Genomic DNA, 53,282 nt, shown 5'->3' with positions numbered 1-53,282 from the left:
CGGTTTCCAGACCGATATCGGCAAGCATGGGCATACCGCCAAATCTGGCGTAAGCGTCGAAAAGCTCTCTGACGTCATAGACCTCACCTTCTTCATCAGTAATGCGTTTCCGGATATCGCCCGCAGGCGATTTCCGCTCTGTCAGTGTATAGCCGTGAAAATCCAGAAACTCTTTAAAGGATAGTGGCAGCACCCGGATTTCTACATATCGTCCGGACAGGTAAGTGGAAAGCTCGGAAGAAAGCAGATAAGCATTGGAACCGGTAATGTAAATGTCGCAGTCAAAGTCTACCCGGAAAGAGTTGACGGCATTTTCCCAGCCCGGCACCTTCTGAACCTCGTCGAAAAAGAGGTACGTCCGTTTATCCGGGCAGATGCGTGCCTTTACATATTCATAAAATCCTCTCGCGTCCATATCCGGAATACTCATGGATTCAAAATTCATTTCGATAATCTGGTCATCTTTTATACCGGTTTCCCGCAAATGCTTCACCATCAGCTTCATCAGACTGGATTTACCGCAGCGACGGATACCGGTCATGACTTTAATCATTTCCGTATCCTGGAATGCAATAAGCCGGTTCAGATAAAGGTCACGTTTTCGCAGCGTTGTTTTTTGCATAAAGATAGCACCACCTTTCATGGAAAATCGTATCATAAATTTCAGAAAAAAACAAGTTTGTAGTATCGATTCTATAAACTTTCTATTTTAAGAAGTTTGTAACATATTGCAGAGGATTGTCGATATATTCCGGTCAATAAGACAGAAAAAATTGTAATTCGTCCAGTTTGGCAGGCGCGCTGCTGTGCTTGATGCAAAAGCTTTGCTTGCCGTAACCTCTGTTTCATGCTAAGATGAAGAAAAGAAGCAGGTGAAAAATCAGGGAAACCGGCAAAACGGTCCGGAGACAGGGACAGGAGCGTGATGATGGCATGGAAATGAGGAAAAAGAAACTCCCCATCGGGATTGAGGATTTTCAGGAAATCCGGACGGAAGGCTTTTACTACGTAGATAAAACGGAAATGATTCGGGAGCTGCTTGAAAACTGGGCGAAGGTGAATCTTTTTACCCGTCCGAGAAGATTTGGCAAATCTTTAAATATGAGTATGCTGAAATATTTTTTCGATTTGAATACGGATAAATCCATTTTTGACGGACTGAAAATTTCGGAGGCGACAGCGCTCTGCGAGGAATATATGGGGAAATTTCCGGTGATTTCCGTATCTTTAAAAGGAATTAACGCGGGGAATTATGAAACTGCGCGGGCTATGGCAGTATGGACGATTAATGAGGAAGCCAGCCGGATGCAGTATCTTCTGGAAAGTGACAGGCTTACGCAGTACGATAAGGAGAAATTCTCAGATCTTTTGAGCCGTAAAATGGACGATGCAACGCTTTTTGGAAGTCTGCGTGAATTATCGGGACTGCTGAGAAAGCATTACGGTCAGAAAGTGGTAATTCTGCTCGATGAATATGATGTTCCGCTGGCAAAAGCGTTCAGCCAGGGATATTATGAGCAGATGATAGTGCTGATCCGCAATCTGTTTGAACAGACGCTGAAAACAAATGAAAATCTGCAGTTCGCGGTGCTGACTGGCTGTATGCGGATTTCAAAAGAAAGTATCTTTACCGGGCTGAATAATCTGCGGGTGCTGTCCATAGCAGATGTGCGGTTTGATGAATATTTTGGGTTCACAGATGCAGAAGTGAGGGAATTGTTAGACTATTACGGATTATCCGGAAGCTATGAGGCGGCAAAAGAGTGGTATGACGGATATCAGTTCGGAGATGTGGGCGTATATTGCCCTTGGGATGTGCTCAATTATTGTGATTCGCTGAGGGCGGATTCTGAGGCGCAGCCTCAGAATTACTGGTCAAATACCAGCAGCAATGATGCGGTAAAGCGATTCATCCAGCAGGCGGATATGGAACCGACAAAGCAGGAGATTGAACGGCTGATTGCCGGAGAGACAATCAAAAAGGAGATTCATCAGGAGCTGACCTATCAGGATATGTACAGCTCGATTGAGAATCTGTGGAGCGTCCTCTTTACGACAGGATATCTTACCCAGAGGGGAAAACCGGAAAAGAAGCTTTTCAGCCTTGCCATTCCCAATATGGAAATCCGTGAAATCTTTACAGAACAGATTATGACGCTTTTTAAAGAGGATATCCGGAAAAACAGGGAGACGGTGGACGATTTCTGCCGTGCGCTGCAGGAAGGAAATGCGGAAGAAGTGGAAAAGCAGTTTTCGCAGTTCTTAAAAAAGACAATCAGCATCCGCGATACCTTCGTAAAAAAGCAATTAAAAGAAAACTTCTATCATGGTATTTTACTTGGAATCCTTGGCAGCTATCATGCCTGGATTGTATCCTCAAACCGGGAAGCGGGAGACGGCTACAGCGATATTCTGCTTTACATGGACGAGGAAGAGCTGGGCATTGTAATTGAAGTAAAATACGCCCAAAACGGCAGGCTGGAGGAGGGCTGCCGGGAAGCACTCGAACAGATAGAAGCGAACCGGTATGAAGAAGCGCTTAGGGAAGAAGGCGCAGAGCATATCTTAAAATATGGAATTGCCTGCTATAAAAAGCGCTGCCGGGTCATACTTGCGAATGAGGCTGAATAAAAATTTTTGGAGATTGTCTTGCGGTTTTTGCTGATTTCACATATAATGAAAGTGAGTCGAAAGATGAAGATATGGTGCAGGGTAGCACCTTAAAAAGAAATCCCGGAAGAAGTAGCCCTCGTCGCAAGACGAGGGCTGATTCTATACGTCAACATCAAATGATAGATAAGGTGTAGGTATGAATTTGAAAAAAAGATTAATTGCAAGATACCGGTCTATGGAACTGGCCAAAAAGATACTTGCCATTTTGTTGTCTATTTCTTTGCTGCAGATCGGAATGATTTTGTTGATTGCATACCACTTAAGTGCAACAATTATTACAGAACAGGCAAGGGAATTGATTGATGAAAATCTTGGACAAAGTGCAGGAAGCATCCAGGCTGCGTTTGAACGATATGATAGTATTATACAGGAAATATATACAAACACTTCCTATGTGGAGGATTTAGATATTATTAATTCGTGGGATGGAGAAGAATATTATTTGTCAATGCACTCCCTGGGCAGCAAGATGCAGGACCTGATTTATTTGAATGATGATATTCTCGGGATTGCACTTGTGGGAAAATACGGAGATGAATGCTTTTATGATAATATTACACATTCCGGGCAGGAAAGCCTGTGCTTTGATGATGAGACGCTTCATCATACGCTGGCAAAACAGGCAATGGAACAGAAGGACAGTGTATACTCCGGATTGCTGACCAGGGAGGACAGCCGGTATGGTACGCACTCCTTTTTTTATATCGCGCATCAGCTAACAGATTTTAATAACTATGAAAAAGGGGCAGTTGGGTGTGTGCTTCTGTGTATTGACGAAAGTAAATTCCGAAAAGCATACAGCCAGGGGATGGAAGAAAATAATCTCTCTTTCGTAGTAGACAGTTACGGAAATATCGTATCTATTTACCAGGAGGGATATAGCGGAGTTAATATTTTTGGAGAGCCACTTACGGAACCGCTGGACAAGGAGAGTCTGGATGAGCTTGAACATCAGGCATCGTTGTTTGCAGAGGGAATATCGTATTTCCATGCCAGAAATCTGGATACGAATGCGGTAAGCATTTTGGACGGAGAGTTCTATATCGTTAATATTCAGGATCTGGATTATTCACTGCAAAGATTGCGGTATTTGTTAATTATGATATGTCTGGTTGCGGCGCTGGTGGGCGTCATCTGTTTTGTGCTTGTGTTTTACATGTCGATTGATATAGATAAATCCGTAAAGAAAATATTAAATGCGATGAACGAGGCGAACAGGGGTAATTTGGACAGTAAGATCGAAATAGAGGGAAATGATGAGTTTTCGAAAATATCACAGCATTTTAATGTGATGCTTTCAGAGATTAAGAAATCGAATGAGCAGGAGCGGGAATCTCTTGTGCGGGAGAAAAATGCAGAGATCCGTTCTCTGGAGGCGCAGATCAATCCTCATTTTCTTTATAATACGCTGGATACGATTAACTGGCTTGCAATTGAAGAACAGCAGTTCCAGATCAGTCAGATGGTGACAAAGCTGGCGCAAATACTGCGGTATACAATTTATAACAGCAACGAAATTGTGTCTATAGAAACGGAACTGGAATATTTGAAAAAATATATTTATTTGCAGCAACAGCGTTTTGAGTATAGCTTTGACTGTACAATGGATCTGGAGGAACGTGCACTCGGGCACAGAATACATAAACTTTTACTGCAGCCGCTGGTAGAAAATGCGATTATTCATGGCTTTTCCGGTTTGGATCATCAGGGAGAAATCAGAATAGCAGTGCAGTATCTGGAAGAGGGGAAAGTTTTCATTGAGGTCAGCGACAATGGTGTCGGAATGGACGAAGAGCAGATTGAAAAATTGAATCATTATGATTACCGAAAGGATAAAATCGAAACAAGTATCGGCATTCGGAATGTGATTACGAGAGTGAAACTGTACTATGGTGAACAGGGGGATATCCGATTTTGTTCTGATGAAGCAGGGACATCCATACAGATTATAATCCCGGCAGAGTAGGAGGAAAAGTAAAGTTATGAGAATTGTTCTGGCAGAGGATGAAAAGAAAACAAGAAATGGGATTCTTCATATGATTCAGCAGTATACGGCACATAAAGTTGTAGGGGTTGCGGAAAATGGGGAAGAAGGGTATGAGATTGTCAGAAGAGAGAAACCGGACTTGCTGATCAGCGATATAAAAATGCCGGTGTTGGACGGTCTTGAAATGCTGGAAAAACTTCATAAAGAAAAATTGCAGGTAAATACCATTTTACTGACAGGTTATTCAGATTGGGAAAAGTCAAGAGTAAATGCGAAAAAAATTAAATAAATTTTATTAGGCCCCCAAAAGGGCGTCCATTTGCTCTTGAAATACTGCACTGGCTGGCAAAAATCCGAGGATCTTCCGCGGGTAGTTGTTCAGCCAGTTTGTTATTGTCTGGATCACTTCGGCGCCGATCTCGTCGAAGTTCGTCCCCTTTGGCAGCCAGCGGCGGATCATCTTGTTGAGGTTCTCGTTGCTTCCGCGCTCGTATGAGCTGTACGGGTGGCAGTAGTAGCACTTCGTCCGGGATCCCTCTGCCAGTATGCTGCGCTCTATGCCGGGGCAGTCCGCAAACTCGCTGCCGTTGTCTACGGTGATCGTTTGGAACACGCGAGGAAAAAGCTCGCCCCATTCCTTTTCCAGATCGTCGAGGGCTTGCACTACGCTGGCCGCGCTCTTGTCCGGGAGCTTGGCCGTGATCTCGTTACGGGTGAGCCTCTCGGTCAGGACGAGGATCGCAGCCTTGCCCGGTCTGGCACTCACTACAGTGTCCATTTCCCAGTGCCCGAAGGTGGAACGCTCGCCGATTATCTCCGGGCGCTTTTCTATACTTTCGCCTTTCGGCGCGCGCTTCTGAGTCTGTACCTTGTGGTAGCTGCGCTTCTTGTCACCCTTGACCGGGAGGTCTTTGTTTGTGAGTCTGAGGAAGATCCCCTTCTCGATATAACTGTAAATGGTGTTTTTGCTCTTGATCTCTATGTTGAACCGGAGCCCTTGCGCCTTGATTTCTCCCAGCACGGCCTCCGGGCTGTACTTTTCGTCTGCGATCTTGGTTTCTATATATTCAGCGAGGCGGCGATCGTTTCCGATTTTCAGGTCGGCGCCTTTGGCCGCAAGGTTGGCCCGGTATTTCATTTCGCTGAGGTCTGAACTGTATCGGGTTTCCTCTGTCCAGTCACTATTCCGGTGCGTGTACTGTCCACGCTGCAGCTCGCGGTATATTGTGCTAATATGCACGCCGACAACTTCCGCGATTTCTTTCGGAGTCTTGCCGTCATTGTTCAGGGTTTCGATCCGGATCCTGTCGGATTTGCTCAGGTGTTTGAATCTTCTCATGGGTTTACCTCCAATATACAAAAAATGAGGGGCAGCCGAAGCCGCCCCCTTGAATGTGTGGTGCTTATTTCTCATACTCTGCTAAAAGCTCGGACGTTTCCGCGTCTGTCACTATATCTGAGAGTTTACAACTCAGTGCTTTACAGATCCGCAGCAGCGTGGAGAGCTGCGCCTTGCTTATATCCCGGTCGCCCTGTTCGTATTTCTGATACATTCGGACGTTTACCCCGGCGGCTTCCGCGAGCTGCGACTGGGAGAGGCCAGCGGCCTGTCTGAGCTTTTGCAGTTTTTCGTTTTTATAATTTACCTTTACCGTGATTTCCATGTGTCGGCCTCCTTCTTGACTTTGTTGTAGCCGGTGGATATAATAAAGGCGGTGGGTGGGAATTTCCCACCGCCGAACCTTTAGGACTGCTTAGGTTTTTGATTTGGCTTTATTGTTATCGTGATCCGTTCCACCGCTTCACTTCTTAAAGCCTTTTCGAGAACTTCGAGCAGTTCTTTTGTTTGCTTTTCTTTCTGTTCGTCCACCGTTGTGTCCTCCTTTCGCTTGTTCTGTTTTCCTCCTTTTTTCTTACTCAGGTTTTCCCTTACCTTGTAATATTATTATACACCTACGGGTGTATATAGTCAAGCTCATTTCCTGCATTTTCGCACTTTTTCGCATAAAAAAAGAGACGGTTTCCCGCCTCATTTTTCATATTCCAGCAGTGTGCAAACTGGCACGCCGAGCACTGTCGCAAAATAGTTTAGCTCGAAGTCCGGCACCACGCGGTCGCCGGTTTCGATCCGGCTCACTGCTTTCTGATTCAGATTCAGCCCAGCCAGTTGCAACTTGGCGGCGAGCTGTTCCTGAGATATTCCCGCCCTTTCGCGGAGGGCCCGGATCGCAGGGCCGGAGGCGTTGCACGTTCCATTCGTGTGCTTGTAGAGTTTCAACCTTTCACCCTCCTTTATCCCAAACATGACTGATAGCTTCTTGACTTTACCATGGCCGGGCGCCTATAATTATCCCAAACATGACTAAAAGCGAATAAACGCAAAAAAGAATTAGGAGGGCATGGCATGGTTGGAAAGAAGGGCCCGTTCGGCGGGTTTTGTAATTATGGAATTTTTGGGATCTGGGGAAAAGATCCGGGGACAGGAAAGAAAAAGTACAAAAAGGTGGACGCCATTTCAGAAGCGGCAGCAGTAGAGAAGGCGGCAGCTCTTGGCTGTGTGGATCCGCAGAGCGTTGAGGTGATCCCGTTCCTCCCGCCGTCTGAAAAGCAGCAGCGGTACGCCGCAGATCTTGGTGTTCGTTTGCCGGAAGGCTGCACGGTTGTGGACGCCACCGCGTTGATCAGCAGGGCAGAGATCGGAGACGATCAGGATCCCGCTCCCGGTCTTGTAGAGTATGCTCAGAGCTGCGGCGTTTGCTTTTCTACGCTGGCCGGAGAGGGTGGCTTGCTTGACTGTATGGTTTGCCAACTTCCGATCAGGGAGAAGGCGATCCTTTTCGCCCATGCAGTTGCTGCCAGTGTGGCCAGTTCCGGTCTGGCGGATCCTCGAAAAGCTCCGCAGTATTTGAAGTTTTGCCAGTTTGCCGATCAGGTGGCGGCGGATCCCGCTCTTGCGAAGTCGGTGGAGGGCCGCGATCACTACGACTTCCAGAAGCCAAACACGAGATCGAAGGCATACAAGGCGGCGCTGGCCTGCTTATAAAAAATAGCCCGGTAGGAGATAACACTCCCGCCGGGCTTTCTTTATGTCCTGAACATGTCAGGGGCCTATTCTGTTTTAGATTCAGCGGCCGGAGCTTCGGCTGCGAGCTGCTGCACCGCAGTGGTGGCGATCGTTGCCGCTACGCTTGCCGCGGTTGTTGCTGCGTCGGCCGTTGCTGCCTTGATCTGGGACTCGCTGGCGGCCTTGGTTTCTCTGCATACCTGCTCGATCTTGGTTTCGAGCCATGCGTCGAAGTCGCCGTAAATCTCACGTAGGGCGGCCACGGTTGTGTCGCCGAGGATCTCCAGTGTCTTGTTTTTGGACTTCTCGAAGGCTTCGAGCTGCTTCTCTTTGGTGAATTTGCCCTCGGCTTTCAGTGAGTCCGCGAACGTCTGGGCCGTGTAGGCCACGGCCTGAGCTACGGCGTCCACTGCCATGTTCATGTATTTGGTGGCTGTCTCATTGTCCAGATCTTTCTCGATCTGGGCTGTCTGGCGTTTGAGCAGCGCCACGAGGTAGGCGCCACCGGCAGTAATGAGCAGGCAGAGGATCGGCGTTGCTGCGTTGATGATCTGAGTCATAGTTTCGTTCATGGTGTTGATTCTCCTTTCTGTTTTCTCCCGGATAATACGGGCAGTCTTTACAGTCTGCTGCGTCGCATGGTGAGCCGTCCCACTCCACGAGGGAGCGGATCCAGATCACATGGACGGCCACGGCCACGATCAGCAGCAGGATATTGGCGGCCGTTCTCATTTTGAGACGTTGGCCGCATTTACCCAGCCGTAGACGCTGGACTGGCCGTCAGTGTGTACGATATGGTACGGGTGCTTTGCTCCCTTCACAATTCTGGTGACTTTGGCCGGGCCAGCCTTCGGAGTTCCGGCAGCAGTTGAAGCTGCAGCACTTCCGTAGTGAGGGCCGCCTGAGAACTGAACCACGTCGCCGACTTTAATCTCGGAGTTTGTGGATCCGGCAGCGCTTCCGCCGTTGGTTGTCACTATTGCGTCGAAGCCTTTCGCTTTCAGCTTTGCGACTTCGGCGTTGGCGTTTTCTTTCTTGGAGTAGGCTCCAGTCTGCACCTTGTAGAAGCCGCCGGACTGTTTGAGAATAGCGTCAAAACCGGCAGCTTTCACCTTTTTGAGCTGAGCGTCAGCGTTTGCCTTCTGCTTATAGGCTCCGGTCTGGACGTAGTATTTCACGCCGGAACCGCCGGACGGGGTATTATTTCCGCCGGAGTTACCGGAGTCAGTAGAGCCGAGCAGTGCGTTGATTCTGTCGGCGAGCTCCCCATATCTGGAATAAAGCCAGTCGCCGGGGCACGATTTATTCGCGAACCAGCGGTGCGCGGTGAGGACGATCTCGTTCGCCTTCGGCTGGTATGTGAGAGCCTTCTCCTTGCTGCCGAGCCAGAGCACCTTCGTTTTTCCGTTTCTCTTGCAGATGTCAGCGCAGAGCTTGATCAGTTTCTCGTAAACTGCGGATTTCATGGCGTATGGTTCGGCCTTATCGCTGGCGCACTCGATCGTGATCGCTCGCTGGTCGTTTGCGTTGCTGGAGCTGCACCAGCTCCGGTTGCACTCGTCCACGATCAGGCAGACGCGGCCGTCGTACCCGATCCCGTAGTTGCAGCTTGCGTCCCTGCCTTTAGGGAAGCAGGCGCCGATCGTTTCGGCAGATAACTGGCCGACTACGCAGTGCGGTGTCAGACGGTCGATCGAGTGGGTTCTCTTTCCGCTGTGGTTAGGGCTGTAAACTGTGCAGTCCACTAATGAACTATTGCTCATGGTTTTACCTCCTTGTGTGTCGTTGGTTGTCTTGGTTGCGTATTTGTCGAAGTAGGTCTGCCCGTAGCTGGCCCGCTTCGTCTGGACGCTGGCGCTCTGATCCTTTGGCTGTTCATATTTGAGCAGCACGGCGTCGGAAGCCTGTCTCACGCTGGTGGCTTTTTTCAGCACGGCCAGCACCGCGGTGTAGCTTTCGGCGAGTTCTTTCCAGAGGAAGCCGAGCTGAGTCTCCAGATCTCCGATCGAGGCACCGGCGGCCTTGACATAATTCAGGAGCGCCTCCTTGCGGCTCCAGTATGTCCACTGGGCGAGGCCGTAGCCTGCGGAGTCATGTGTGAAGCCGGTATACTTTCCGGAGTCCACCGCGTCGGTGTAGCTGTCGTCTGTATAGCCGAGCTTTTTCTCGTAGGTGTTCTGGAGGTTGTGAGGGTTGAGCCCGCTCTCCGCGAACAGGTTCCCCATGAGTCCGGCGGCCCCGTATGAGTTCAGGCCCTTGCCGGTGAGGAAATTCCAGATCTTTTCCTCGTTGTTTTTTCCAGTGAGTGACATGTTCCACCTCCTTAGAAGTCGTTGAAGTTGTCCGCCTCTGGCTGCACGCCGTTGGCGTTCATCAATTTGATTTTGTTTTCAGCCTTGGCCTTCGTGTAGTAAAAACCGGTCGCGCTCGCCATTTCAGCGAACACGGCCGGGATCAGGTAAGCGAGGGCTGAGGTGTCCATGGTGGAGTAAATAATCCAGCAGGAAAAGACGGTAATTAAGATCGTCACGATTGAAACGCCGCAGAAAATAATTTTTGAAAATTCCACCCTTTTGCTGGTGGCTGCAGCCTCTCTCATTCGTTTGATCTGCTTCCGGAGCCGACGGTTTTCGGCTGTCAGCTCTCGGATCCGTTCCTCCGGATCTGTTTCGGTTTCTACCGGTTCCAGTGTTTCCTCAGTCATGGTGTCACCTCCTTAGCTTTCATAAATAGATTCGATCCCCTGCCTTGTCAGGAAGTCCTTCTGCTCATGTTTGACCTTGGCGGCATAGTCGAGGGCCGCGTGCATATCACCGTTGCAGTGGGCGTCCGGGATCCGCTGCACGGCTCTGGCCGTGGCTTCTCCGATGGCGATCGCGGCGTTCACTCCCTGCACTAAAAAAAGCTCCTGTTGTTCGTGGAGCTTTTCGCGCTTGTCCTGAGCTTCTCGTCGTGTTTTTTCTTCTTCCTCCAGTTTCTTGCTCTGTTTCTGGATTTTCTGCTCGATACACCAGAAGCAGAACCCAGTGATCGCCGAAGGAAGGCAGGCGATCAAAACTGATTCAATTCCCATTGTGTCACCTCCTGCGGCAGCTCTATGTCTGCCATTTCTTTGCGTTTGAAAATAATATTTTTCTCGATCCATTTCTGGAGCCCGTGAGTGGAGCAGTGGCCCATAAGTCCGAAGTAGCTCTGCATGGTCGCGTCTACCGCGTCGAAGTCAACCAGCCCGGCCTCGTACTCTTTCGCTATGTAGCGCATACGTGCCTTCATTTTCTTGACCGACTGAGCTGTTGGTTTGCGGTACCCCGGATAGATTCGGCAGCCCACGAAGGTGATCCCGTGCTTGACGAGCCCGATCGTGGTTTTGCTGTTCAATTCGAGGTGTAGGACTTCGTTCAGATACTTCTCGATCGCAGTCCTCCACCGGTTCAGGGTGGCCGCGTCAGGATAGAGCAGCGCCATGTCGTCCATGTATCTGTCGTAAAAATGGGCTTTCAGCTCGTGCTTGATATACTGATCCAGCTCATTGAGGCAGACGTTCGCGAGTAGCTGGCTCGTGAGGTTTCCGATCGGCATACCTACCTCGAACAGTCTTTCAGACGGCGGGATCTCGTCGGCGGACTTTCCCGGAGGCAGTCCGAAGGGCGTATGGTCGCAATTTATAATCGTTTCCATAAGCCAGAGGTAGCCGTCCTCGTTCGGGAACTTCCGGCGGAGTATGTCGAGCAGTACCCTGTGATCCACCCGGTAAAAATACTTTGATACGTCCAGTTTCAGGTAGTACCATTTGCCCGGCTTTCGATCCACGAGCGTGCACCAGTATTGAAGCCGGTCGGCTGCTCTGGTGGTTCCTTTTCCAACCCTGCACCCGTAGCTGTGGTATATCATGCCATTGTCGAGGTACTGGTTTGTCTGGAGGTAGATCGCCCACTGCACGACACGATCCCGGAAGCCCAGAGCCATGACGAGCCGTTTCTTCGGTTCATGGACGTAGAACTGCCGGTACCGGCCCACTTTGTAGGTGTGTCAGATCAAGTCGTTTTGTATGCTGATCAGGTTTTCCTCCAGATTCGCCGCGAAGGCGGTCACGTCGTTGCGGTACCACTTCTCGCTTGCTGCCTCGTGGTATGCGTCCAGAAGATTCTCCCACGAGTATATTCTCTCCAGAAGGGAGGGCTGGTTTCTTGGATCCATGTCCTCGTTCCTCCTTGTGTTGTCATAATTATGGCCCGCGTTGTGACATTCCTCGGCGAGATCTTTCCTCTGCGGCCGCCACGCCGCAGGATCCGGATCCCCCTTCTGCCCGCATAGCAGACAACGGCCAGCCTGCGCGGTTTGCTCGGCGTCCCCGGTGGCCTCCACCGGCAGAGCAGCACGAGCGTGTATCTTTGGCCTTGTCGGCCGGGAAATGCATCCCTTTTGCCTTGGTGTTTCTGCTGGGCCTTGGCCCTCAGAAAATAAACAAATAAGGCAAGAGCGGCACGGAAGCCGATGTTCGTGTTCGCATTGCTGCGGGAGTTGTTGCCGTTGAGGTAGAACACACCAGCGTTCGCACCGTTGTTCCAGTTGCCCCCGCGATACACGCAGCGCCTCCTTTATCTCGACACATTCCCCACGGGCTTTACTCGTTCGACTTTTTCCAGCCGCCGAGCATACGCCCGATTTCGTTCAGCTCCTTGCTCCATATCTCGTGGAGCCCCGGAGAGATCAGGCGATCCTCCGGAGAAACTGCCGTGTCTACGAGAGAGCGCAGCACGTCCAGCTTGGTGTCCATTTTGTTCTGGAGTTCTACCCGGCGCGAGCCTCTGGCCCGGTTGGCCTCAATGCAGAGCTCCAGCATATCCATGAACGCCGCCGTCATGTGTTTGCGATACTCGAATTTTTCGGGTTTCCGCATATTTGCGGTGCGTTCGCTCACCCGGATCATGCTCCGGACGATACGCTGCCGCAGTTGTAAGTTGTCCATGTTGTTACTCCTTAAAAGGGTAGAGGGTGGCTTGGTGGGCCACCCTCATGCCAGATTTTCAGATTGCCAGATTACCGGATTTCCGGGATATAAGCGGCACGGAAGCCGAGGTTCGTGTTCGCATAGCCGCGGGAGTAGTCGCCGTCGAGGTAGAACACACCAGCGTTCGCACCGTAGTTCCAGCCGCCCCCGCGAGACACGCAGCGCTCGGCTACGCCGTTATTCCACCACATGTAGTCGCCCTCGTATACGTCCGTAGTGACGTCAGAGTCAGGGAGAAGGGCGAGAGCACGCAGCATAACCTTGGCAGCGTCTCCGATCGAGCTGTCGGCAGTAACCTGATAAAAGGCGCAGCTTCGGCTTTCATCTTTGGCGTTGGTGATCGAAGTGGAGTACGTCCACTTGTTGTTCACATAGTCCAGTTTTACGGTTTTACCGGAAACATGGGCGGAGCTGTCGGTTGTCTTGCTCTCAGGATCCACGAGGGCGCCGTCTGCGGCGTTGATAGCCTTCCAGCATGTGCTCGTTGCGTTCTGAGGGTTGTCCGGATCGGCTGCGTCGTTATTTGCAAGGATCTGGAGCTCGCCCCAAACAAGGCGGATTCCTCCCTGCCATTCCCACACGTTACCGTTCAGATCCCAGATACCGGCCATGGTCTTGTCGTGGCTCCACGAGATCGGGCCGGTACCGGTTGCGACTCTTGCGATCTTGTTGCTTTCGTAGTAGCTCGGCACGGCTTTGTAATTGCTTTCGCGGCTGTCTTTGCCGTAGTTGTTGTTACCATACGGGAGGAAGCCGTTTTTCTTGCACCAGAGAGCGATCGCGGCCCATTCTGCGTTAGTGCTCAGGTGCCAGCCTGCGCCCTTGGCCTCGCAGCGTGCGCGTGCGGTGTCGAAGTTGATACTTGTGGTCGGATCTTCGCCCGGCAGGCTGTACGCTACGGAGTTGTAAACCTTGGCCTGATACTTTCCGTAGTAAAAGCCGGGGATTTCCACGCCGTTGACAATGAAGGCCGGGTGGGTGCTGTCATTTCCGCCGGTGAGTACGTCCGAGTTCTTAAACTTCGGGATATACACCAGAACGGAAGGGAGATCGGTGTCGTCTGTCTTGACGACGTTGTTCGGGCAGATTATTTTTACTGCCAGATTGGTGAGGTCAAAATTTGCCATTTTCTTGTGCTCCTTTCTGCTTATTCAATGCTCCAGAGGATCAGCTTCACCTCTGCCATGTCGAGCGGGTTCTTTGTGCGCTCTACGGTCTGGCGGTTGGTATCGCCGGACTCGTCGGCGCCTTCCTCCGGTTCGATCGGTGTCTCAGTATAGGTTGCGGCCGGGATCTCGATCTGGGCCACATAGCGGCCGCCGGGCTGGGTGCCGAGCATGAGATCACCGCCGCGATCCATGCACACGTCGAGGGTGCGGGCCTCGTCGCCCTGATACTTGGTAACCTTGACGCTGAGCGCGTCGTCGTCGAAGCTGAGACGGTAGCCGTCCTGCTCCCACTGGATCTTTTCGCCGGTGTTCTTCTCGATCACCTGCACGTCGTTGATTTTTGCCATGGTTTATTTACCTCCTTTGATTCTTAAAATAAGGGTGGCGCTCTCGGCGCTTCCGTCGTACTTGACCTTGAAGCCGTTGAGCTGCTTGTCGTAGATCTGGATCTCGCCGACATTTCCGGTGTGGGCCTGAATATCCACGTCAACGGTGTAGTCTGTGTTGTCGCGAGTGATCGCAAGGCTCACGGTCTTGGCAGAGTTGTTGAACGGATAGCTCGCCGTGTTTTTCAGTTCTACGACGTGGCGCTCGATCTCTGTCTGAGACTGGAGCTCTCCGGCTGCGATCAGGAGCATGGCAGCGGCCACGCTGGCGTCTGTGATCCCGCTCTCCATGTTGTTGAAGTGGGCGGCGCTCTGATCGGTTCCGGCCTGAATGACCTCGCCGCTATCGACGTCTACCACTTTGTCGAGCCATTTTGTTGCGTTATACATGTGTCTGCTTCCTCCTTCCTTTATGCTGTGACTTCATAGATCGGGATCGTGATCTTGATCATGGTTCCCTGTCCGGCCACTTTGTTGATAGTTCTCTGCTGGTATGCCGCCTGCTCCCCGTAGGTGTCGATCAGACGGGAGGCGTTGATCGTGCAGGCGATAGAGTCCAGCGTCGGGAACGTCGCCATAACTACCACGTTTTCGCCTTCGATCTTTTTCTGGTTGATCGTTCCGCGGTGCCATGTGCCGTTTGTCTGAGCCTCGACATAGGCGAGAGAGCGGAGCCACTGCTGCCGCCTTCGTCCCATGTAGGCTTCGCCGAAGTATGCCATTTTGTGCCCTCCTTTCGGTTTATTCCCCGCAGCGCTTAGTTCCGCATTTTACGAACGGATAGCAGAACAGGGCCGCCTTTTCGTTCGTGGCTGCTGCGCGTTTTATAACTGAGCCCAACGTCCCCGGCCGTGGAGTTATTCCACATTCAGGGTAGTTGTAGCGGAACGCCTCGGTGTCAGGCTCGGCTGCAGCCGCTTGCTTTACGACGGCGCCGAGTGTTCCGGGCTGCGGATATGTTCCGCAGGTTGTGGTTCCGGCGTGAGTGTAGCCGTATAGGTACGGCTTCACTTCCGGATCTGTTTCAATGCTCGGCTTTATCACGAAGCCGATCGTGGCCGTTCGCGGGTTGGTACCGCATTTCACAAAATCATAACGGTGCAGCTCCGTGTTCAGCGCACACTCAATACCGGGATCCGGCCCCTGCTGCCAGTAATAGAAAACGCCCGCGATATGCGAGCGCACATTTTTGGCAGCCTGAACGGCGTCAACAAATTTATTAAAATTTTCGCCGTCGGTGTTCGCGTTTGTGGTTAGAGCCGCGAAGGTGTACGGGGAGTCGTCCATCTCGAACCACTCCATGACATAGCCCTCGCCGAAGTATGCGCCGATCAGACGCTCAACGGCCCACTTGGTACCGCGTTTTCTTTTGATCTGCTGCGCGAGCTTGATTGTGTTCCGCTTCTCTGTCAGACTCATGCCTTCGGAGTCGTACCAGTCAATGTCCAGCTCCCACGCCATTTCGTTGCATTCCGCTTCTGTGAGCTCGTCCACCTTGTCCCATGTACGGATTGTGGCCAGACGTTTGCCCGGTTCGCCTATGAGTTTATTCACGGCCTTGCTGAGTGCGATCGCTGCCTCGTCGTCCTGCATGAAGGCGGGCAGTAGTTTTATAAAATCCATGTTTGACACTTTCATGCCGCCCATGTTGTCCACCTCCTTTATCCTTTGACGATATGCTTCACGGTCTTTTTGCCGGAGAACTTGGCCACGGTCGTGCTGTTGAGCTCGGTGTATTCCGGTTTGATGATCTGCACGCGGGTGGCTCCGATTAGATCGTCGGCCCAGTCAGGGCAGAGGATCCGCTTCCGGAGTTCGTCTGGGTTTATGTCCTGATTCAGAGTGGAGCCCTGCCAGTTGATATACTGATCAATAGCCCCGCCGGATCCTTCCACGTTCTGCACCGCTTCGGACTCGTTGGCTTTAGTGGTGTAGTAGGTGAGCTCTATGTCATACTCGTGAGTTTCCGGAGCTTCCACCGTTACCATGTCGGTGAGAGGGCGAACGTCGTCCGCAGAGCAGGCGGCCAGCACGTCGGCCAGCACTTCCTCGCTCGGAATCTGTCCTCCGGCGCAGATCGGCACGATTTTGACACGGCCGTACATATTGCGGCCGATCTGGATCTTTACCGTCTCGGCTCCGGTGAGAGATCCGGAGAGTGAGAGAGTCAGAAGCTCGTCTGCATACTCGGCCGTATAGTCGGCCCCTGCTGCGGCTTCGGATCCGTCGCTCAGGAAAACCACCAGAGTGTCCGGCAGGAGATTGGCGCCGCCTTGGAAGGCGTGCCCGGCGTAGGTTTTCAGAGTTCTGGTGATCGTTTCCTTTTCGGATTCCACCACCGCGTCCGTGACGAGAGAGTTCGCGGACAGCGCCCAGTATTTGTAGGCTTTGGCCGGGCCTGCGGTGCTGAGTTTGTTCTCAGCTTCTCGGATTCTCTCGCGGTACGGTTCGTCCTCCTCACGGTCGCCGCCGCCTTCTGTTATGGTCAGGTTCGTTACTCCGTCGAGCAGTGGAACGTCGGAGACGTCCACGATCTCGGAGATCTCGCCCTCGTCTATGTTGTTGTAGTCTGTGCCGCCTTCCTCGGCAGTTGCTGCCACGTCCACATAGAGGCTACCTGCATAAAGCACGGCTGTGGTATCTGTCAGGAAATAGTGAACGAAGTCACCAGTTACCCGAAGTCCGGCCGGTATAATGATATTAGAGCCCACCGCTTCGGTAACTGTGAACCGTAGGGTGGTAGTGGCGTAGGTAGGATCGAGACGGATCACGTCTCTGTTTTCTCCCAGAGCGTCCAGAACAGTGCCCCTTGCATATCGGAGCATTTTCTGGCGGCAGGCGTCGTTCACTGTGTTGTAAACCGTGACGATCACCTTCGCCATGGTGTCGCCGAAGATCCGGCGCTCGTCGCCGGGGTAGAGAGGCTCGCCGACGCCGTTCTCTAATTCTTCCAGTATGTCGGTGTAGATTGTTTCGTCGGTTGTCTCTATGAATTTGAGCTCGCTCATGCGTCCTCGTCCTCCTTTCTTTGGATAATGTTCACGATCATGCCGAAGTCGCCAGAGAAGGCAGCCGCCGGATCTGAGGCGATACTGTCAGACTCCACGCGGGGCTCGAAGGTTTCCAGAACCCACTCCGCGTCAGCCACGGCCTCGTCGGTCGCGTTCGGTTTGTCGATCAGAGTCCCGTCAACGCCGCGCACGCGATCGTATGCGACTTCACCGCGGACGATCCTCAGTAGATTGGCGGCGCACACTTCTGGGCTCCCGTTTCCGCTTGCTCTCATGGCGTCACCTCCTTATGCGAGAGTTACTTCGGACAGGTACACCCAGCTATTGATCCCGTTAGGGTGGCCGAGTAGCACCTTGTTTTGGCTGCTCTTGATCTGGCTCACCCTATGCTTTCGTTGTTTTACCCAGCTTGGGATCTTCTGGCCTGTTGCGTACCTGCTGCCGGTCGGCTTCACATAGTCGCCGACTTTGATCGTTTTCTTTTTGGCCTTTTTGGCCGCTGTGTTGGTTGTTTTCTTGACGGACTTCGAGGCGGTGCTCGCTTTCACATTCAGCGCGGTGGTGCTTACCTTCACGCTGGTGGTGGCCGGATCGTATTCCTTGAATGTGAAGGAAAGAGTGGCCAGAAGCAGCCGCCCCTTGCCGTCCACCTTTGTGTTGCTTACCGCGACTTTTCGGAGCTGGAGCTTCGGCCCCAGCTTCTTGCCGCCGAGATAGAAATAATTCACTTTTGTGACGAGAGCCTTCCAGCTCTGGATCTCCGCCCATACGTCAACGCCTGCGCCTGAGTGCAGCACGGTGGTGAATGAGAGGGGGAAAAGCTCGGTGCCTCGTTCGTTAGTCGTCTTTTTGTCCTCGGTGCTGGTGTTTTCGTCAGCCACCTGCTCGTAGGAAAAGGCCAGCCCCTCCAGCGCGACGACTTGTTTTGATGATACGGCCCATTTTTTTGAGCCCCACTGTGCCATTGTTGGCATGGCTGCACCTCCTTAGTTTGGTTTTTTGGTGGATCCGCCGCCCGTTTCGACGCCTCCGTGGGTGTGCCCGCTCAGGCTTATGCCGCGAGCTGTGACGTCGCCCTTCGGTACGTTGATATTACCGGCCGAGAGGCTCGGCAGGTAGCACCCCCATTCACCGTCCGCCCGGCCCAGCAGTAGCCCGGTGGAGTCGTCAAACTCCACATAAACCACCGCTGTGCCTTTGGAGAGGTTTCCGGTGGATCCGCGGAGGTGCCACGGGATCGTGATCTTTGCGGTTGGTTTGGCCCCGGCGTCAGACGGTACAACGCGGGCCATGTTTCCTGATATGCTGGCGATCGTGCCTTTATTGATGTTTCCCATTAGTAGCCCTCCAGAATGTGCCGGAAGTAGATCGTGGATTTATTTCCGACAAAATCATGCCGGACTTTATACACAAAAACGGTACCGTCCCACATGGTTGCCCTTGGTGTTGATAGTGTCAAAATGCTGGCGGCTGCATATCCGGTCATAAGCGACTTGGAAAAGTAGCCGGATCGGGCGAACTTGTTCGCGTTCCGCAGCAGCCCCTTGGCGAAGCGTGCCGCCTCCGCATTGCTGGTTACCTGAATAGGCACCGCAGGGCGGAGCACTGAGCTGTTGGAGCTGTCGGCTATAAATTTTCCGGAGTAGCTTCCGCTTGCAATTTCGCAGGATCCGTACATTCCGCCCCGGTTGTCCTCATAGGAGAAAACGCCGTTTTCATCTACGGAGAGACTACCGGCTGGAGTCTGCCCCTCTATGTACTGCTCGTTATATGCCAGCAGCTTGCCGTCAAATATAAGCATTTGGCAGCCTTCCAGAGTGCAGAGCCGGTGGAATAGGGCGAAGTCTGTCTCGTTGTCCTGCTTAATATACGGGTAAACCTGATCCGCGCAGCCGTAGTTCTGGAATGTTAGTCCGTGATTTCCTGCGAACTCATTCGCCAGTTGCAGGAACCGGACGCCCTCCCAGCTTTTACTCTTTTTTGTCTTGCCGCTTTTCGGCATGGACATGGCTCGGATCGTAAAAAGCCCGTTTTCTGGTTTCATGGAGTGCACGAACATTTTCCCAGTATCACTCGCGCCTTCTTTGAATTGCACGGTGTCACCTTCGGCCGGTTGCCACTTGCTCCATGTTCCCTTGGTGTCATTGAAGCGGATCACGAGGGTGTCGGCTTGCTTTTCTGCGAACATTTCGTGCACGCAGTAGTTCACCGACACGTCCCCGTATATATCCACCCCGTTGTAGTAGAGGTTCACGCGCTGTCGTCCTCGTCCTCAGAGTCCCGACGCCACGGCGGCAGAGTTTCCGGCGTCTCTGCACCTTCGACGATCGGCAGCCGGAGGGCCACGTTCGCGTCGAAGATCAGCACGTCCGCATAGTCGGGGTTAAATTCTGCGATATAGTGCGCCAGCATTTCCTCCCCGTACATTTCGAGGGCCAGCGCGTCGAAGGTGTCCCCTTCGCGTGTCGTGTAGTCTTTGTAGCCTGTTATTCTACGCATATTGAGCCACCTCCCGCATTTTTATAAATTCTTCCAGCCAGTCGAAGAACTCGGCCTCGTGGGCTTTGAGCTTCGCCATGAAGTCGTCCGCGTCGTCGCCGGTTCCTTCTGTCTGGATCTGTGGGCTCCATGTGAAGCCGGAGAAGTCGTAGTAAACTACCACGCCGCCACTGTCTGCCAGACTTCCGAGAGAGAAGTCGTCCAGAGTCAGAAGCCTTCCGGCCGTGCTTGTGAGTCCTTCGCCAGAAGATCCGCCGGTTGTGCTTGCAGTGTTGAACACTGAGGTGATCATGGTTTCTAACTTATCCCAGAGGGTTGCAAGAGGAACCACCGCCTCGGCGCCAGCTTCACCACCAGCCAGAAGATTGTTACCTGCTGCGCCGAAAATAGTCGGGCGCGTCAGAATACCGCCGTCCTTGTACCATGAAATACCGAAGTGCGGTACGCTTGGCGGGTTGATCGAGAAGCTGCCGCTGATACTCACATGAGGGAGTTTCAGGTGTGGCAGGCTCCACGAGAAATTAAACTTTGATTTTAGGGCGCTGATCGCGTTTCCTACGGCGTCCCTTGCTGCCGACATTTTGCTGCTGATCGTCGAGTAAATACTGGAGAACTTACCCGACACCGTGCTGAGTGCGGAGCTGAGTCCCGAACTCATGGTGGAAGTGATTCCACTCATTAAGCTGGAAACGGTAGACTTTGCGCTGCTCAGTTTGCTGCTGATCGTGCTCCGGATGCTTTCCCATTGAGAGGAAGCGGCAGAGCTTACGCTTGACCATGCGGAACTTGCCACGCTGGTGATCGTACTCGTTGCCGAGCTTACGGCGGAACTGGCCGCCGAGATCTTGCTGCTCACTGTGGAGCTGATTGTGCTCCAGAGAGAGGAAGCCGTGGAGCTTACGCTTGACCATGCGGAACTTGCCACGCTGGTGATCGCGCTCGTCGCGGTGCTTACTTTCTCCTTGGCTGCGTCGATTTTGGAACCGATCGTGCCTTTGATTCCTTCCCAGAGGGAGGAAGCCGTGGAGCTGATCGCGTTCCATGCTGCGCTTGCTACGTTGGAGATCGCAGTCGTCACCGTGGTGATCTTTTCTTTTACGGCGTCGATTTTTTCGCCGATCACGCTCTTGATAGTCTCCCAGATAGAGAGCACCGTGTCCTTGCAGTTTTCCCAGATAAACCGAAACGGCAGCGTGATGATCTGGAAGGCTGCGCTGATAATTTCCTTCACGGCCATGATCCCGACGGTCACAATGTTTTTAATTGTTTCCCATGCTCCGGACAAAAATCCGGTGATTGAGTCCCAGATATTCGTGAAGGTGTCGTGGATCTCGGTCATGGTTCCGGTAACGCTCGAATAAATTCCGGATAAAATTCCGGAGAAAAACGAGACGATCGCGTTCCATGTGTCCGTGAAAAATGTTTTGATTCCCGTCAGGATTCCGGAGAAAAACGACGAGATCGCGTTCCATGTGTCTGAGAAAAATGTTTTAACATTCGTCCAGACGGTTTCCCAGTCGGTGCCGAACCAGCCCAGAACGGTGTCCGCCAGAGAGGTGAACGTGCTGATCCAGTTCTCGAAGGTTGCCACAACGAAGTCCCAGACTGCGCCGAAAACTTCTTGGACGCCCTGCCATACCATGTCCCAGTCACCGGTAAAAATTCCGGCGAAGATGTCAAACAGGCCAGTCAGAATGTCGAGGGCCTCGTTCAGAATATCGCTGATCTGCTGGAATACGCCCTCGAAAATCGGAGCGAGCACCTCGCAGAAGCCGTCCCAGACTGCCTTCATTACTTCGGTTATGTCCTCGAACTCGAACCCCAGCGCGTTGAGCCTGTCCACAATTCCTTGCCCGAACTCGTCGAATTTGGCCTTGATTCCGTCCCAGATCGCTGTGATCTTGTTCCTAAATTCTTCGTTGTTTTTCCATAAATTCGTAAAGGCGAGAGCCACGGCCGTGATCACTGCGATAATAGCAATAGCCGGAAGCGATACGCCTCCCAGTGCTGCAACGAGTTTTACCAGTGCGCCCTTCACCATTGCGATCTTGCTCGATATGGTTCCCCAGTTCATAGCCGCGATAACGGCACCGAGGCCGCTCACCGCTATGGTCACTTCTGGGATATGTCCGCCGAGCCATTCGATCGCCGGGATCACACCGTTGGTGATAAACTGCACACCTGCTCGTAGCTTACTTTCCAGCGCGTCGTAAATTTTGAGCCCCAGTTCCTCGAAGGCGCTGTTCATTGCCGCCACGTCGCCGCTGAGGTTGTCGTTCATAATATTGGCCATTTCCTCAGCGGATCCAGAAGCTCCGCGGAGTTCTTCCTCGTACCCGGCGATATTGTCCATGCCTTCGTTGAGGATTAGGTTCAGGCCATTGGTGGAGTCTGCGGTAAAAGTGGAAGATAGCGCGACGGCTCGTTCTGCGTCGCCCATTCCATTTGTGGCGGCTTCCACTTCTGTGAGAATGTCGGTGAGATCTCGGAAGTTGCCCTGTGCGTCCATTACGGCCACGGAGGTTTCTCCGATCTTGATCGCGCCGTCCTTCATTCCGTTGGTTATGTCTCGCATAATCGCGGCCATGGCGGTTCCGGCTTCGGATCCTTTGTAACCTTGGTTTGCCATTCCTTCGAGCAGCGAGGTGACGGTTTCGACGTCCTGCCCGGCTGCATTTAAGTTGGCTGCGCAGTTCTTGTAGGCTTCGCCCAGTGCTTCGGCCGTGGTGTTGCTGTGGCTTTGCGCGTAGGAGAGCAGATCTGCGAAGTATGCGGCGTCTCCGGCCTCCATGGCGAAGGCGCTCAGGTAGTCCGTTACCATATCGGAAGCCGCTCCCAGTTCCATGCCGGAAGCGGCGGCCAGATTCAGAACACCACCCAGCGCACTTGTGGACTGATCGGCGTCCCACCCGGCGAGGCTCATGTATTTGAGGGCCTCGGCTGCATTGCTGGCCGAGAAAACCGTGGTGGCGCCGTATTCTCTGGCGCAGGCTTCCAGTTTCTCGAAGTCCTCACCGGTTGCGCCACTGATTGCCGATACCTCGGACATGGTGCTGGTGAAGTTTTGGCCCAACTCTATGACGTTTCCGACCAGATTTTTGATACCGTCCACCGCTCGCATGATCGCGTCGGCTGCGAGATTTGCCAACGTAGCCTTAAACATGGTGAAGCCGTCGTCTGCCTTTTTGGCCGAGCTTTCGACTTCCTCCAGAGAATTGTCCAACTTGTCCGCTGCGTACTCTGCGTCCGAGAGCTTGGTTTTGTTCTCGTGCAGTTCACTGGATAGGTCTTGGATCTGTCGAGCGAGTTCCCGCGCTTCGTCGCTGGTTTCCCCTTGTTCGGTTGCAACGTCAACGTATCGCTGCTTTAACTGTTGGAGGGTGTCCTCCTGTTTGGAGATTGTAGAGCGCAGCGTTTCAGCTTCTCCGCCTGCGTCGTCCATGGTTTCGGACAGGGCACGGGCGGCTTTCTCTGCCGCGTCCAACGTGCCACGATTTTCCGTCAGTTCACCGGACAGTTCTTGGATTGTACTCGCGAGCTGTTCGGCTTCCTCGGTTCCTTCTTGGCCGGTCACAATGTAGTCGGCGTAGCCTTGTTCCAGATTTTTGAGGACTGTCTCCTGTGTGCTGATCTTTGCCGCTAACTGTGCGGAAGCACCGGCGGCTTCGAGCGTTTCTTTGCTCATTTCCTCCAGACGAGAGACGGCCGCGTTTATAGCCGATTGAAGGGAGGGGCTGAGGGATCCGGCGATCTCTATCGTAGATTGTAGAGTATGGTCTGCCACGTCCTCACCTCCTTGTGTGCTTTGGCCTCCTTATGTTTAGCGGCCGATTTTTCTCAGCGCGTTTTTTTTCGGCTGCGAGATCCTCGGCCGCTTCTGCATACTCTATGATGAAGTCAGTTACTCGCTTTTTTTCGAGCTCTGTCGTGCTGGTGTGGTAGACTCTGGCGTAGTCGCGGTAGGCTCTGCGGAGTCGTTTTCCTGTGGTTCCGACTCCGATTTCAGCATAAAATTTCGGCCGATGGCCATTACCTCCACAACGTCCGCGCCCTTCATGCGCTCCAGATCGGAAAAGTCATAAGTCGGATTCATGGCCACGATCGCAGCATAGCCGAGGTAGAGGTGGAGGCCGAAGTCGAACTCTGCCGCTGCGGACACGGACAGGTTCTTCATACCTGCGGCCGCTTTTCTCTTTGCCTCAGCAGTTGCGAAAAGCACGCCGTCGATCTCGTTCGTGTCGTACTTCATTTCTGTGATTTTGTCCCCGTTGATCATCACGGGATTTTTCAGAGTGAGGGTTCCGTTCATTTTGTTCTCCTTTCAAACAAAAAAAGAGCCCGCCAGTGACTTGACCGGCGGGCCGTGGTTATTTTTGATTACTGCATTAAAGCAGGTTGTTGATCTGGCTCATGTAGTCCTTGCCGTTGATACGGAGGATCTGAGCCAAACGGTCAACGCAGCAGATCTCGACGCCATTTGCGTAGATCTGGAGCCTTGTCACGTTGTAAGCGTTCTCGGCTTCGGTTGCGCTGCCAACTTCGACGCCCAATTCAGGGAAGGATGCCGGCATAGTACGCACAAAAGCCTTGCAGCCTTCGGGTGCGGTGGATCCGTCGGATTTTACGACATTCTGAACCCAGCGGAACTCGAAGCTCTGCTTTTCAAGGCGGTTCATGCGGCGCAGGCCGTTGTCTACGCCGATCTTTGTAATGGAGAGCTCCATGTTCTCCAGAAGTCCGATCAGTGGCACGGTCATGTTACCCATGGCCTGCACGTCAGCGGTTAAAAATTCAATACCGGGCAGAGTGAAGGAGACGTCCTTCGCCACCAGAGTGCTGTCCGCGTATACAGTGTCGGCCACTACCGGGCCTTTAATATCGAGCCATTTTGCCATTGTTCTGCACCTCCTTATTCAGTAGCAAAAAAGGACTGGAAGCCTTCGTCTGTGTAGCATACGCGAGCGGTGCCAGACTTGAACGGAGGCGTGTTAGTTACGGAGAAGTCCCAAACGAAGTCGCCGTTCAGCATGTTGCTGGTAGGGTTCGCGCTCTCCACAAATTCCACGGACGGGGTACCGATCAGGGCACCGATTCCCAGAAGGGTGTCGAGCTTTTCCTTTTCAAAATTCAGCACGCTGTCCTTGTCCTGCGGAGTCATAGGGCTGTCGATCTCAGTTCCGTGATCCTTCTGGAAGCTGTTCGTGATATGCTCCAGCATACGGATATTTACGTCGAAGATCGCGCGGGCGTCCATGCTGCCGTTGTACTTGTACGCAGCAGTATGAGGGCCCCACAATACCCAGCGGCCACCCCAGAAGCAGGCCGTTGTGATTCCTTTTTCATTGAGCTTGTTCGCAGTTTCCTGATCGAAGCCGCGGTTCTTGGAGTCCTCACCGAAATACTGGCTCGTGGCCATGATTTCCTTGTTGGACGGAGATTCAAACGGAACGCCGTCGTGGCTCAGGTCTACGCGCTGCATAGTGGCGGCGCCTACTGTGGACAGCCAGAAGATCCGGCCGTTGCCGTCCTTAATCTTCGGCCAGTATACCTTCGAGAACTCGCTGGTGTAGCCGTTGTCAATGGCCCATTTCTGAGCCTTTGCGAGCGTGTCGATCTTGGTTCCTTTGTCCTCCAGAGGAACGTCGGCGTGAACGAAGCCGTCCCAGTGGCCGTTGAGTTTCTGGATAGTGCTCACCATGGCCTTGTATACGGCCGGGATATGACTCCAGCCCGGAGCTGCCAGAATATTGAGCACGACGTTGTGATACTGATAGAGTAGAGCCATGGAAGCCAGTCCGGTATATTCTCCGGTTTCGGTTCTCTCGCCGATAATGTCGGCCGCCTGCACCTTGGAAGTGTCCACGGTGTCGAAGGTTGCGGAGAGTTCGGCCCCGTCAGTCTCTTTGAGCAGTGTCACGGTTACTGTGTGCTTTGCCATGCTATAAGAGAGAGCATAGTCCACGCCCTCGGCCTTGTCTGCGATCGCGAAGGTGTCGAGAATGATCTTGTCGCTCTCAAACTCTGCCTTGCCGTCCGTGAAGGTCAGGGCCTTTGTGGTTTTCTGTGCGGATTTATGCACCGCAGGATCGAGCACGTTCACGATATAGATCGGGCCTACATTTCCGACGGTGTTGTCGAAGTGCTCAGCGAACGCAGAACCGAGGGTGAATGTTTCCCAGTCGTCGGAGTAGCCGACGAGGCTCTGGACTTCGCTCATATTGGTTACTTTTACCGGCATATTAACGAGATCTTTGTCAGCGTAACCCCTGATCAGGTTCACCGGTGCGGTGCCGATATACGCGGCCACCACGTCGGCCTGAGTGACGGAAGCCACTTTGCTTTCGCCGATTTCGCCATATGTGCCATGCAAATATGCCATGTTTTAGTCCTCCTTATAAAAATTCTTCGTATTCTTTCGGGATCGCCGGAGTCGTTCCAATTTCCAGTGCGAAGCTGATCCAGCTATGCCAGTACGGGTAGTAGTCCCAGACATTGCCGTCCTCTGTGAACGGGCCGAACTTGATCCCTTGCTCTTTTACGAGCCTATGGCCTGCGATATATTCCGCAGTTTCGATCTCGCGGAGTACGAGGTCGGCCAGATTGTAGCAATCGCGCCAGCCGTCCATGTTTCGCGAGTATGTTTTGGCAGCTTCTCCGGTATTGACGTAGTAGGAGTAGCCGCCGGTTGCCTTCGCGTTTTCGCGAGGGTTGAAAAACTCCCCGCCGTGTTGGCCGGGATTCCAGCAGGCGAGGCAGAGCCGGATCTGGAGCTGCCTCTTTTTCTGAATAAGCTCGTCGCTTCCTTCCATGAGCTGCACGCAGACGGAAGGGATCGGAGCGGCCACGTTTGGCGGCAGACGATCCTTTCCCGGAACGTATAAAGGGAACGCCGCGGGGTTTACCATAACGACGTCGTAGCCAGTGTCGTTCCGGTAGTCGTCCGGCAGTTTGAGGGTGATCTTGCTGCATACGTTTTCAGTGAGCCAGCTCACTATTTTGTCGATACTGTTTACCAGTGTCATGCTGCCGCCACCTCCTTAGCTCATGCGATTCTGGCGAACCGCGATCTGTACGAGTCCCATTTCCGACGTGGTAGTGACAACGATCACCTCACGGCCGTCCAGATTGAGAAGGCGGCCGGGATCCAGATTTTCTGGAAGGTCGGAGGCTTTTCCCATGATCACCATGTCGGCCTCGTCCATTCCATGAATACGGTTGTCGCCGATTTTACTCAGCTTGGCCATTATGTCGCTGTCAATTACCACCGGGACTTCCTTCCCTTCGATCCGGTGAAGGTCTGCGAACTCGTCCAGATTCAGGAAAATGTCCGAGAGATCCTGCTTTATTTGGTCTTTGAAGCTCACGAGCTTACGCCTCGGAAGGTTCCGCCTCGATTTTTGCGGAGCTGTCGGCGTTTGCCTTGGCTGCCTCGATCAGGGCGATCACTTCCTTTTTGCTGCGGACTGCGCTCGCGTCTACGCCATACGCTGCTGCAGCTTCTCTGAGCTCTGTCATGTTCAGGCCGTTGTATTCTGAGAAAGTGCTTTCCGGCTCTGCCTCATACACGGCCACGCCAGCCTCCACCAGCTCAGCCTCGCGGGCTGCGTTGATAGAGAAGGCGGGAGAATGTTTCGTCATAGGTTCCACGGTTCCGTTTTTAACGAGCCCGTAGGTGCCTTTAATCATTCGGATCATGTGCTCACCTCCGTTATTCCGGATCCGCTGCGTTCAGATCCGGGAGATCGTCGCCGTCTGTGTCCTCGTCGTCAACCATGCCGCCAGCGTTTACTTCTGCGGCTGCGATCGCGTCCACATAATCGGCTTTCTTTTTGCAGCCGGTAACGTCAACGCCGAGATCACCGGCGAGGTTCTGGAGCTGCTGGATCGTCATTTCTTCGAGCTGGCTCTTTGCAAGGTGGCCGGTCACTTCCTGCTCGTCCGCCTCGTCTGCTTCGATTACGCCGCCGACGTATTCAGCGACACCAGCAGAGACGAAGTGCTCCGCCTGAGTGTCCTCGCACTCAAACGGGCCGTCCGCTGCTGTCATTCTCTTGTGGGCGTGCTTGGCGTCATAATAGCCGACGGTTCCCACTGTTACCCTGATTTTTCTCATGGTTTTGCTCCTTTCTACTCGGTACGCTTAGTTGATAACTTTCGCCACGCTGAACGGGCACTCGTTGTTAGGCATAGGCAGCGGCGCAGAGCTGAGAGTGAGCTCGCGGGTGTTGTGAGCAGCGTCGCTGATATACTTCGGCACGTTCACGCCGGTGTAAGTATGGAACTCGCCGTCGGTCTGCTCCACCTGAGTGATCGCGCCGTAAACAGTACGGCCAGCAGCCGGAGCGCCTACCGCGATCATGCCCTGCGGGATATACTGCTTTACAGTTCCGTCCAGCTCGGTGTATGTGTCCTCATAAGTGAGGAAGTCGATCATTCGGCCCTTGATATTCAGGCGGGCGATCTTGGAAGCACCGGCAGGCAGAGTCTCAGGATCTACGCCTCCGATATTGTAGTTGCGGTTGTCGAGCAGTTTCAGGATCCACGGATTGCGGAGGAAAAGATCCGCAACGTCTGGAGCCATGAGGCACTCAGTCGCAGGGAGCCCTCTTTTACTCAACATGGAGATCATGGCGGCCACGTCGTCGATCATCTGCTTGCCGCCTGCCTCAGTGTCGGCCCAGTCTGCGGAAGGGGTATATTTTGCCGGGTTGCTGGTGCCGTCATAGTAACGGACTTCCTTTTCCTCGTAAGTGCCGAGGTCGTCCGTGTACTCGTGCATAATGCAGCCGTTGGTGAAGATTACCTCGGCAGCCATAGCCTCCTTTCTGCGGGTGTTCATGTCGCGGAGTTCGTCGAGATCTCCGAGCATGATCACGCCCTGTCTCTGGGCCGGAGTCAGGTTAGTATAAAGAGCCTCCCCGAAGCCTCTCTTTTTCAGGTCGTCAATGGAGAGTGGGCGCTTCGGTGCAATATGCGCCGGAGTGAAGCGCTTCATGGTGTAGCCTTCGCGCAGGATCGCGATCCCGCCCTTGCGAGGTGCTACAAAAGGTGCCGCTTTCTTGGATCCCTTGCGGTATTCCACCAGCACGTCGTCAGTGGCGAACACGTCAGAGGCGGCGTTAGTAGGGAAGTAGCGATCCAAAAGGAAAGAGTGAAGCGGCGGGAGCTGCTGCACGGAGGCGAGCAGTGTGTGGGTATCATAAAAATTAAAAGCCATTTGTCTGTCCTCCTTGTTTTTAGTATGCTACGGCGTCAGAGAGCAGGATTCCGGCAGAGCGGAGCGCTTCCTTGTCCGTTTCGCTGATCGCGTGGCTGTTGTCAGTGATCAGGCTGTTCTCGTTAAAATGGCCGGTACGGTATGCAGTCGCCACCGCGTCGGAAGCAGTTCCGACTTCCACGTCGTCAGCCAGCACGCAGTTGGCTGTCAGTGTCTCGTTGCTTTTCGCAGCGGTACCGAGAATTACACGCAAGCCGTCGTCTGCGGTACCGGCTGAGAGTGCCAGAACAGTGCCGCGCTTGTAGATTTTGGCCTCTGTGGCTTCCTTACGGATCTTCACAGTGAAAACCTCTGCGGGCGGGTACTGGCCGTTGATCAGGTTGTCGAAGCCTACGGCCCCGATCGTCTCGTCGAGTCTTTTACTCATTACTTCGTACCTCCTTTGGTCTGGTTGTAGGCGGAAACTACCGCCTGAATGTCTGCTGCGTCCTGTTCCTGAGCACTTGCAGGTGCGCCGCCGTTAGGCGCTGCGCCTACGTCTGCGGCTCCGGATTTTGCTCCCTCTGCCTGATATGCTGCGAGGAAATTCTGGCCGGACGCTGCGCTGGCCTGCATAACACGGAAGCAGAGCTCCTGAGCTGTGCAAGGGTTGTCGCCGTACTTGGCGTCGTGTACGAGCTGCTGATCCGGGATAGAGGCGGCGATCGAGTCGATCTGCTCGATTCTCTGGCGTTCTGCTGCCACGGCCTCACCGGAAGCGTTCTGTGCTTCGGTTCTTGCGCTGGCCTCGATCTGGGCCACGATCTCCGGGTATGCTGCCTTCAGTTCCTTCTCGTCCATAGGTTTGTTACCTCCTTCTTTTTTTGCCGCCTTTGTGGTCGGCTTCTTTTTATTTGCTCCGGGCTTTGCAGCCGGTGGAGTCGCGATTGCTTTCACCGGGATAGTGCCCGGCACATGCTGGAGCCCGTCAACATTGTGGCGTACTCCATTAACAAAAAGCACCTTTCTGTCGGCGCTCATGCTCATTTCTGGATCGTCCTCGTCCTCTTTGATTGCGTCAGCGAAGCCCTTCTCCAGAGCTTCGCGGCCGGTGAACCACGTCTCCTTGGTCATCATGCCGCGGAGAGTATCGACTTCGATCCCTGTCTTGCTGTTGTAGATCTCGGCCACGGCTCGCTCGCTGGCGTCCATTCCTTTCATAAGCTGCTTCATGTCCTGCATGTTCATGTAGTCCCAGAGCATAACGCTTACGCCGTGGATCATAATCAGGGAACCGGGGTACACGGTCACTGTGTCGCCCGCGCACATGATAACGCTCGCAGCGCTGGCCGCGATTCCCTCGACAATGACGTTCACCTCACCGCTGAGAGCTTTCAGCGCGTTGTGGATTGCGATCCCGGTGTAGAGATCGCCGCCGCAGCTATTGAGCTTGACGGTGATGTGTCCCTTGTCTTTGACTGCTGCCAGATCCTCCATGAAGCCTTCCGGCGTGATAAAAAGGCCGGGCTCCGGTTCGCCTGTCCACCAGTCAACGGGCTGCTGGCTCATAACGTCGCCGTAGAGAGTGATCTCTCCCTCGTCGTCGCCGGTGCTGGCCATATTCCAGAACTTTGTCGCCGTGGGAGCTTGTGGAGCAGCAGCCGGGCCCATGATTAGGCCGCTATGTTTGGTTTTCATTGGCTTATCCTCCTTGTATGGTTTGCTTTATCTGCTCGCCGATCACGAGACTGCGGAGAGCCACCGTGCCCCTTTTGCGAGCTGTTTCGGGGTTGTGTGGATTGTCGTCGCCTTCTGGCGGATCCTGTTCGCCGTCCGGTTCCGCTGTTCCGGTGCCGCTCTGGTGCGGATCTGGTGGATTGCCTCCGAGCTTTTCGTTTTCACGTCTGAGCTGTTCCACATTGCTGTCCCATTGGCCACCGTTTAGGCGGATCGTGCTCTGCTCGTGAGTGGAGAAGCCTTCACTGCACGCGAGGATCTCGGCCGTGATTTCCTTCACCGGATCGAGCTGTCCCTGAGACGGGCCGAGCCATTCGCTGCCGAGATACGCGGCGCGGATCGCTGGATTCTGGAAAAAGCCCGGCGCATATATGCGGCCACGGGCCACGGCTTCGCTCATCCACACTTCATAGCATGGGCGGCAAAAGTCGTCCGCCAGCCATTCGCGGCGCATTTTGAACGCCTTCCACGCTTCCAGTAGAGCAGCACGGCTCGCACTGTATGAGGCGTTGAAGGATTTCAGGAGCAGATCGCTGGGAATTTCCAGCGCGGCGCCTACTTGTGCACTGATCGCTACGGCGAATTTGTCGAAGCTGCCGTTCGGGTGCGTCGGGTTTGCAAATTCTACGCTTTCGCCCGGCCCCATGACATTGATCTGGCCCGGCCCCATGCTGTACTCGTTCGGGTTCCGCATTTCTCCGGGTGGTACTGGATCCACCTCATTGAATGGCATTTCATCAGTCGGGGCTTCTGTCTTAATGAAGGCAGTGTAAAAGCTCTCGACGACTGCGGCCATGAGTTCGGACTCGGTATACCTACGAAGCTGCAGCAGCGGCTCGATCACCTGCGCGAGATAACTCACGCCGCGGTACTGATCCGGGCGCTCTGTGTCAATGACGTGGAGCACATTCGGAAGGCCGGTGCTTTGCTGGTATGCCAGAACGCGGGCCCATTCAGTAACCGGAGCGCCGAGTTCATACGGGTAGTTGCTGCGTATGTGATACGCTACCACCATGCCGTTCTTGTCTACTTCCACGCCGTCATATATGGTGTTGCCCGTTTCTGAGTTCTTTCCGGTCGTGTAGTAGAGCGTAGTCCCGGCCCCGTAGTTGTTCGGGGTTGCGATTCTGTCGGACTCGATCAGGTGGACGCGGAGAGAGTAGGGGAGCAGCCGAGTGGTTTCGTACTGCTTGATCAACCCTATGCAGTCGCCGGAGAGCAGCCACGAGATCAGCGCGAGCTGCTGGAGCCCGTAGAAGTTATTCATGCCGGTGGCGTCGCAGGCTCTCTTGTTGCTGGCCCAGAGGGAAAACTCTCGCTCTGTTTCTTTCTGCCACCGTTCTGCCTGATCCGGTGAGAGTCCGAGCACTTCGCGGTCGATCCGGCTTTTAAGCCTGAGCCCGACGCCTACCACGTTTGTGCGGTTGGTTTTGATCGCCGAGGTAGCGATCGGCGCGGCCATGTATAACATGCGGGCACGCTGTCGCATGGTGTAGTTGTTGAAGTCTATGTCCTCGTGAGCGGATCCGCTGGGAGCATTAAAGCCTTTCACGGCTTTTTTTCTCCAGCTTGCACCCGCCTCTCCGTAGCCCTTATTCTGAGGGCGTACGTTATCCGGGAGATATAGCCCCCTCGTTTGGTCGTACTTCGTTTTTCTCACCTCCTTGCAAGTAATTAAAAACGGCAGCGGCCGCGGTATCTAAAGGAGCGAAAATGTCCCGCAGTCGTCGCCGTAGTAAAGCCAGCCGATCGGCCAGCGTTTACCCATTTACCAGTCGCGGGGCACTACCCCCACGGCACGGCGAGCAGATCCGCCCGCCAGTTCGGCCTCCAGCTCGCGGACTCGCTTTTGCAGCTTCGCGATCATGTCCTGAACGGAAGCGAGTGAAGTCTGGTACCGTTGCAGGTTTCTGGAGCCGATTGTGTAGAGCTGCACCCCGTCCTTGCTGAGCATGTCAGCCTCACGGGCCAGATACGCACTGAGTCGCGTCCTCGTTTCTGTGAGCTCTTGCTGTATGGTTTCTTTTGATCTCATGGGTTCACCTCCTTACCACTCGTCGAAGTAGTTCCGGGCTGCCGGTTTTGGTTTTCGGCGCTGCGCCGGTTTGGTTTGCGGCGTTTCTTGGACATTTTTCAGACGTCGCTCCACCGCGAACATGTCCGGATCTATGATTTTTAGCCCGGCGTTCGCATAGTTTCGGCAGTCGAGGGCCTCGTTCCGGTTGTGTCCGGGGATTTTTACCCAGTGCCACTGGTTGCCGCGCTTTGTTTGCGTGAGCTCCAGACGCTCGGAGAGCAGGCCGTTGAAATAATAGGTATCGTAGCCGCATGACTCGTGGATCGGGAAATGGCAATATTTCGGGCCAGCTTCCTGAACCTTTAGGCTCGACATGATCGTTTCTTTTCCAGCGTCAACGCCGAGCGTGTAGAGCCAGCATGTGATCCGCTTGTTGTCCTTGATCGGAACCTTTGACGGAGGCGTCACGAACGGGATCCCGTCGCCGCCCTTGCCCTTGATAGCAAAAACACGCTTGTTTTTACGCTCACGGCAGCGAGTGTATACCTCTTGGGTGTAGTGGCCGCCGGAGTCCACGCAGGTGATTGAGATCCGCAGCCCTTTTCCGTCATTGAAGCGGTAAACGTGATCGATCACGTCGTCGAGCTGCTGCCATACCTCGTCGGTGTCTGGCTTTCCCATGATGTAGCCCTTTTTTATGCCCCACGTTTCACCGTAGAAGCCATGGCCCACGACTTCATACTCCAAACGGTTGTCCTGAGTATCTACGCCGCAGGTGAGAACGAGAACGCCCTCCGGAACTTCGACGGGAGAGCCGTCGGCATTGGTGCCGTAGTCCTCACGCCGGGCCAGCATGGTGTCCTCGTCGGCTATGTCGCCGCGATCCTCCCAGAGCTCACCCAGCAGTGTGTTGTAAACTACTTTGAGCTTTTGCGGATCGTCCTTAGCTTGCAGAAATTTGAGCGCGATCTTTTCCCATGGAGTCCATGGAGAAGAAAAAGCGTTCAGCCAGAAGGAACGGACGCCCTCGTCGTAGGCCGCCGGGTTCTCGGCGATCCACTTTGCGGGCTGCTTCCGCATTTTTTCCTCCGGTACTATGCAGCCGCAGGAGGGGCAGCACCATGTAATCGGGCCCACGATCTTGTACGCCTTTTTCCCGCGGACTTTGGCCACCGTATGTTCAAAGTGTACGCGGTCGAAGGTGATCTCGCCGTACTCTCCACACTCAGGGCACTGGTGGCACCAGCGTTCCTGTGTTCCGAGGTAGTAGCTGCTTTCGATATTTGAAGCGCCTTTTATGGTCGGAGTTGATACCTCGACGGCCTTCGCATTGTAGAACGTGGCCTGTCTGGCTTCGGCCAGAGCCCACGGATCACCCTCAGCACCGGCAGACACGGCCCAGCGGTCGCGCTCGTCGCCGAGAATGTAGCGGGCGGGAGTGGAAGCCAGAGCGGAGGCGCTGTTTGATCCTGTGATCGTGAGCATACCGCCGGGGAATGACTTCTGGAGGATTGTGTTCCCGGAGTCTTTGCTTTTGACGTCGGAAACTTTCGCCCTCAGCACCTTGCTGTCTCGTATCATTGGAGCGATACGGAGGCGTGAGAACTTTCGGGCGTCGTCGAGGGAGGGCTGGACGAACAGGATCGAGCCGGGATCTTGGTCGATAATGTAGCCGATTATGTTCAGCTCCAGCTCGGATTTTCCCACCTGAGACGCTGCCACCATTACGATCTTACGGATCTTCGGATCCGTGAACGCTTCCATAGGTTCCCGCAGGTACGGCGTGCGCGAGGTGCGCCACGGGCCAGACTCCGCGGAGTTCTCCGGGGATAGGCGGCGGTGTCTATCGGCCCATTCGGCCACCGTCAGATCTTCGGGTGGCTTAAAGTTGCGAATGGCCGGTGCTATGGCTGCGTTGAGTTTCGCGGTGGATTTTTTAGTCGTCGGTTTCATCAGCGGCCACTATGATGTCGCTCCAGCCTTCACGATCCCGCACCCGCCGCTGATATACCGCCGGATCGTAGTTGTAGTTTGCGAGCTCGTTCAGAATTTTGTAGCACTCCGCCCGGATCAGTGCCGAGGCTTCGTTGGCGCTTGCCACCTGCACAACGTCCATGGCTAAACGTCCGGGGAGTGCCATTATCATGCTGCGGACAGTGTAAACGAGGTCGTTCGTCACGGCCTCCACGTCCTCGCTGCGGTGCATTTTGCCTTCGAGCTCTTTCAGTTGCATGGCTGCCATGTCTGCCTTACTGCGTTTCATGTCAGCCTCAGCCCGCAGCTTCTCCATTTCAACCTGTGCGGCGTCGGCGCTTTTGGCCTCTCGGCCGTTGGCTTTGTCGCTCAGGTAACGGATGTAAGATTGCACCGTCGGAAGCAGGTCGAACATATACGGCCGCTGTTGGGCGGCTGGAATAATTCCCTCTTTTGCGAGCTGCTGGATCCGGCGGTCGGTGACGCCGAACAGCTTTGCAATAATGGCAGCGTTTTGGAGATTCTGCTTGCCTTCCGCCATGGCGCCACCTCCTTTCTTTGGGGCAAACGAAACGAAACGGCCTGAAAAAATTTTTCTGAGTCTGCGCGTGTTTTGGGCTCGCCAGCACCGCAGGCGTTTGGCGGCCCGGACAGTACCTTCGGGCTGCGGAAAAATTTCGGTGCGGTTACTCGGTCGAGTTGCTTTGCCTTTTGCTTCTTTGCTTTGGTCGCTTTGTTTCGCTGTTCTTTGTTGCTGTTGCTTTTGGTTTCGCTTTGTCTTTGCTGTTCGATTGCTTCGCGCTTGGCTTGCTGCTTGGCGCGTGTTCGTTGGCTTGGCTTACTTCATAGCCTGCTTGATGTGGTTCTCGAATCTCTGTTCCAGTCCTTGGCTGATCATTGTCTCGATCGTTTCCTTTGCGCGGCCGTCGATCATCTGGGGGACGGACAACGTGTGGATAGCTTCCAACGGCATACGGCCTGAGCCTGTCCTCTGGAATGGGATAGCCGGGGCCTTTCCGTCTCCAATGAAACTACCGGGTGGAAGGTTGGACTTTTTGCCTAAAATAATCTGCGCCGTGATCTGATACGGATAGGGTGGGCGAATGTTGGCTACCTCGGTAGGATTTCTCAGCGCTTGTCCGGGGATCAATATCCGGCGCCGGTCTTTCCTTTTCGGCTGTTTCTTTGGCGACATTTTGAAATGCGTCGGCGTCAGTGTGCGGCCTTTGTATTCCAGCGTCGCCCCGTCAACAGATACCCCCGCAACATTTATATGGGTGGCCCCTCTCTTTTTTTGAGGCCCGGCACTCTTGATCGCGGCGGTATCAACTCCGTAGTGTTGGCGGATTCCCTTCGATACCCACGCTGGCGCTCTGGAGCTAAAGTCTGAGACGGTTCGCTTGATCGCTACCTCGCCACCGTTTTCAAGTTTGGCGAGACGTTTCGCCAGTTTGGCGCCGTCCTTCATGGTGACAGTGAAGGCACCGCTGGTGTGTCTGCCTGATCCTGAGTAAAACAAACTGCTCATGTGTGCCCCTCCTTTCTGGTTTTGGGTATAAAAATACCGCCTTGGGTTTTCCCTTGGCGGTAGTGGCTGGTTATTTTGTTTTGGTTCCGTCCGGCGTGAACTCGTGGAGAACATTGTCCGGTGTTTCTATTCGGATCATATTCCCGGATATTTTGGCCGAGAAGGTGTGCGTTTTGCGATCGCCGTAACTGTACCGGATTTTCTTTTTCCAGCTTTCAGAGGTGGAGAGAGTAGTCACCTTTACAATGACAGCCGGGAGCTCTTTGTCGTTTTCGTCGTAGCTGCTGTCTGTATCGTACACCACGGCGCAGATCTCGGTAGTGAGATCGTATGCAACGAGGTATGAGTCCCCGCAGAGGTTCTTCGCATTGGCTTTTTCTTCGCTCAGAGTGAAAAGAGTGCCCTCGTCGCTCAGAGCGTAGCCGATTCCGTTGTCGGTGATAGTGGCCGCTCTTATGAGCTCATCTGTTTTCCTTATGCGAATACCTCGCGCACCTTCTGCGATTGCGATCCCTTCGTTTACATTTGCGTCCATTCCTGTGAGAATGTAATACTTGCCAGATCGAGACGCCCACGCTTCGTCTGCGTGGAACCATTCCTTGCCGTTCTTGGTGAAGATCCCCGGCTTTCCTGTTTGGCTATTGATTTGCACCTCCCATTCGCCGGACTGGAGCCACTTATATTTCGGCACGGTATCATGCCCGGAAGTGGTCTGCGTTGTAGGCGCTGGCTTTTCTGCTTCTTTCAGTGTTTCCATGATCGGCTTGCTCTGTCCCTGCTGGAGAGCCGCTTCCACGCGGCGAAGGTATTCCGGATCGTTCCACTTGCTGCGAGCCTGTGGTTTTTCTGGTTTTGGTTCCGGCTGAGGTTGTGGCTGCGCCGGTTGCTTTTTCTTGAAAATGTTGAATAATCCCATTACATGAGCCTCCTTAGTCATCTTTGGGATATTATACAACGGAGCGGTGGCGCTTATCAATCCTCCGTCCGGAAAATTTGCACCCCTCCCAGTTCTTTTCTGAGGGTAGGCGCATAGGAAAAACCGCCCGGATCTTTATCATGTCCCCGGACGGCTTTCGCTGTTATACAGAGTAGCACGGTGGTTTATCCCCTTTTATCCCTTTTTGTCCCTTTTTATCCCCCTGTGTGCTCGTGAGTGCTCCGCCTGTGGCTTTCTCCTGAGTGGGCGCGTATTTCTTCGGGCACACAAAAAAGCCCGCCGTCGGCCTTCTTGTGGCTTCTGGCGGGCGTTGTTATCCCTGTTCCTGTTTTGCTCTGTATATTCTGGCCAGCGATTGAAGCGCCGAGCCGTGCAACTTGAATGTTCTTTTGAGGTAGCGCTGCTCGTGTTCGTCGTAGTCCTCCCGGCTACCATGAAGCGCGGCGCATACCGTCCACCAGTTCGCAGCGTCGAAGTAGTGCATTTCTAAGACGGTCTGCTCGTCTGGTTTTTCCATTTCGGAGATCAGGGCCTCCAGTTCGTTGCGTTCGCGGTCCTCGTCTGCGATCATGCGGCGGATCGTTTCCTCCAGTGTTACCTTCTGGATCACCTGCCGCTCCTGTTTACTGGTTCCGTCGCCACCGCCTCCGGATATTCCGTCGAAGCTCGGCGAGGATATGGAGCCCATGACGGCCTCCAGATTCTCCAGCCGTTCGATCTGGTTGTCGATCCTGCGGTGGAGTGCTGCGTAGCTTTCCAGCTTTTTCTTGATCTCGTCGGTTTCCTTCGGCTGTTTTGCCTCACTGTTCTGGTGCATGGGTTCCACCTCCTTTCACTGGTTTATTCCGTGAACATTCTCTCGAAGTGCTCGCGGCCCAGCTCTTTGCCCTTCCTGAACAGTCGGATCCCGGACGCCTTGCCGGTTGTCCTTATGTAGCGTTTTACGATTGTGTCAACAAACTGAGGACTCAGCTCCATGAGGTACGACTTCTGGCCGATACTTTCCGCAGCGATCAGAGTCGTGCCGGATCCTCCGAAGGCGTCCATGACTCCATCGGCCCACTGTGTATTGTCCAGCAGTTTCTCCAGTATCTCCACCGGCTTTTGCGTCGGGTGGAGCTCATTCCCGGAGCGGGTGGCTTCGATTACGTTCCCGTAGCCCTTGTGATTATCCCACGCTGGCTTTGTACGGTGTGCGAACATTATCAGCTCGTGCTGAGTTCTCCAGCCCATGCCCATGCCCGGCGTTTTCTTGTTCCAGACGATCATATTCTTGACGCCGAACCCGCTTTCCTCCATTACGTCGTAGAGATAGAGCCACATTCTCCAGTCGGTGAAGCAATAAACCACGGTACCGGTGAACTGTTTCAAGATCGAGCGCATGAGCTGCTGGTACCCGCGGGTGCTGAGGGTATCGTTCGCGATCGTCACTTTGATTTCTTTCCCGTTTGCGTCGTAGCGTTTGGTTCCGATACTTCCGGTGCTGCGTCCGGATTCCTGAAAACCTCCGGAGCAGTACGGTGGATCCATGAGAAGGATCTGAGGCTCGGCCCCGTTGAGCAGGAGAGCGCGATCGGCTTCGTTTGTGCTATCTCCGCACACAAGACGGTGATTTCCGAGGATCCAGAGGTCGCCGCGCTGCGTGATTGTCTGATCTTCCTCCGGGATCTCCGGGATTTCGTCCGGCTCTGTGAGGTCATTGTGCAGGGCTTCGGCCAGTCCGGTGACGAGACTTTCCACTTCCTTGTCGGTGTAGCCGGTCAGTTCCATGGGGATCTCGCCGGTGTCAATGTCGGCGAAAATGTCAGCCAGTAGCTTGTTGTCGATCTCTGCCAGCTCTGCGATCCGGTTGTCAGCCACCAGATCGGCGTATTCCTCGGCCTCGTTCGTGTAGTTCTGGTAGTCCACCGGCACTTCGGTGAGTCCTTCGAGCTTGGCAGCAGCGAGGCGGCCGTGGCCCTTTACTATGAAGCCGGAGCGCTTCGACACTGTGATCGGTGCCCTCCACCCGGTCTGGCGGATAATGCGGCCGAGCGCTTGGATCTGTGCGTCCGGGTGTGTGTTCGGGTTCTTCGGGTTGGGGATCAGCTTCTCAATGGCCACGATCGCGTCATGGGCGCAGAATACCGGTACCCCTCCGGCTGTTGCCTTTGGCTGTGCTTCTGTTTTGTAGTCCATTTATTCGTCCTCCCTTACATACTCCCCGGCGTCTGCTGGAATGAGTCCGCACTCGAAGGCGCGGCAGATCTCCAGCTTTGACGCTCTGAGGATTTCGTTTTCTTTGCAGCCGGTGTTCCAGCATTTTTCGCATATTTCTGGCATTGGCTACTCCTTCCGCGGTTTCGGCGCGTTCTGTACGTTTACGGTGTCCAGAGTGCGGGCTGCTTTCAGGATTCTGCGGCGGTAGTGCTTCCAGCTCTCGTCCTGTTTCTTTACGACACCATAGATCGGGCCCACATTGGAGAGGGTGAGCTGTTCCATGGTTTCGTATTTCGGTAGACTGCGAGGGGAGAGCCCCAGCTTTTCGCGGATCCTTTTCTCATAGTCGCTGTTGTTTTCGCCTTTATTTCTTTTAATACCATAAATGGGGCCGACGCTGTTCAGCGTGAGCCCTATCATGGATTCGTCCAGAGTGCGGGAGATCTTTCTCCTGCGATTGTATTCCCTGATCTTTTTCCCGGTTCGCCCGATCCAGATCAGGAGCATGGCCACCCAGAGAGTGATCAGCAGCAGTGCAGTGGGTACCCACACGAGCCCGGCGATCACCACGGGCCAGCTCATTGAAATAATGCCACAGGCTTTCAGGATTGCCAGCACGGCCACGCCTGCGAGTGTTGCCAGTGTATAGAGTATCGGCCAGCCCATAGGCTTGTTCTTGTTATCGTCCATTTCGTCCTCCATTTCTTTTAGCTGCTCGTCTGGCTGCGCGGTTCGGTCGAACCGGTTCCCGTCTGATAGGCCAGAGGGAGAGTGGGGCCGGTTTTTCCTGCTTGCTCCGCAGCATATCTCCGCCGATCTTGTGGAGTGCTTCTGAGTAACTCAGCGCGGTGCTTTCCGCGAGTCTGCGAGCTTGTTTTTCTATGTCGTCGAGGTCACACTCCAGATAGAAGGCCAGCACTTCGGCGTATTTCCTGCACCTGAGCGCCTCCAGCACGTTCCTTGTTATTTTTCCGTCGGGGAAGTAGTGCCTCTCGTCTATTTTGAGATAGTAGAGCCCCTCTGTGTTATTTTCTTCTTTCACGCTTTGCCCTCCTTCGCTGCGCGCGGTTTGGGCATTCCTTTCGGAACGGTGACAGAAGCCCGGCTTTGATCGCGCACTCAGTACAGAGCATTTTCGCGCCCTGTTCTTTGACGAGGCGGTCAGCTTCCGGGTGTTTCCAGCATTTCCGGCCGCATGTCGGGCACTCGACTGGCTCCCAGTCCGGGTGCTTGGCCTGCACGTCGCCGTTCAGGTTCTTGTCCAGCGGGAGGCAGAGGATCCCGCCCCGGTCGGTCTGCTTTCTTGGCGTCAGATCGAAGCCGTGAGCCCGGAGCTGTTCGCGGGTGTTGTTGGTGCTTTCTTCCTGCTTTACCTCCAGAACTTCCACCTTGTCCAGTGGCAGGCAGAACGAGCCCTGCGGCTCCCATTTCTTTGCCTTCCAGTTCTCTGCGAACTTCTCCAGAGTGTCGAACAGGCAGAGGCCCTCCTCGGTTTCGGTCTGAAATACGGTCTGCATGACTGCCTCGTCCTCTGAGTCCTCCCAGCCGTAGAGGTGCCAGCTCTCGCGGTTGTCGTAGTCCCACTGTGAGAACCAGAGCACATGGCCGTCGATCGGCCAGCCGGTGCCGGTTACTTTTCCGGTGATAACTTTCGGTTTATATTCCATGGTTTTGTCCTCCCTTAGAAAAATCTATTTAATGCGATAATGAGCACGATCACGGCCACGAAGGCGATCGTGATGTTCTGCTGTCTGAGCCCGTCCTTTTCTCCGATAACTCCAAAAAGCAGGAGAGCAGCCACGAGGGCCAGCACTATGTTTATGATCAGCATGTTCTTGTCCTCCTTTGGTTTGCCGGGAGAGCTTGGCCCTCCCGGTATGTTCCCGACATTTATGTCGGCCACATTATGCAATGATCGTGATTTTCTCGCGATCCGGAACGTCTGCCAGTGCTTTGACGAGGTAGTTCTTCACATTGTCCACCGCCTGAGACTTCCAGAGGCCACCGTCAGCAGCCACCAGCTTGAAGGCAGGGGCTCCGCCGCGTCCCTCGCTGATTCTGAACACGAAGTCGCTCGCAGGCTGCGGAACTTCCAAAAATGTGCGGTACGGGATCAGGCTCACCGGGTTAGGAACGAAGGCGGCGTCCGTGAAGTCGGAGAGATCCATCTGTCCACGGATCTGCCCGTCGTATTCGGCGATCTCGATCTGGCCGGTTCTCATATTGACGCCCATCACCATTTGCGTGTCGATTGCTTCGGTAGCTGCGAGCTTGGTCGTGACAGCAATCTGGGTTCCTACCATTTGGCGGGTTTTGTTCGGCTTAAATTTAATATTTACCGTGATCTGGTGCTTAGTGGTTGCTTCTGTGTTCGGATTCTGAATATTTTCAGCCACCTGCATGAGCGCCTCGTTGAGTTTCTCGGCGAAGGCTCCGCCTGCGAGAGCTTCGAGGTTGATCTTTGCCTGTACTTTCTGCTTTTTCATGTGCTTACCTCCTTACCGCAGCCCATACGGCTGTATTTTTTCCGGTTCTTTTGCTCGGTTTCTTTCCGACGACTTCCAGAACTCCGGCGCCTTTCAGCTCTGTGAGTCTCGGCGCCACGAAGTTGCGGTCGTAGTATTTCAGGTGGCCAGCAGCCACCAGCTCGTCGGTGATTTCTTCCACGGTCATTGACCGATTTCCGAGGGTTTCCAGTATTAGCTTGCAACGCTCGCCGCTGCGTGTTCGTATGCCGTCGTAACTTTGGCGGCGTGTCTGTTTAGTGATCCCGTCCATGGTTTCCTCCTTATCCGAACCGGCGGAGCAGTGGCCCCGCTGGCTCTGGTGCTTTTATATGTGCCATGTGGCAAACTCGCGCCCGGTGCTTTCCGGACTCCGCCACACTATAACGGCGGAAGGAAACGGAGCTGCGTCCTCGCCGTTTCCGTCCTCGTCGGTGAATTTCAGGCGGCCGCGGAGGAATCTCACCTCGCTGGCCTTGCCGAAGATCCAGTCGTGAAAATATGCCGTGTCAGTCCGCGAAGGAATGAGCATAACCACGGTGGTGCCGGGCTTCCGGCTTTCTTCGTAGCCTTTGCGCACCCAGTCGGCGATCGCTCGGCCGTATGGTGGATTGCAAAACACGCAATACCCCCCCCAGTCTTGCTTTAGGCCGTCGTCGTCCGGCGTGAAGTGTTTCGCGCACTTGGCGCTTTTGTCGGTGCTGGCCGGATCCAGTTCAAAATGAAACTCGCGATCCAGTTCCGCGAAAAAGTCCGGCGGGGTACACCAGCACATGTTTTTACTACTCAGCAGTGCGTTGTTCATTGGCTCGATCTCCTTTCTGTGATTTGTAGAGCCCGCAGCCGTTCCCGTTGTTCATACACGGATCAGGGGAGGTCATGTGGTGTATACAAATTTTTAACAGTTCGCCCGTCTGTTTATTTTTGAGCTTTCCGCTCAGCATGGCGCAGGCTTTTGAAATTACAAAAGGCCCTACTCTGCGGAGCTCGCAGTATTCGCATTTCATGGCGTGCCTCCTTCCTCGGTGTAGTCGATCTCCACACCTTCCAGCAGTTTGAGGATCCCGGCGATATATTGCACGCGGTACGGTTCCAGATCTTCGAGTTTCATGTGCTTGCGTCCGTAGATCTGTTTCATGTCTCGCCATACTTCCCACGGTACCCGGTAGAAGTTTTCCAGCCCCACGCTCACCATGATGAAGGCAGCAGCTCCGAGCTTGTGGTGCAGCGTCATACTTTCCACCTGCTCAGGGGTGAGGCGGCTCTGGTCGATCTTGTCGCTGTCGGTGTGTTTCGCCTCAAATACCACGGCCCGGCCGCCGGTGAGCGTTCCCTTGAAGTCCGGCTGCCCGGCTTTGGTGTAGCAAGCAAGGAACCGGCCCTGTCGGTCTGGCTTCCTGAGTGGCTTCATGGGCTCCGGAGTTTTTTCAACGAAGGCCACGCCCTTGTCGCAGTACCAGTTCAGGCTTGCGGTGATCATATTCTCGAAGTGTTCACCGGCTCGCTTGCTCTGGAGGCCCTTCTGGCTATGCTGCACCCGTGCAAGGGCTGTGCTGGCTGTCGGATCCGGGTAACCTTCGCTGTTTCTTCCCGGAACCGTGTCCCAGCTCATTGATCTACCTCCGGGCCTGCGTCTTTGTCGGCCTCCAGTGTGATGTCATGGCCGGGGTGGCGTCTGAGCTCGATCGCAAGGTCTAAGATCATTTCGCCATTGATCCGCACGGTGGTGGATTCAATCGCGGCGACTCCGTTCAGGTTCCCGACGCGAGAGGGGAGGACGATCAGGGCGTCACCGATCGGAAGTGTTTCGGCTTCGCGGTTTCTGTAAAGCTCGGCAGCGTCCCGGATCGGGATCTGGTGCTGCTTCGCGTATTCGATCTCGTTTCTCATGCCTTCGCTCGGATTCTCGATACCATAAACCCAGAGCTCGTCGCACATGGCCAGAAGCGAGAGGCCCATGTCCATGCCCGCGGCGCGTTCCTCCGGCTTGGTGTCGTCAAGAAACTGGGTAAAATATACATGAGGCGCGATCGGGATCACGTCGTCCCAGAGTTCGACGGCTTCGCGGCAGTAGCGCTGGGCCTTTTCTATGTTCTTTTCAATGTCCCCGCGGCACGGGGAGCAGATGTAAACCAGTTTTTTTCTCATGCGCTTGCTCCTTTCATGGTTTTGCTCAGCAGTTCGTTGTATAAATTCCGGTAGAGATCGCGTTCCGTTTCGAGCTTGATCTTTTCAATGTCAGGATCCTGCTGGACGATCTGGACTGGCTGCTTGCTCATTTCTTCCAGTAAACGCTCCGCTTCTTTGCCTGCGGGCTTCGGATCCATGAAGTCGATCCCCAGAGAGATTGCAAGAGCAGAGTCCACGGCTGCGAGCTCGCTCTTTGTCAGTTTTCCGATCAGTGTCCCGATCCGCTTCGTGCTTACGCTGTTTACCTGTTCGCATAAGACGGTAGAAGGGGAGAGTGCACTCCGGATAAACACATGAGTAGGGAGGTCGTTCTTTGGTTTGGTGGTCATGTATACCACTTCCACAACCTCGCTGTTTTCGTTGTTCTTGTCATTGGAGACGATCACCGCAGGACGGCCGCCTCTCTGCTCGCTTCCGGTTTCCCGGTATGTGCTTTCAATGTAATAAATTTCACCGCGTTTCATGGTTGACTCCTTCCTGAGCAGCCTCAGCGAGTCGCTGCTCTTGTATTTTGCAGGTGTCCGGGTTAATCTCTATCCCGATATAGTTCCGCCCTTCTTTGAGGGCTGCGGCTCCTGTGGTTCCACTTCCTGAGAATGGATCCAGAACCGTGTCGCCCGGTTTGCTCCCGGCCAGTATGCAGATCTTGGCCAGTTCCTCCGGGAACGTGGAGAGGTGGGCGCCTTTATATGGCCGTGTGGCGATCGTCCAGACGTCCCGGCGGTTTCGTTTGCCGGTTTCATTTCTCTGGAGCCCGTGGCTGCCTCGATCCACCTCGGCGCTGTTGGCTTTGGCCTGATCGTGAGTGTAGGCAGTGCCGCCACGGAAGGTTTTCGCGTTGCCGCGCTTCCGGCCGGGCTTTTTCGGATCGTACCCGACGGCCAGCTCCTTGACGGCCTCGGCGTCGTAGTAATAGGCGGCCGCTTTGCTGAGTAAAAAAACATACTCGTGAGATCTTGCCGGTCTGTCTTTGGCGCTTTCCGGCATGGCGTTGGGCTTGTTCCAGATAATGTCCGCCCGGAGGTACCAGCCGTCACTTCTGAGAGCCAGAGCCAGCAGCCACGGGATCCCGATCAGATCCTTGCGCTTGATCCCTCCGTCCTCGATATGCCTCGCGTAGCTGTCGCCGATATTCAGCCAGAGGGTGCCGTCGTCTTTCAGGACTCTGGCGACTTCCCGGAAGGCTTCCACCAGCTTGCGGGTGTATTCCTCCGGAGAGCTTTCGGTTCCGAGCTGATCGGCTGCTCCGTAGTCTCTGGCGTTGTAGTAGGGTGGTGAAGTTACGCAGACGCTGCAGCATTTGTCCGGCAGCTTTCTGAGTTCCTCCAGTGCGTCGCCTTGTAGGATCATTCCAGCGCCTCCCCTCTGAGTTCGAGCTTCGTTTGTTCGACGATCTGGCTCTCCAGTCGGAGGGCGCCGCGGGTGATAGCCTCCATTTCCTGCTCTTTCCTGCGGCGTTCGCTTTCCCGGTACTCTATCAGGCGTTGGCCTTTGTCCGGAAGGGATCCGGCCGCGTTGTCGATCTTCTCGGTTAATTGTGCCGGTGTCATGCTGCGGGACTTTTCCCGTTCGTACATTGGCGTGTACTGTTGCATGAAGGCTACCCGATCCATGCCGGGCTTGCCGCCTATGTATGCGCTGCGGTGCATTTCCCAGAGGGAAGTCCAGCCGATTGACTCAACGGCTCGCGCCACCAGAGGCGGGAGCTGGTGGGAGAGATCTCCGTGGTTGAATTGTCCGGCGCTGTACATGAGGTCGCTCACGGCCAGCCATGCCTTGTCCGGCTCTATGAGTTCCGGGTGCTGGATCTCCAGCATGATCTCCCGGACTTCGGCCACACTCGGCGGCCATTTGTTTGTTGCAATGTGTTTTTTTACTGCCAGCGCTACGATCCCGGATTCGTCTTGCTCAAACATCATGGCCCAGAGGTTCACCGTGGCCTCGATTGCTTTCGCGTCCTTGAACTTGTCAAAATTCGGGTAGGCGGTGACGACGATCGCCACCAGTCGAGCCGCGTCTGCTTTTGTCATATCTCGAAGCCCCCTTCCTCGTCTGCGATTATCCCCGCGAGCACGTCCATGGTGTCAGGTTTTCCACAATTTCCACCCGGTCGCTGTTGATAGCTTCCGGATCCGGCAGGCGGGAGAGGTTCGTCGTCCCAGCGTCCTTGATTGATCCATGTTGACGGGTTGGGAATGAAGCGGCCGCCTTCTCGCAGCCATTGTTCCGAGGTTTTAGCTGTTGCCACTGCCTGCATGATCTTCTCGAACAGTTCAGCGTCGGGCTTTGCCTTTTCCCATGCCTTCTGTGCTGCTTTCTTGCCGACTTTCTTCGGGTATGCAGTCCAGAACTCTGCGAAACGTCGTTCCTGAGCGCTTGGCTGCTTCTCGGCCGCGGGGGTTATGGGGGTATCCCCCTTATTTTCTGGTCTACTCTGGTCTACTCTGGTCTGGTCTACTCTACCTGCGGTCTTTTTCTGGTCGCTCTTGCTTGCGTCCGCAGACTGTCCGGCGGTCGTCCTCCGGTCGTTTGACTTAGCAGCAGCGCGGCGGGCTCTCGAACGGTTTTTCTCATTTTCTCGCTGTTCGATCAGCTTTCCGGTGTACTCGCTCCAGTCGTGGATCTCCAGAACGCCGTCCTCCGTTACGTCCAGCAGAGACGCAGAGGTCAGGGCGGCCACAAATTCCTCCGGATCTTTGTCCCACTGGGCTGCTCTTGCGATCATTCTGTCGGATATTCCAGCGAGGGATCCGTCCGGTGCGTTATCAATGGCCCAGAGCCAGAACGAGATCAGCAGGCCGAGCATGTGAGCCGGTTCAATGTCGAGCTCGTCAGCAGCAGCCAGCACCTTGCGGTGGTCTTTCAGTTGTTGGTGAATTTGGATCCATGCCACTGTCGGCACCTCCTTTCGTGGTTTGTTTCTGGTTTGGCCGTAGAGTTCCGCCGGTCTGTCCGGCGGTCGTCCTTCGGTCGGTGTTATTAGTTAAAAGGAAGCTGTCCGTCGTCCGGTATGTCCATGAATCCGTCGTTGTTGGCGGGCTGAGGATTGCCATTTGCGTTGCCTCCGTTGCTGTCTGCGAAGTAAATGTTTGAGGCCACAACTTCCACGGCCTTGCGGTTCTGCCCGGTTTTCTCGTCCTTCCATTTACGGGTGGAGATCCGGCCCTCAACTACGATCTGGCGGCCTTTGGAGAGGTAACGGCCGCAAAACTCGGCGCGTTCTCTCCAGCACACGATCGGGATATAGTCCGGAGCGGCGTCCTTGTTCTTACTCGGTACCTGCACGGCGAGGTCGAAGCTCGCCACTGCCGTGCCGCTCTGTGTGTATCTGATTTCAGGTTCCTGAGCCAGACGGCCCAGAAGCTCCACATGATTAAGCATTGTCTTGTCCTCCTTGTTGCTTTGCGTTGTCCATAGCGGCGCAGGCTTCGTCATACTGGGCCCGCGTCAGGTTGTGTGGATCCTGCTGTCCGTATTTTTTCAGGATCCATTCGTTGATCGACTGCTGAGAGTACCCGGCGTCCTCTCCTTTACGGTAGAGGCGGGAGAGCTGAGCGTCTGAGAGTGGTCGTGCGGCGCCTGAGCGCCCCGTCTGGCCATTTTGTGCCTGCGGCTGGGTGTTTCCCTGCCGGTTCCCGTTCTGAGCTCCTGTGTGCTGTTTCTGGCTCTGCTGAGGGGGTTCGCTGCTGTGGTCGCTCATGTCTGGATCGTCGTCGCCCTGATCAATGCCGAACTTCTCGAACAGGTAGTATTTGAGGCAGTACGTCCACGCGGAGCCTTTGGCCTTGTCCGGGCCTCCGTCGTTCGTTCCGATTGCGTGTAGAGTAACTTCCAGAGTCTCATCCGGGTTGTCTGCGTTCGTCCAGCGGATCGTGAGGTCGGCCTCGTACACCCAGACAATGCGGTCGCCGTTTTTGGTGTGCTGCGTGAAGTTGGAGTAGTAGATCGGATCCCCGTTTTCGCTGTGCCGGGTTGCCTGCTCGCCTACAATGTCAAAATTGACGCCGAACTCATTCATGGCCGGAGTGAGAAGCTGGTACACGTCGAAGATCTTCGCGAACTTGTACTTTACGCCGTCGCTGTGGGCCTTCTGGGTGATAGAGGGAACGGCTTCGCGCAACTTGATGAACTTCTGCTGCAGCGTCAGCGGTACCGGTGGGGTGGTGGCCGTCTTTGTGGCCGACGTTTCCTTGGTTGTTGCCATGCGCTACCTCCTTACACGTCCACCGTGAAGGTGTCCGGTTTCTCAATGATCTGCACGCCCTCCACCAGCTCGCCGGTGGTTTTGTCTACGATCTGGCCGCCTACAATTTCGAGGCGCTTCCTGAACTCGCCCCACTTCGGCTTTTCAGTGTTCTGGATCATATCCTCATTGCCGGAGGCTTTCAGATAGGCCAGCAGTGTGTCGTCGTCCTGTTTCATGGTGCTGCCGCCGATTTTCTTCACCAGAGTGCCGGAGAGAAGGCGGTAGCTGTGTTTTGTCTTGGTTGTCTTGTGCGGGACTGTCTCGAAGTATTCCGCGAGCTTTCCAGTGAGAAAACGGGTGCCGTTTTCATATCTGCGCTGAGCAGCGTCAATTCTCTGCTGGATCTTCTCGATCTGGCTTTCGCCCAGTGCGGTGATCCGGTCGAGCTCGGTCTTTTCTTCTGCGATTTTTCGGCAGGCCCAGTCGGCGCAGCCGTCGTCAGTGATACGCCATGCCGGGCGTGGAGCGCTTTCGGTTTCCTCTGCGTCGAACATGTTCATGTCCATGCTTTCCAGTTCGTCCAGTGTTACAGCCGGAGTTCCCGGCTCTGTGGTGGGTGCTGCGATTGTTTCTTTGATTTCTGCGGCCTGCTCAGCCTCAGCTATTGCTTTCTTTGTCGTTGCCATGGTTCTGTTCTCCTTCCTTTGCTTCCAGAGCCTTGCGGGCTTTCTGGAGTTCTGCCTGCGTGTCTCTCAGTTCCTTGTCCTTGCTGGTAAAAAACTGGTACCACTCGCCTGAGCTTTTCTTGTACTGCTCGGCTTCGGCCTCAGCAGCGACGGCGCGTTCCGCCATGCTGGCAAGTGCAGCCGTGAGCTCTGCGATCACGCTTGGCTTGTTTTCGTTATTCATTCGGTTGCCTCCTTAAAAAATCGGTGTCCGTTAATGGTCATTACATAGATCTGGGACTCGTGCCACTCGCTGTCCGTGAGAGCGGGAGCGTAAAAGTATTTGATCGGCTCGGTCGTTGCCACGATCCCGAAGTCGAACACGTCCTGCACGGCTTCGAGGGCTTCCTGAGTCGGTTCCGGGCGGCGCTTGCTATATGCGTACACGCGCAGCACTTCGTCCGGTCGGATCCCTTCGTCCTCACAGGTCTGGAGAATACACTGAGCTACTGCGATCTTTCCGGCGAAGGGTTCGCCTCCAGCTTCGGCCGTGAGCACCTGAGCGATCTCCAGTCGCTCGGCGTCAGTGAGAGCGTAGCGCTTCTGGATCCCTGCCTCTGCGGCCCATGCGTCTGTGACGTCCTCCCAGCTTACGGCTTGCCCGTCCTTGTAGTAGAAAACGTAGGGCTGAGATTCCTCGGCCGCCGGGCTGCTGGTTGTGACCGGGGCTGTTTTTGTCTGGGTGTGTTCTGAGAACATACCCACGACGCCGCGCGCCGCGAACACAATCACCACTGTGGTGACTGCCAGCCCGCCGATCCTTTTCCAGTTCAGGCGCTTGCAAAAACGGCGCAGCCGGTATAAAATAGGCTTAGGCTTTCGCGTGGTTTTTCGATTGCCTGTGCGGCTTCCCGGTTCCGACGGGTGGCCGCTTCTTTTTTCTTTGTACCCGGTGTATTCCACCGGGCTGTATACTTTCAGCGAGCTGCTTCGCATTTCTGTTACCTCCTTCTTTGTCTGAGTTTGGCCGGGAGCGTATAGCTCGGAGCCTGCATGTATTTGTTGAAATTCTGCGGCCAGTAGGCCACCTTTTCGATCCGTTTCCCACTTACTCCATACTTCGGGTTATATCCGAACACGTTCACATAGTTGAGAAGATCGGAGCGTTCCGCGTCCATGGCCTTGCACACCTCAAACAGTGCCGCCACGTCGTCGATCGCTCTGTGGGAGTTCTGAACCTTGCCCTCCAGCTTATAGGTGAGGATCGCGTTCGCCAGCTTGTGAGGATATGCCCGGCGGTCTTTGTAAACGGTCAGGCTGTCCAGATAGTCGGCAGCTTTCAGAGCCTCCGGGCCGCCGTTTCCGTGTCTCCTGAGCATTTCAGCAGTAAACAGGAGGTCAAACTGTGCATTGTGGGCTACCAGAAGGACACGGCCGCCGCTGATCAACTCAGTGAAGCGAGCTGCAGCCTCAGCCTCGGTGATTCCTTCGTTTTCGAGCTGCTCGTCTGTGATCCCCGTCAGCTCGACGATCTTCTGAGGGATCCGCTCACCTTCCGGCAGCTTCACGAACACGTCGGCGCTGTCGGCCATGCGGAGGGTGCCCCGTTCGGTTTTCTCGACTCTGATCGCTGCCAGTTCAATGATCTGGCAGCTCTCAGCTTCGAGCCCGGTTGTCTCAGTGTCAAAAAATACGACTGCTTTGTATTTCGTGAATATGTCCCGGAGCTCATTCATGGTCGTTCACCTCCGTTTTGATTGTGATCGAGGTTGTGGCTGCGAGCTTTAACTGCTTAGCGGTCAGCTCGTACATGTCCACGGCTGCGTTCACCTGAGCCAGTGTGGCGCTGAGTTTTGCAGCCTTGGCGAGTTCTTCGTCTGTTGCCTTCTCGGCCAGTTCAGCGAAGCCTTCCGGATCCTCGCCGTGCGCGGCTTCGTATAGCTTCTGAAACTGCCGGGCGAGTGCCTGCTTGATCCGTCCGATAAAGTCCGGAGCTAAAATGCTACGCTTTTTCGGTTCTGGCTGCTTCTTGTCAGAGTCCAGATCGTCCAGAGTGTCAGAGTCGCAGATAAACCGAACGCAAGCGGCACGGAAGCCGATGTTCGTGTTCGCATCGCTGCGGGAGTTGCCGCCGCTGAGGTAGAACACACCAGCGTGCGCACCGTTGCGCCAGTTGCCCCCGCGATAAATAACCCGCTCGCCGTTAGAGTCGAGCCAGAAGTATTCGTCGCTTTCGTAGTCGTCGGCAGGATAGAGGCCGAGTTTTTTCAGCTTGTCCGGTGCGTCCATGTCACTGCGAACTTCCAGATCCGTGAACTTTACGCCGTCGTAGTCGGTGCCGTCCGGGTGTACCGGCTGGAGGGTGATCTCTCCGTCGTGTACGTTGTAGTAAACCGGATCGCCGTCCTCGGTGTAGATCGCCTCCCACTCCGGCGAGTCTTTGGACTGATCCGAGCCATAGGCTGCGCCGTTGTTCGGGATCACCTGCGGCATACCGTTCATAAATCGAACGCCGCCGACATGCTCCCAGATATTGCCGCACATGTCAGCTACGCCGTAGGCCGTGCCGTCATGGTTCCACTGAACCGGGCCGGATCCGGTCAAGGTCTTGCCGCAGCCTCCTTCGTATGTAGTGCCGGTCTGCTCCGGGTGGCTGTGACTCTTGCCGCTTGCGGTGTTTCCGGTCGGCATGGTGTCGTTGTCCCAGCTCCAGAAGCCGAGAGCCACCCACTCGTCGTTAGTGATCAGGTGCCAGCCTTCACCCTTGCTCTCGCAGAGGCGGATTGCTTCGTCGTGGCTGATATTCACAGCCGGTTTCATAAATGGGAGAGAGTACGGAACGCCGTCGATCAATGTGTTCTGGTACTTGCTGATCGCGTATTCCTTAACCTTGCGGCCTCTCAGGGTGTCAGGGAGTCCCAGCTCGGACGGGGTAAAAACCACCATAATGTCCGGGCGCCCGTTTTTGTCGTAAATTACTTCGTTTCTCATGGTTTTGTTCCTTTTCTGTATTTGCTGCGGCAGATCGGGCACTTGTAGCCGTACCACGGGATCACCGCCTGCTTGCTTACATTCCAGTCCAGCCCGCACTCTTGGCATACTTCATAGCGGCAGCCGTCGCGCCGGGCATGAGTACGGGCCCGCTTAGGTTTCGCGAGTCGTTCATGGGATCACCTCCTATCCAGCGGCCAGCCTGCTGCATAGCTGCCTCATAAGCAGCCGCTTGTATTTCTTCCGGGTTCTCCATTTCCGTGCGTGTTTGTATAGGTGCCACCATTTCGGGTGGGTGTTGGCTCTATATAGTAGGGAGTCCACAAAAGTGTTCACGGCCTTTCGTGCGTATTGCCGGAACTTCCGGAACCGCTCCGCGAGCTCGTCCATGAGTTGCCGGACTGCGTGAGCTGCTGCCTTTATTGCGTCGGCGAGAGCGCCGAGCAGGGCAGTGGCGGCAGGTGGGCCGATCTGGATCGTGAGCTCCATGTGCTGAGGTTCTGGTGGTGACTTGTCCGGGAGTGGATTGCCTCGCGCCTGATCCGCAGCTATGAGCTGCTGGCGTTTCTCGTAGTCCTCGACGCTCATGTAGCCATCGAATATGTAGGGATCCGGTTCCTCGGTGGTTTCCTTGCCGTACCATGGCATATCTGCTGGGAGATTTTCCGGGCGAGGTATCGGCTCAGGAGGGAAGGCCGTCGAGTCTTTCAGGAGATTGCAGCCGCCTTCGTAGTGCCAGAGAATACCGGCCTCCAGTTCTGCGATCGTCATGTTCTCACCGAAGTGCCCGCAGTAGTAGCCGTTCACCATGACAGCGTTCGGATCCTGCTCCAGAATTTCGGTGGCAGTGCTCAGATCGTCCAGCTCGAAGGTGTCAGAGTCCGGATTGAGCCAGACGCTTTCAGCGTGCCAGCTTCGGCCTGTTTTCCATATAATCACCCACGCTATGCCGTCGCGGATTTCGTCGGCGTACTGCCGAGCTATTTCGTGTAATGCTGCCATGTTGTCGCTCCTTCCTTTTATTTAGTGGGGGATTTTCGTCCGCGGCACTTGATGTTCTCAATGAGTCGGCGCTGGGCGAGTTCGGCGCTATACTCTCGGCGCATGTTCTTGTCGAGCTGGCCGGTGTCGCCTCTTTTCAGCTCTTTGTAGATAGTCGCCACATGGACGCCGAGGTCGATCGCAATGTCGGCCGGACGTCCTCCGGCGGTGTATTCCGTCTCGATTTTCTCACGGTCGCCGAACGTCAAATATCGGTAGTTTCGCACGTTCTCACCTCTCTTTCTGTGCTTTTTAGGTAAAAAAATAATGCGTCGGGAGGCTTTCGCTTCCTTTCGCATTTAATATTATCTTTTCCG

69 protein-coding genes (1 of these 69 running past the window's edge) are annotated in these 53,282 nt (G+C 54.5%); 4 read left to right on the top strand and 65 right to left on the bottom strand.

Annotated features, from left to right (window positions below; all coding sequences use genetic code 11):
* A protein-coding gene (locus tag ACLU9Q_RS08355) for an ATP-binding protein (RefSeq protein WP_296833321.1) crosses the window boundary here: on the bottom strand, window positions 1-622 show its 5' end (the start). The gene continues 692 nt to the left of window position 1, outside the view; only the first 622 of its 1,314 coding nucleotides appear in the window; its start codon is at window positions 620-622; its stop codon lies beyond the left edge, outside the window.
* A 311-nt stretch (window positions 623-933) separates the two neighbouring features.
* Here ACLU9Q_RS08355 and ACLU9Q_RS08350 point away from each other — a divergent pair, with 311 nt between their 5' ends.
* The 3 genes from ACLU9Q_RS08350 (at window position 934) to ACLU9Q_RS08340 (ending at window position 4,949) form a co-directional block, all read left to right on the top strand.
* Window positions 934-2,631 (top strand): AAA family ATPase, encoded by a 1,698-nt coding sequence (locus tag ACLU9Q_RS08350; protein WP_296833318.1) that lies wholly within the window; start codon window positions 934-936, stop codon window positions 2,629-2,631.
* 178 nt (window positions 2,632-2,809) lie between these two features.
* Window positions 2,810-4,639, top strand: a complete 1,830-nt coding sequence (locus tag ACLU9Q_RS08345) for a sensor histidine kinase (RefSeq protein WP_296928100.1) — start codon at window positions 2,810-2,812, stop codon at window positions 4,637-4,639.
* 16 nt (window positions 4,640-4,655) lie between these two features.
* Window positions 4,656-4,949 carry a response regulator gene (locus ACLU9Q_RS08340; RefSeq protein ID WP_412625007.1) on the top strand — a complete coding sequence of 98 codons (294 nt, stop codon included), beginning with the start codon at window positions 4,656-4,658 and terminating at the stop codon, window positions 4,947-4,949.
* 6 nt (window positions 4,950-4,955) lie between these two features.
* Here the strand turns inward: ACLU9Q_RS08340 and ACLU9Q_RS08335 are convergent, their stop codons facing one another.
* From ACLU9Q_RS08335 to ACLU9Q_RS08320, 4 genes are all read right to left on the bottom strand, one after another.
* A complete protein-coding gene (locus ACLU9Q_RS08335) occupies window positions 4,956-5,999 on the bottom strand; it encodes an IS30 family transposase (RefSeq protein ID WP_412625006.1) in 1,044 nt (347 codons plus the stop codon).
* Window positions 6,000-6,063: 64 nt separating this feature from the next.
* On the bottom strand, window positions 6,064-6,324 hold the full coding sequence (locus tag ACLU9Q_RS08330; protein ID WP_004220730.1) for a helix-turn-helix domain-containing protein: 261 nt from the start codon (window positions 6,322-6,324) through the stop codon (window positions 6,064-6,066).
* An 80-nt stretch (window positions 6,325-6,404) separates the two neighbouring features.
* The gene (locus ACLU9Q_RS08325; RefSeq protein ID WP_004220727.1) at window positions 6,405-6,530 is read right to left on the bottom strand and encodes a hypothetical protein; all 126 of its coding nucleotides are present in this window, start codon (window positions 6,528-6,530) and stop codon (window positions 6,405-6,407) included.
* A gap of 159 nt (window positions 6,531-6,689) precedes the next feature.
* Window positions 6,690-6,938, bottom strand: coding sequence for a helix-turn-helix transcriptional regulator (locus tag ACLU9Q_RS08320; RefSeq protein ID WP_330368535.1), 249 nt, complete (start codon window positions 6,936-6,938; stop codon window positions 6,690-6,692).
* Window positions 6,939-7,064: 126 nt separating this feature from the next.
* Here ACLU9Q_RS08320 and ACLU9Q_RS08315 point away from each other — a divergent pair, with 126 nt between their 5' ends.
* Window positions 7,065-7,703 carry a hypothetical protein gene (locus tag ACLU9Q_RS08315; protein ID WP_412625005.1) on the top strand — a complete coding sequence of 213 codons (639 nt, stop codon included), beginning with the start codon at window positions 7,065-7,067 and terminating at the stop codon, window positions 7,701-7,703.
* A 65-nt stretch (window positions 7,704-7,768) separates the two neighbouring features.
* On the opposite strand, the gene ACLU9Q_RS08310 is transcribed toward ACLU9Q_RS08315, so the two are convergent.
* The 60 genes from ACLU9Q_RS08310 to ACLU9Q_RS08015 all read right to left on the bottom strand — a co-directional run bounded on the left by ACLU9Q_RS08310 (window position 7,769) and on the right by ACLU9Q_RS08015 (window position 53,264).
* Window positions 7,769-8,296 (bottom strand): hypothetical protein, encoded by a 528-nt coding sequence (locus ACLU9Q_RS08310; protein ID WP_268805139.1) that lies wholly within the window; start codon window positions 8,294-8,296, stop codon window positions 7,769-7,771.
* Between the two features lie 156 nt (window positions 8,297-8,452).
* Window positions 8,453-10,036 (bottom strand): phage tail tip lysozyme, encoded by a 1,584-nt coding sequence (locus tag ACLU9Q_RS08305; RefSeq protein WP_412625003.1) that lies wholly within the window; start codon window positions 10,034-10,036, stop codon window positions 8,453-8,455.
* 11 nt (window positions 10,037-10,047) lie between these two features.
* Entirely contained in the window at window positions 10,048-10,428 is a 381-nt protein-coding gene (locus ACLU9Q_RS08300; RefSeq protein WP_412625002.1) for a hypothetical protein, read from the bottom strand.
* A 12-nt stretch (window positions 10,429-10,440) separates the two neighbouring features.
* Complete coding sequence (locus tag ACLU9Q_RS08295) at window positions 10,441-10,797, bottom strand: serine/threonine protein kinase (RefSeq protein ID WP_412625000.1); 357 nt, start codon at window positions 10,795-10,797, stop codon at window positions 10,441-10,443.
* Complete coding sequence (locus tag ACLU9Q_RS08290; RefSeq protein WP_412624999.1) at window positions 10,776-11,741, bottom strand: reverse transcriptase domain-containing protein; 966 nt, start codon at window positions 11,739-11,741, stop codon at window positions 10,776-10,778. Before ACLU9Q_RS08290 ends, ACLU9Q_RS08295 begins: the two co-directional genes overlap by 22 nt.
* Before the next feature lie 12 nt (window positions 11,742-11,753).
* Window positions 11,754-11,921, bottom strand: a complete 168-nt coding sequence (locus ACLU9Q_RS08285) for a hypothetical protein (RefSeq protein ID WP_412624998.1) — start codon at window positions 11,919-11,921, stop codon at window positions 11,754-11,756.
* A gap of 427 nt (window positions 11,922-12,348) precedes the next feature.
* On the bottom strand, window positions 12,349-12,693 hold the full coding sequence (gene avd / locus ACLU9Q_RS08280; RefSeq protein WP_004220709.1) for a diversity-generating retroelement protein Avd: 345 nt from the start codon (window positions 12,691-12,693) through the stop codon (window positions 12,349-12,351).
* A gap of 71 nt (window positions 12,694-12,764) precedes the next feature.
* Complete coding sequence (locus tag ACLU9Q_RS08275) at window positions 12,765-13,862, bottom strand: SUMF1/EgtB/PvdO family nonheme iron enzyme (protein WP_412624997.1); 1,098 nt, start codon at window positions 13,860-13,862, stop codon at window positions 12,765-12,767.
* Between the two features lie 20 nt (window positions 13,863-13,882).
* Window positions 13,883-14,251: a hypothetical protein gene (locus ACLU9Q_RS08270; protein ID WP_119216832.1), complete on the bottom strand. Its 369-nt coding sequence runs from the start codon at window positions 14,249-14,251 to the stop codon at window positions 13,883-13,885.
* A gap of 3 nt (window positions 14,252-14,254) precedes the next feature.
* Entirely contained in the window at window positions 14,255-14,680 is a 426-nt protein-coding gene (locus ACLU9Q_RS08265) for a hypothetical protein (protein ID WP_118043808.1), read from the bottom strand.
* Window positions 14,681-14,700: 20 nt separating this feature from the next.
* Window positions 14,701-15,012 (bottom strand): hypothetical protein, encoded by a 312-nt coding sequence (locus tag ACLU9Q_RS08260; RefSeq protein WP_004220698.1) that lies wholly within the window; start codon window positions 15,010-15,012, stop codon window positions 14,701-14,703.
* Between the two features lie 19 nt (window positions 15,013-15,031).
* Entirely contained in the window at window positions 15,032-15,928 is an 897-nt protein-coding gene (locus tag ACLU9Q_RS08255; protein ID WP_412624995.1) for a phage tail protein, read from the bottom strand.
* Between the two features lie 23 nt (window positions 15,929-15,951).
* Window positions 15,952-17,298 (bottom strand): baseplate J/gp47 family protein, encoded by a 1,347-nt coding sequence (locus tag ACLU9Q_RS08250; RefSeq protein WP_412624994.1) that lies wholly within the window; start codon window positions 17,296-17,298, stop codon window positions 15,952-15,954.
* On the bottom strand, window positions 17,295-17,576 hold the full coding sequence (locus tag ACLU9Q_RS08245; protein WP_004220685.1) for a hypothetical protein: 282 nt from the start codon (window positions 17,574-17,576) through the stop codon (window positions 17,295-17,297). Before ACLU9Q_RS08245 ends, ACLU9Q_RS08250 begins: the two co-directional genes overlap by 4 nt.
* 12 nt (window positions 17,577-17,588) lie before the next feature.
* Window positions 17,589-18,275, bottom strand: coding sequence for a hypothetical protein (locus ACLU9Q_RS08240; protein WP_243035862.1), 687 nt, complete (start codon window positions 18,273-18,275; stop codon window positions 17,589-17,591).
* 12 nt (window positions 18,276-18,287) lie between these two features.
* Entirely contained in the window at window positions 18,288-18,638 is a 351-nt protein-coding gene (locus tag ACLU9Q_RS08235; RefSeq protein WP_412624992.1) for a hypothetical protein, read from the bottom strand.
* A complete protein-coding gene (locus ACLU9Q_RS08230; RefSeq protein WP_005933314.1) occupies window positions 18,638-19,555 on the bottom strand; it encodes a phage late control D family protein in 918 nt (305 codons plus the stop codon). The genes ACLU9Q_RS08235 and ACLU9Q_RS08230 overlap by 1 nt, the downstream gene beginning before the upstream one ends.
* Complete coding sequence (locus ACLU9Q_RS08225; RefSeq protein ID WP_412624990.1) at window positions 19,552-19,800, bottom strand: LysM domain-containing protein; 249 nt, start codon at window positions 19,798-19,800, stop codon at window positions 19,552-19,554. Before ACLU9Q_RS08225 ends, ACLU9Q_RS08230 begins: the two co-directional genes overlap by 4 nt.
* Complete coding sequence (locus ACLU9Q_RS08220) at window positions 19,793-23,485, bottom strand: phage tail tape measure protein (protein WP_412624988.1); 3,693 nt, start codon at window positions 23,483-23,485, stop codon at window positions 19,793-19,795. Before ACLU9Q_RS08220 ends, ACLU9Q_RS08225 begins: the two co-directional genes overlap by 8 nt.
* Before the next feature lie 216 nt (window positions 23,486-23,701).
* Window positions 23,702-24,109 (bottom strand): hypothetical protein, encoded by a 408-nt coding sequence (locus ACLU9Q_RS08215; RefSeq protein ID WP_226814968.1) that lies wholly within the window; start codon window positions 24,107-24,109, stop codon window positions 23,702-23,704.
* Window positions 24,110-24,185: 76 nt separating this feature from the next.
* Window positions 24,186-24,695 carry a phage major tail tube protein gene (locus ACLU9Q_RS08210; protein WP_099357224.1) on the bottom strand — a complete coding sequence of 170 codons (510 nt, stop codon included), beginning with the start codon at window positions 24,693-24,695 and terminating at the stop codon, window positions 24,186-24,188.
* A gap of 14 nt (window positions 24,696-24,709) precedes the next feature.
* On the bottom strand, window positions 24,710-26,179 hold the full coding sequence (locus tag ACLU9Q_RS08205) for a phage tail sheath family protein (RefSeq protein ID WP_412624985.1): 1,470 nt from the start codon (window positions 26,177-26,179) through the stop codon (window positions 24,710-24,712).
* 13 nt (window positions 26,180-26,192) lie between these two features.
* On the bottom strand, window positions 26,193-26,822 hold the full coding sequence (locus tag ACLU9Q_RS08200; protein ID WP_412624984.1) for a hypothetical protein: 630 nt from the start codon (window positions 26,820-26,822) through the stop codon (window positions 26,193-26,195).
* A gap of 15 nt (window positions 26,823-26,837) precedes the next feature.
* A complete protein-coding gene (locus ACLU9Q_RS08195) occupies window positions 26,838-27,164 on the bottom strand; it encodes a hypothetical protein (protein WP_008398621.1) in 327 nt (108 codons plus the stop codon).
* Window positions 27,165-27,168: 4 nt separating this feature from the next.
* Window positions 27,169-27,495: a hypothetical protein gene (locus ACLU9Q_RS08190; protein WP_009299079.1), complete on the bottom strand. Its 327-nt coding sequence runs from the start codon at window positions 27,493-27,495 to the stop codon at window positions 27,169-27,171.
* A 13-nt stretch (window positions 27,496-27,508) separates the two neighbouring features.
* Window positions 27,509-27,913: a hypothetical protein gene (locus ACLU9Q_RS08185; protein ID WP_009299080.1), complete on the bottom strand. Its 405-nt coding sequence runs from the start codon at window positions 27,911-27,913 to the stop codon at window positions 27,509-27,511.
* Window positions 27,914-27,940: 27 nt separating this feature from the next.
* Window positions 27,941-29,017, bottom strand: a complete 1,077-nt coding sequence (locus ACLU9Q_RS08180) for a major capsid protein (RefSeq protein WP_412624981.1) — start codon at window positions 29,015-29,017, stop codon at window positions 27,941-27,943.
* Window positions 29,018-29,036: 19 nt separating this feature from the next.
* Window positions 29,037-29,444 (bottom strand): head decoration protein, encoded by a 408-nt coding sequence (locus ACLU9Q_RS08175; RefSeq protein WP_412624979.1) that lies wholly within the window; start codon window positions 29,442-29,444, stop codon window positions 29,037-29,039.
* A complete protein-coding gene (locus tag ACLU9Q_RS08170; protein ID WP_412624977.1) occupies window positions 29,444-30,694 on the bottom strand; it encodes a head maturation protease, ClpP-related in 1,251 nt (416 codons plus the stop codon). Before ACLU9Q_RS08170 ends, ACLU9Q_RS08175 begins: the two co-directional genes overlap by 1 nt.
* A 4-nt stretch (window positions 30,695-30,698) precedes the next feature.
* Window positions 30,699-32,285, bottom strand: coding sequence for a phage portal protein (locus ACLU9Q_RS08165; RefSeq protein WP_226973370.1), 1,587 nt, complete (start codon window positions 32,283-32,285; stop codon window positions 30,699-30,701).
* Between the two features lie 216 nt (window positions 32,286-32,501).
* Window positions 32,502-32,768, bottom strand: coding sequence for a hypothetical protein (locus ACLU9Q_RS08160; protein ID WP_004220635.1), 267 nt, complete (start codon window positions 32,766-32,768; stop codon window positions 32,502-32,504).
* 12 nt (window positions 32,769-32,780) lie between these two features.
* Window positions 32,781-34,703, bottom strand: coding sequence for a phage terminase large subunit family protein (locus ACLU9Q_RS08155; protein ID WP_004220632.1), 1,923 nt, complete (start codon window positions 34,701-34,703; stop codon window positions 32,781-32,783).
* Window positions 34,687-35,265 carry a protoporphyrinogen oxidase gene (locus ACLU9Q_RS08150; protein WP_412624975.1) on the bottom strand — a complete coding sequence of 193 codons (579 nt, stop codon included), beginning with the start codon at window positions 35,263-35,265 and terminating at the stop codon, window positions 34,687-34,689. Before ACLU9Q_RS08150 ends, ACLU9Q_RS08155 begins: the two co-directional genes overlap by 17 nt.
* Before the next feature lie 297 nt (window positions 35,266-35,562).
* Window positions 35,563-36,252, bottom strand: coding sequence for a hypothetical protein (locus tag ACLU9Q_RS08145; protein ID WP_412624973.1), 690 nt, complete (start codon window positions 36,250-36,252; stop codon window positions 35,563-35,565).
* Between the two features lie 70 nt (window positions 36,253-36,322).
* On the bottom strand, window positions 36,323-37,168 hold the full coding sequence (locus ACLU9Q_RS08140) for a hypothetical protein (RefSeq protein ID WP_412624971.1): 846 nt from the start codon (window positions 37,166-37,168) through the stop codon (window positions 36,323-36,325).
* Window positions 37,169-37,502: 334 nt separating this feature from the next.
* Entirely contained in the window at window positions 37,503-38,006 is a 504-nt protein-coding gene (locus ACLU9Q_RS08135; RefSeq protein WP_412625086.1) for a DUF1492 domain-containing protein, read from the bottom strand.
* Window positions 38,007-38,029: 23 nt separating this feature from the next.
* A complete protein-coding gene (locus tag ACLU9Q_RS08130) occupies window positions 38,030-39,367 on the bottom strand; it encodes a site-specific DNA-methyltransferase (protein WP_412624969.1) in 1,338 nt (445 codons plus the stop codon).
* On the bottom strand, window positions 39,368-39,511 hold the full coding sequence (locus ACLU9Q_RS08125; RefSeq protein ID WP_005933248.1) for a hypothetical protein: 144 nt from the start codon (window positions 39,509-39,511) through the stop codon (window positions 39,368-39,370).
* Window positions 39,512-39,514: 3 nt separating this feature from the next.
* The gene (locus ACLU9Q_RS08120; protein WP_412624966.1) at window positions 39,515-40,078 is read right to left on the bottom strand and encodes a tyro protein tyrosine kinase-binding protein; all 564 of its coding nucleotides are present in this window, start codon (window positions 40,076-40,078) and stop codon (window positions 39,515-39,517) included.
* A complete protein-coding gene (locus tag ACLU9Q_RS08115) occupies window positions 40,068-40,430 on the bottom strand; it encodes a hypothetical protein (RefSeq protein WP_412624965.1) in 363 nt (120 codons plus the stop codon). Before ACLU9Q_RS08115 ends, ACLU9Q_RS08120 begins: the two co-directional genes overlap by 11 nt.
* Window positions 40,414-41,055: a hypothetical protein gene (locus ACLU9Q_RS08110; RefSeq protein ID WP_412624963.1), complete on the bottom strand. Its 642-nt coding sequence runs from the start codon at window positions 41,053-41,055 to the stop codon at window positions 40,414-40,416. The genes ACLU9Q_RS08115 and ACLU9Q_RS08110 overlap by 17 nt, the downstream gene beginning before the upstream one ends.
* A gap of 14 nt (window positions 41,056-41,069) precedes the next feature.
* Window positions 41,070-41,219 (bottom strand): hypothetical protein, encoded by a 150-nt coding sequence (locus ACLU9Q_RS08105; protein ID WP_227910121.1) that lies wholly within the window; start codon window positions 41,217-41,219, stop codon window positions 41,070-41,072.
* Window positions 41,220-41,292: 73 nt separating this feature from the next.
* Complete coding sequence (locus tag ACLU9Q_RS08100; protein ID WP_412624961.1) at window positions 41,293-41,874, bottom strand: hypothetical protein; 582 nt, start codon at window positions 41,872-41,874, stop codon at window positions 41,293-41,295.
* 4 nt (window positions 41,875-41,878) lie between these two features.
* Window positions 41,879-42,166, bottom strand: a complete 288-nt coding sequence (locus ACLU9Q_RS08095; RefSeq protein WP_118659692.1) for a DNA gyrase — start codon at window positions 42,164-42,166, stop codon at window positions 41,879-41,881.
* A 54-nt stretch (window positions 42,167-42,220) separates the two neighbouring features.
* Window positions 42,221-42,697, bottom strand: a complete 477-nt coding sequence (locus ACLU9Q_RS08090; RefSeq protein WP_412624959.1) for a DNA N-6-adenine-methyltransferase — start codon at window positions 42,695-42,697, stop codon at window positions 42,221-42,223.
* Between the two features lie 198 nt (window positions 42,698-42,895).
* The gene (locus ACLU9Q_RS08085; protein WP_412624957.1) at window positions 42,896-43,504 is read right to left on the bottom strand and encodes a Holliday junction resolvase RecU; all 609 of its coding nucleotides are present in this window, start codon (window positions 43,502-43,504) and stop codon (window positions 42,896-42,898) included.
* Window positions 43,501-44,040 carry a hypothetical protein gene (locus ACLU9Q_RS08080; RefSeq protein ID WP_412624955.1) on the bottom strand — a complete coding sequence of 180 codons (540 nt, stop codon included), beginning with the start codon at window positions 44,038-44,040 and terminating at the stop codon, window positions 43,501-43,503. Before ACLU9Q_RS08080 ends, ACLU9Q_RS08085 begins: the two co-directional genes overlap by 4 nt.
* A complete protein-coding gene (locus ACLU9Q_RS08075) occupies window positions 44,037-44,546 on the bottom strand; it encodes a type II toxin-antitoxin system PemK/MazF family toxin (RefSeq protein WP_412624953.1) in 510 nt (169 codons plus the stop codon). Before ACLU9Q_RS08075 ends, ACLU9Q_RS08080 begins: the two co-directional genes overlap by 4 nt.
* Window positions 44,533-45,432: a DNA-methyltransferase gene (locus tag ACLU9Q_RS08070; protein ID WP_412624951.1), complete on the bottom strand. Its 900-nt coding sequence runs from the start codon at window positions 45,430-45,432 to the stop codon at window positions 44,533-44,535. The genes ACLU9Q_RS08075 and ACLU9Q_RS08070 overlap by 14 nt, the downstream gene beginning before the upstream one ends.
* Window positions 45,429-46,112, bottom strand: a complete 684-nt coding sequence (locus ACLU9Q_RS08065) for a replicative helicase loader/inhibitor (RefSeq protein ID WP_226814988.1) — start codon at window positions 46,110-46,112, stop codon at window positions 45,429-45,431. The genes ACLU9Q_RS08070 and ACLU9Q_RS08065 overlap by 4 nt, the downstream gene beginning before the upstream one ends.
* Window positions 46,109-46,975 carry a hypothetical protein gene (locus tag ACLU9Q_RS08060; RefSeq protein ID WP_005933215.1) on the bottom strand — a complete coding sequence of 289 codons (867 nt, stop codon included), beginning with the start codon at window positions 46,973-46,975 and terminating at the stop codon, window positions 46,109-46,111. Before ACLU9Q_RS08060 ends, ACLU9Q_RS08065 begins: the two co-directional genes overlap by 4 nt.
* An 86-nt stretch (window positions 46,976-47,061) precedes the next feature.
* Window positions 47,062-47,463, bottom strand: coding sequence for a single-stranded DNA-binding protein (locus tag ACLU9Q_RS08055; protein WP_005933212.1), 402 nt, complete (start codon window positions 47,461-47,463; stop codon window positions 47,062-47,064).
* Window positions 47,456-48,286, bottom strand: coding sequence for an ERF family protein (locus tag ACLU9Q_RS08050; protein WP_412624949.1), 831 nt, complete (start codon window positions 48,284-48,286; stop codon window positions 47,456-47,458). Before ACLU9Q_RS08050 ends, ACLU9Q_RS08055 begins: the two co-directional genes overlap by 8 nt.
* Before the next feature lie 11 nt (window positions 48,287-48,297).
* A complete protein-coding gene (locus ACLU9Q_RS08045) occupies window positions 48,298-48,954 on the bottom strand; it encodes a host-nuclease inhibitor Gam family protein (protein WP_035394178.1) in 657 nt (218 codons plus the stop codon).
* Window positions 48,926-49,177, bottom strand: a complete 252-nt coding sequence (locus ACLU9Q_RS08040; protein ID WP_005933201.1) for a hypothetical protein — start codon at window positions 49,175-49,177, stop codon at window positions 48,926-48,928. The genes ACLU9Q_RS08045 and ACLU9Q_RS08040 overlap by 29 nt, the downstream gene beginning before the upstream one ends.
* Entirely contained in the window at window positions 49,174-49,929 is a 756-nt protein-coding gene (locus tag ACLU9Q_RS08035; protein WP_005933198.1) for a hypothetical protein, read from the bottom strand. Before ACLU9Q_RS08035 ends, ACLU9Q_RS08040 begins: the two co-directional genes overlap by 4 nt.
* A gap of 5 nt (window positions 49,930-49,934) precedes the next feature.
* Entirely contained in the window at window positions 49,935-50,669 is a 735-nt protein-coding gene (locus ACLU9Q_RS08030) for a PolC-type DNA polymerase III (RefSeq protein ID WP_005933195.1), read from the bottom strand.
* Window positions 50,662-51,924, bottom strand: a complete 1,263-nt coding sequence (locus tag ACLU9Q_RS08025; RefSeq protein WP_412624946.1) for an SUMF1/EgtB/PvdO family nonheme iron enzyme — start codon at window positions 51,922-51,924, stop codon at window positions 50,662-50,664. Before ACLU9Q_RS08025 ends, ACLU9Q_RS08030 begins: the two co-directional genes overlap by 8 nt.
* Before the next feature lie 186 nt (window positions 51,925-52,110).
* Window positions 52,111-52,926, bottom strand: a complete 816-nt coding sequence (locus ACLU9Q_RS08020; protein WP_412624944.1) for a hypothetical protein — start codon at window positions 52,924-52,926, stop codon at window positions 52,111-52,113.
* A 17-nt stretch (window positions 52,927-52,943) separates the two neighbouring features.
* Window positions 52,944-53,264: a helix-turn-helix domain-containing protein gene (locus ACLU9Q_RS08015; protein WP_412624942.1), complete on the bottom strand. Its 321-nt coding sequence runs from the start codon at window positions 53,262-53,264 to the stop codon at window positions 52,944-52,946.
* Between the last annotated feature and the right edge of the window lie 18 nt (window positions 53,265-53,282).

The sequence above is a fragment of the Marvinbryantia sp. genome, from assembly GCF_047017445.1.
In the GTDB taxonomy this organism is placed as follows: Bacteria; Bacillota; Clostridia; order Lachnospirales; family Lachnospiraceae; genus Marvinbryantia.
Note: the sequence above shows the minus strand (reverse complement) of the source record. Positions and strands in the feature narration are given on the sequence as shown.

Coding starts and splice junctions, on each gene's coding strand:
- ACLU9Q_RS08350 (WP_296833318.1), top strand. CDS start 934: ATGGAAATGAGGAAAAAGAAACTCCCCATCGGGATTGAGGATTTTCAG.
- ACLU9Q_RS08345 (WP_296928100.1), top strand. CDS start 2,810: ATGAATTTGAAAAAAAGATTAATTGCAAGATACCGGTCTATGGAACTG.
- ACLU9Q_RS08340 (WP_412625007.1), top strand. CDS start 4,656: ATGAGAATTGTTCTGGCAGAGGATGAAAAGAAAACAAGAAATGGGATT.
- ACLU9Q_RS08335 (WP_412625006.1), bottom strand. CDS start 5,999: ATGAGAAGATTCAAACACCTGAGCAAATCCGACAGGATCCGGATCGAA.
- ACLU9Q_RS08330 (WP_004220730.1), bottom strand. CDS start 6,324: ATGGAAATCACGGTAAAGGTAAATTATAAAAACGAAAAACTGCAAAAG.
- ACLU9Q_RS08315 (WP_412625005.1), top strand. CDS start 7,065: ATGGTTGGAAAGAAGGGCCCGTTCGGCGGGTTTTGTAATTATGGAATT.
- ACLU9Q_RS08310 (WP_268805139.1), bottom strand. CDS start 8,296: ATGAACGAAACTATGACTCAGATCATCAACGCAGCAACGCCGATCCTC.
- ACLU9Q_RS08305 (WP_412625003.1), bottom strand. CDS start 10,036: ATGTCACTCACTGGAAAAAACAACGAGGAAAAGATCTGGAATTTCCTC.
- ACLU9Q_RS08300 (WP_412625002.1), bottom strand. CDS start 10,428: ATGACTGAGGAAACACTGGAACCGGTAGAAACCGAAACAGATCCGGAG.
- ACLU9Q_RS08295 (WP_412625000.1), bottom strand. CDS start 10,797: ATGGGAATTGAATCAGTTTTGATCGCCTGCCTTCCTTCGGCGATCACT.
- ACLU9Q_RS08285 (WP_412624998.1), bottom strand. CDS start 11,921: ATGGATCCAAGAAACCAGCCCTCCCTTCTGGAGAGAATATACTCGTGG.
- avd (WP_004220709.1), bottom strand. CDS start 12,693: ATGGACAACTTACAACTGCGGCAGCGTATCGTCCGGAGCATGATCCGG.
- ACLU9Q_RS08275 (WP_412624997.1), bottom strand. CDS start 13,862: ATGGCAAATTTTGACCTCACCAATCTGGCAGTAAAAATAATCTGCCCG.
- ACLU9Q_RS08270 (WP_119216832.1), bottom strand. CDS start 14,251: ATGGCAAAAATCAACGACGTGCAGGTGATCGAGAAGAACACCGGCGAA.
- ACLU9Q_RS08265 (WP_118043808.1), bottom strand. CDS start 14,680: ATGTATAACGCAACAAAATGGCTCGACAAAGTGGTAGACGTCGATAGC.
- ACLU9Q_RS08260 (WP_004220698.1), bottom strand. CDS start 15,012: ATGGCATACTTCGGCGAAGCCTACATGGGACGAAGGCGGCAGCAGTGG.
- ACLU9Q_RS08255 (WP_412624995.1), bottom strand. CDS start 15,928: ATGAAAGTGTCAAACATGGATTTTATAAAACTACTGCCCGCCTTCATG.
- ACLU9Q_RS08250 (WP_412624994.1), bottom strand. CDS start 17,298: ATGAGCGAGCTCAAATTCATAGAGACAACCGACGAAACAATCTACACC.
- ACLU9Q_RS08245 (WP_004220685.1), bottom strand. CDS start 17,576: ATGAGAGCAAGCGGAAACGGGAGCCCAGAAGTGTGCGCCGCCAATCTA.
- ACLU9Q_RS08240 (WP_243035862.1), bottom strand. CDS start 18,275: ATGCCAACAATGGCACAGTGGGGCTCAAAAAAATGGGCCGTATCATCA.
- ACLU9Q_RS08235 (WP_412624992.1), bottom strand. CDS start 18,638: ATGGGAAACATCAATAAAGGCACGATCGCCAGCATATCAGGAAACATG.
- ACLU9Q_RS08225 (WP_412624990.1), bottom strand. CDS start 19,800: ATGCGTAGAATAACAGGCTACAAAGACTACACGACACGCGAAGGGGAC.
- ACLU9Q_RS08220 (WP_412624988.1), bottom strand. CDS start 23,485: ATGAGCAAAGAAACGCTCGAAGCCGCCGGTGCTTCCGCACAGTTAGCG.
- ACLU9Q_RS08215 (WP_226814968.1), bottom strand. CDS start 24,109: ATGAACGGAACCCTCACTCTGAAAAATCCCGTGATGATCAACGGGGAC.
- ACLU9Q_RS08210 (WP_099357224.1), bottom strand. CDS start 24,695: ATGGCAAAATGGCTCGATATTAAAGGCCCGGTAGTGGCCGACACTGTA.
- ACLU9Q_RS08205 (WP_412624985.1), bottom strand. CDS start 26,179: ATGGCATATTTGCATGGCACATATGGCGAAATCGGCGAAAGCAAAGTG.
- ACLU9Q_RS08200 (WP_412624984.1), bottom strand. CDS start 26,822: ATGACACTGGTAAACAGTATCGACAAAATAGTGAGCTGGCTCACTGAA.
- ACLU9Q_RS08190 (WP_009299079.1), bottom strand. CDS start 27,495: ATGATCCGAATGATTAAAGGCACCTACGGGCTCGTTAAAAACGGAACC.
- ACLU9Q_RS08185 (WP_009299080.1), bottom strand. CDS start 27,913: ATGAGAAAAATCAGGGTAACAGTGGGAACCGTCGGCTATTATGACGCC.
- ACLU9Q_RS08180 (WP_412624981.1), bottom strand. CDS start 29,017: ATGGCTTTTAATTTTTATGATACCCACACACTGCTCGCCTCCGTGCAG.
- ACLU9Q_RS08175 (WP_412624979.1), bottom strand. CDS start 29,444: ATGAGTAAAAGACTCGACGAGACGATCGGGGCCGTAGGCTTCGACAAC.
- ACLU9Q_RS08170 (WP_412624977.1), bottom strand. CDS start 30,694: ATGAAAACCAAACATAGCGGCCTAATCATGGGCCCGGCTGCTGCTCCA.
- ACLU9Q_RS08160 (WP_004220635.1), bottom strand. CDS start 32,768: ATGAGATCAAAAGAAACCATACAGCAAGAGCTCACAGAAACGAGGACG.
- ACLU9Q_RS08155 (WP_004220632.1), bottom strand. CDS start 34,703: ATGAAACCGACGACTAAAAAATCCACCGCGAAACTCAACGCAGCCATA.
- ACLU9Q_RS08150 (WP_412624975.1), bottom strand. CDS start 35,265: ATGGCGGAAGGCAAGCAGAATCTCCAAAACGCTGCCATTATTGCAAAG.
- ACLU9Q_RS08145 (WP_412624973.1), bottom strand. CDS start 36,252: ATGAGCAGTTTGTTTTACTCAGGATCAGGCAGACACACCAGCGGTGCC.
- ACLU9Q_RS08140 (WP_412624971.1), bottom strand. CDS start 37,168: ATGGGATTATTCAACATTTTCAAGAAAAAGCAACCGGCGCAGCCACAA.
- ACLU9Q_RS08135 (WP_412625086.1), bottom strand. CDS start 38,006: ATGCACCAGAACAGTGAGGCAAAACAGCCGAAGGAAACCGACGAGATC.
- ACLU9Q_RS08130 (WP_412624969.1), bottom strand. CDS start 39,367: ATGGACTACAAAACAGAAGCACAGCCAAAGGCAACAGCCGGAGGGGTA.
- ACLU9Q_RS08125 (WP_005933248.1), bottom strand. CDS start 39,511: ATGCCAGAAATATGCGAAAAATGCTGGAACACCGGCTGCAAAGAAAAC.
- ACLU9Q_RS08120 (WP_412624966.1), bottom strand. CDS start 40,078: ATGGACGATAACAAGAACAAGCCTATGGGCTGGCCGATACTCTATACA.
- ACLU9Q_RS08110 (WP_412624963.1), bottom strand. CDS start 41,055: ATGGAATATAAACCGAAAGTTATCACCGGAAAAGTAACCGGCACCGGC.
- ACLU9Q_RS08105 (WP_227910121.1), bottom strand. CDS start 41,219: ATGCTGATCATAAACATAGTGCTGGCCCTCGTGGCTGCTCTCCTGCTT.
- ACLU9Q_RS08100 (WP_412624961.1), bottom strand. CDS start 41,874: ATGAAAAAGCAGAAAGTACAGGCAAAGATCAACCTCGAAGCTCTCGCA.
- ACLU9Q_RS08095 (WP_118659692.1), bottom strand. CDS start 42,166: ATGGACGGGATCACTAAACAGACACGCCGCCAAAGTTACGACGGCATA.
- ACLU9Q_RS08090 (WP_412624959.1), bottom strand. CDS start 42,697: ATGAACAACGCACTGCTGAGTAGTAAAAACATGTGCTGGTGTACCCCG.
- ACLU9Q_RS08085 (WP_412624957.1), bottom strand. CDS start 43,504: ATGAGCTGGGACACGGTTCCGGGAAGAAACAGCGAAGGTTACCCGGAT.
- ACLU9Q_RS08080 (WP_412624955.1), bottom strand. CDS start 44,040: ATGAGAAAAAAACTGGTTTACATCTGCTCCCCGTGCCGCGGGGACATT.
- ACLU9Q_RS08075 (WP_412624953.1), bottom strand. CDS start 44,546: ATGAAACGCGGTGAAATTTATTACATTGAAAGCACATACCGGGAAACC.
- ACLU9Q_RS08070 (WP_412624951.1), bottom strand. CDS start 45,432: ATGATCCTACAAGGCGACGCACTGGAGGAACTCAGAAAGCTGCCGGAC.
- ACLU9Q_RS08065 (WP_226814988.1), bottom strand. CDS start 46,112: ATGACAAAAGCAGACGCGGCTCGACTGGTGGCGATCGTCGTCACCGCC.
- ACLU9Q_RS08055 (WP_005933212.1), bottom strand. CDS start 47,463: ATGCTTAATCATGTGGAGCTTCTGGGCCGTCTGGCTCAGGAACCTGAA.
- ACLU9Q_RS08050 (WP_412624949.1), bottom strand. CDS start 48,286: ATGGCAACAACCAAGGAAACGTCGGCCACAAAGACGGCCACCACCCCA.
- ACLU9Q_RS08045 (WP_035394178.1), bottom strand. CDS start 48,954: ATGGCAACGACAAAGAAAGCAATAGCTGAGGCTGAGCAGGCCGCAGAA.
- ACLU9Q_RS08040 (WP_005933201.1), bottom strand. CDS start 49,177: ATGAATAACGAAAACAAGCCAAGCGTGATCGCAGAGCTCACGGCTGCA.
- ACLU9Q_RS08035 (WP_005933198.1), bottom strand. CDS start 49,929: ATGCGAAGCAGCTCGCTGAAAGTATACAGCCCGGTGGAATACACCGGG.
- ACLU9Q_RS08030 (WP_005933195.1), bottom strand. CDS start 50,669: ATGAATGAGCTCCGGGACATATTCACGAAATACAAAGCAGTCGTATTT.
- ACLU9Q_RS08025 (WP_412624946.1), bottom strand. CDS start 51,924: ATGAGAAACGAAGTAATTTACGACAAAAACGGGCGCCCGGACATTATG.
- ACLU9Q_RS08020 (WP_412624944.1), bottom strand. CDS start 52,926: ATGGCAGCATTACACGAAATAGCTCGGCAGTACGCCGACGAAATCCGC.
- ACLU9Q_RS08015 (WP_412624942.1), bottom strand. CDS start 53,264: ATGCGAAAGGAAGCGAAAGCCTCCCGACGCATTATTTTTTTACCTAAA.